The organism is Marinobacter manganoxydans MnI7-9, from assembly GCF_000235625.1.
Classification (GTDB): Bacteria; Pseudomonadota; Gammaproteobacteria; order Pseudomonadales; family Oleiphilaceae; genus Marinobacter; species Marinobacter manganoxydans.
Window position 1 is genome coordinate 57,533 of the sequence record NZ_AGTR01000014.1, and the last position, 57,671, is coordinate 115,203.

Annotated in this window: 39 protein-coding genes and 1 tRNA gene (2 of these 40 running past the window's edge); 13 read left to right on the forward strand and 27 right to left on the reverse strand. The window is 56.3% G+C overall.

Annotated elements, in window-relative coordinates; all coding sequences use genetic code 11:
• A protein-coding gene (locus tag KYE_RS03365) for a hypothetical protein (protein WP_008170402.1) crosses the window boundary here: on the reverse strand, positions 1-97 show its beginning. 1,328 nt of this gene lie to the left of the window's left edge; 97 of the gene's 1,425 nt are visible here — the first part of the coding sequence; the start codon lies at positions 95-97; its stop codon lies off the left edge, out of view.
• 102 nt (positions 98-199) lie between these two features.
• Entirely contained in the window at positions 200-640 is a 441-nt protein-coding gene (locus KYE_RS03370; protein ID WP_008170405.1) for a VOC family protein, read from the reverse strand.
• A 64-nt stretch (positions 641-704) separates the two neighbouring features.
• On the opposite strand from KYE_RS03370, the gene KYE_RS03375 reads away from it, so the two are divergent.
• Positions 705-1,601: a DUF1853 family protein gene (locus tag KYE_RS03375; protein ID WP_008170407.1), complete on the forward strand. Its 897-nt coding sequence runs from the start codon at positions 705-707 to the stop codon at positions 1,599-1,601.
• A gap of 7 nt (positions 1,602-1,608) precedes the next feature.
• Here KYE_RS03375 and KYE_RS03380 read toward each other — a convergent pair whose 3' ends face one another.
• The 7 genes from KYE_RS03380 to KYE_RS03410 all read right to left on the reverse strand — a co-directional run bounded on the left by KYE_RS03380 (position 1,609) and on the right by KYE_RS03410 (position 11,377).
• Entirely contained in the window at positions 1,609-2,187 is a 579-nt protein-coding gene (locus tag KYE_RS03380) for an AAA family ATPase (RefSeq protein ID WP_008170409.1), read from the reverse strand.
• The gene (locus KYE_RS03385) at positions 2,171-2,584 is read right to left on the reverse strand and encodes a TA system antitoxin ParD family protein (RefSeq protein WP_008170411.1); all 414 of its coding nucleotides are present in this window, start codon (positions 2,582-2,584) and stop codon (positions 2,171-2,173) included. The genes KYE_RS03380 and KYE_RS03385 overlap by 17 nt, the downstream gene beginning before the upstream one ends.
• A 92-nt stretch (positions 2,585-2,676) precedes the next feature.
• Positions 2,677-3,648 carry a hypothetical protein gene (locus KYE_RS20840; protein ID WP_139043657.1) on the reverse strand — a complete coding sequence of 324 codons (972 nt, stop codon included), beginning with the start codon at positions 3,646-3,648 and terminating at the stop codon, positions 2,677-2,679.
• A 306-nt stretch (positions 3,649-3,954) separates the two neighbouring features.
• On the reverse strand, positions 3,955-5,091 hold the full coding sequence (locus tag KYE_RS21820) for a hypothetical protein (protein WP_008170416.1): 1,137 nt from the start codon (positions 5,089-5,091) through the stop codon (positions 3,955-3,957).
• A complete protein-coding gene (locus tag KYE_RS03400; RefSeq protein WP_008170419.1) occupies positions 5,088-8,480 on the reverse strand; it encodes a toxin VasX in 3,393 nt (1,130 codons plus the stop codon). The genes KYE_RS21820 and KYE_RS03400 overlap by 4 nt, the downstream gene beginning before the upstream one ends.
• A gap of 3 nt (positions 8,481-8,483) precedes the next feature.
• On the reverse strand, positions 8,484-9,308 hold the full coding sequence (locus KYE_RS03405) for a DUF4123 domain-containing protein (protein WP_008170421.1): 825 nt from the start codon (positions 9,306-9,308) through the stop codon (positions 8,484-8,486).
• Positions 9,305-11,377: a type VI secretion system Vgr family protein gene (locus KYE_RS03410; protein ID WP_008170423.1), complete on the reverse strand. Its 2,073-nt coding sequence runs from the start codon at positions 11,375-11,377 to the stop codon at positions 9,305-9,307. The genes KYE_RS03405 and KYE_RS03410 overlap by 4 nt, the downstream gene beginning before the upstream one ends.
• Positions 11,378-11,557: 180 nt before the next feature.
• On the opposite strand from KYE_RS03410, the gene KYE_RS03415 reads away from it, so the two are divergent.
• Positions 11,558-12,583 (forward strand): NADP-dependent oxidoreductase, encoded by a 1,026-nt coding sequence (locus KYE_RS03415; RefSeq protein ID WP_008170424.1) that lies wholly within the window; start codon positions 11,558-11,560, stop codon positions 12,581-12,583.
• A 31-nt stretch (positions 12,584-12,614) separates the two neighbouring features.
• On the opposite strand, the gene KYE_RS03420 is transcribed toward KYE_RS03415, so the two are convergent.
• From KYE_RS03420 to KYE_RS03440, 5 genes are all read right to left on the reverse strand, one after another.
• Positions 12,615-13,580, reverse strand: coding sequence for an NAD(P)H-quinone oxidoreductase (locus tag KYE_RS03420; RefSeq protein WP_413540217.1), 966 nt, complete (start codon positions 13,578-13,580; stop codon positions 12,615-12,617).
• 84 nt (positions 13,581-13,664) lie between these two features.
• Entirely contained in the window at positions 13,665-15,404 is a 1,740-nt protein-coding gene (locus tag KYE_RS03425) for a sugar phosphorylase (RefSeq protein ID WP_008170427.1), read from the reverse strand.
• Positions 15,401-16,624 carry a hypothetical protein gene (locus tag KYE_RS03430; protein ID WP_008170429.1) on the reverse strand — a complete coding sequence of 408 codons (1,224 nt, stop codon included), beginning with the start codon at positions 16,622-16,624 and terminating at the stop codon, positions 15,401-15,403. The genes KYE_RS03425 and KYE_RS03430 overlap by 4 nt, the downstream gene beginning before the upstream one ends.
• 36 nt (positions 16,625-16,660) lie before the next feature.
• Positions 16,661-17,476 (reverse strand): HAD-IIB family hydrolase, encoded by an 816-nt coding sequence (locus tag KYE_RS03435; protein ID WP_008170433.1) that lies wholly within the window; start codon positions 17,474-17,476, stop codon positions 16,661-16,663.
• 12 nt (positions 17,477-17,488) lie between these two features.
• Complete coding sequence (locus KYE_RS03440) at positions 17,489-18,427, reverse strand: hypothetical protein (protein WP_008170434.1); 939 nt, start codon at positions 18,425-18,427, stop codon at positions 17,489-17,491.
• Positions 18,428-18,502: 75 nt separating this feature from the next.
• On the opposite strand from KYE_RS03440, the gene KYE_RS03445 reads away from it, so the two are divergent.
• Positions 18,503-19,957 (forward strand): protein adenylyltransferase SelO, encoded by a 1,455-nt coding sequence (locus KYE_RS03445; RefSeq protein WP_008170437.1) that lies wholly within the window; start codon positions 18,503-18,505, stop codon positions 19,955-19,957.
• A 79-nt stretch (positions 19,958-20,036) separates the two neighbouring features.
• On the opposite strand, the gene KYE_RS03450 is transcribed toward KYE_RS03445, so the two are convergent.
• The gene (locus KYE_RS03450) at positions 20,037-21,551 is read right to left on the reverse strand and encodes a fumarate hydratase (RefSeq protein ID WP_008170439.1); all 1,515 of its coding nucleotides are present in this window, start codon (positions 21,549-21,551) and stop codon (positions 20,037-20,039) included.
• Positions 21,552-21,734: 183 nt separating this feature from the next.
• Between KYE_RS03450 and KYE_RS03455 the strand changes: the two genes are divergently transcribed.
• Both KYE_RS03455 and KYE_RS03460 read left to right on the forward strand, forming a co-directional pair.
• Positions 21,735-22,508, forward strand: a complete 774-nt coding sequence (locus tag KYE_RS03455) for an enoyl-CoA hydratase (protein WP_008170440.1) — start codon at positions 21,735-21,737, stop codon at positions 22,506-22,508.
• Between the two features lie 306 nt (positions 22,509-22,814).
• The gene (locus tag KYE_RS03460; protein WP_008170442.1) at positions 22,815-25,691 is read left to right on the forward strand and encodes a lipoprotein; all 2,877 of its coding nucleotides are present in this window, start codon (positions 22,815-22,817) and stop codon (positions 25,689-25,691) included.
• Between the two features lie 414 nt (positions 25,692-26,105).
• Here the strand turns inward: KYE_RS03460 and KYE_RS03465 are convergent, their stop codons facing one another.
• Complete coding sequence (locus tag KYE_RS03465; RefSeq protein WP_008170444.1) at positions 26,106-28,778, reverse strand: penicillin acylase family protein; 2,673 nt, start codon at positions 28,776-28,778, stop codon at positions 26,106-26,108.
• A gap of 117 nt (positions 28,779-28,895) precedes the next feature.
• Positions 28,896-30,017 (reverse strand): CaiB/BaiF CoA transferase family protein, encoded by a 1,122-nt coding sequence (locus KYE_RS03470; RefSeq protein ID WP_039881828.1) that lies wholly within the window; start codon positions 30,015-30,017, stop codon positions 28,896-28,898.
• 195 nt (positions 30,018-30,212) lie between these two features.
• On the opposite strand from KYE_RS03470, the gene KYE_RS03475 reads away from it, so the two are divergent.
• Positions 30,213-31,232, forward strand: coding sequence for an AraC family transcriptional regulator (locus KYE_RS03475; RefSeq protein ID WP_008170448.1), 1,020 nt, complete (start codon positions 30,213-30,215; stop codon positions 31,230-31,232).
• Position 31,233: 1 nt separating this feature from the next.
• Here the strand turns inward: KYE_RS03475 and KYE_RS03480 are convergent, their stop codons facing one another.
• Together KYE_RS03480 and rmuC are read right to left on the reverse strand one after the other, a co-directional pair.
• Positions 31,234-32,088: a hypothetical protein gene (locus KYE_RS03480; protein ID WP_008170450.1), complete on the reverse strand. Its 855-nt coding sequence runs from the start codon at positions 32,086-32,088 to the stop codon at positions 31,234-31,236.
• A 5-nt stretch (positions 32,089-32,093) separates the two neighbouring features.
• Positions 32,094-33,569 carry a DNA recombination protein RmuC gene (rmuC, locus tag KYE_RS03485; RefSeq protein ID WP_008170452.1) on the reverse strand — a complete coding sequence of 492 codons (1,476 nt, stop codon included), beginning with the start codon at positions 33,567-33,569 and terminating at the stop codon, positions 32,094-32,096.
• Between the two features lie 287 nt (positions 33,570-33,856).
• Here rmuC and KYE_RS03490 point away from each other — a divergent pair, with 287 nt between their 5' ends.
• The 4 genes from KYE_RS03490 to KYE_RS03505 all read left to right on the forward strand — a co-directional run bounded on the left by KYE_RS03490 (position 33,857) and on the right by KYE_RS03505 (position 37,652).
• Complete coding sequence (locus KYE_RS03490) at positions 33,857-34,246, forward strand: hypothetical protein (RefSeq protein WP_008170455.1); 390 nt, start codon at positions 33,857-33,859, stop codon at positions 34,244-34,246.
• 145 nt (positions 34,247-34,391) lie between these two features.
• Positions 34,392-35,189 (forward strand): ATP-dependent zinc protease, encoded by a 798-nt coding sequence (locus KYE_RS03495; protein WP_008170456.1) that lies wholly within the window; start codon positions 34,392-34,394, stop codon positions 35,187-35,189.
• Positions 35,186-36,703: an inactive transglutaminase family protein gene (locus KYE_RS03500; RefSeq protein WP_008170458.1), complete on the forward strand. Its 1,518-nt coding sequence runs from the start codon at positions 35,186-35,188 to the stop codon at positions 36,701-36,703. Before KYE_RS03495 ends, KYE_RS03500 begins: the two co-directional genes overlap by 4 nt.
• A gap of 1 nt (position 36,704) precedes the next feature.
• On the forward strand, positions 36,705-37,652 hold the full coding sequence (locus KYE_RS03505) for an alpha-L-glutamate ligase-like protein (protein ID WP_039881821.1): 948 nt from the start codon (positions 36,705-36,707) through the stop codon (positions 37,650-37,652).
• Positions 37,653-37,713: 61 nt separating this feature from the next.
• Here the strand turns inward: KYE_RS03505 and KYE_RS03510 are convergent, their stop codons facing one another.
• Positions 37,714-39,306: a BCCT family transporter gene (locus KYE_RS03510; RefSeq protein WP_008170461.1), complete on the reverse strand. Its 1,593-nt coding sequence runs from the start codon at positions 39,304-39,306 to the stop codon at positions 37,714-37,716.
• A 260-nt stretch (positions 39,307-39,566) separates the two neighbouring features.
• Here KYE_RS03510 and KYE_RS03515 point away from each other — a divergent pair, with 260 nt between their 5' ends.
• Both KYE_RS03515 and KYE_RS03520 read left to right on the forward strand, forming a co-directional pair.
• Positions 39,567-41,210 (forward strand): FMN-binding glutamate synthase family protein, encoded by a 1,644-nt coding sequence (locus KYE_RS03515; protein WP_008170462.1) that lies wholly within the window; start codon positions 39,567-39,569, stop codon positions 41,208-41,210.
• A 117-nt stretch (positions 41,211-41,327) separates the two neighbouring features.
• Positions 41,328-41,404: transfer RNA gene (locus KYE_RS03520), tRNA-Pro, on the forward strand.
• Here the strand turns inward: KYE_RS03520 and rrtA are convergent.
• Genes rrtA through KYE_RS03540 form a run of 5 tightly spaced genes read right to left on the reverse strand, consistent with a single transcriptional unit; the run spans position 41,383 to position 54,753 of the window.
• A complete protein-coding gene (gene rrtA, locus KYE_RS20985; RefSeq protein ID WP_081467498.1) occupies positions 41,383-41,979 on the reverse strand; it encodes a rhombosortase in 597 nt (198 codons plus the stop codon). The genes KYE_RS03520 and rrtA overlap by 22 nt on opposite strands.
• Positions 41,980-42,025: 46 nt before the next feature.
• Positions 42,026-44,245, reverse strand: coding sequence for a choice-of-anchor U domain-containing protein (locus KYE_RS03525; RefSeq protein WP_139043658.1), 2,220 nt, complete (start codon positions 44,243-44,245; stop codon positions 42,026-42,028).
• Between the two features lie 10 nt (positions 44,246-44,255).
• Complete coding sequence (locus KYE_RS03530; RefSeq protein ID WP_008170465.1) at positions 44,256-51,950, reverse strand: hypothetical protein; 7,695 nt, start codon at positions 51,948-51,950, stop codon at positions 44,256-44,258.
• Between the two features lie 11 nt (positions 51,951-51,961).
• Complete coding sequence (locus KYE_RS03535) at positions 51,962-53,737, reverse strand: hypothetical protein (protein WP_139043659.1); 1,776 nt, start codon at positions 53,735-53,737, stop codon at positions 51,962-51,964.
• Positions 53,738-53,787: 50 nt separating this feature from the next.
• Positions 53,788-54,753 carry a peptidyl-prolyl cis-trans isomerase gene (locus KYE_RS03540; protein ID WP_008170467.1) on the reverse strand — a complete coding sequence of 322 codons (966 nt, stop codon included), beginning with the start codon at positions 54,751-54,753 and terminating at the stop codon, positions 53,788-53,790.
• Between the two features lie 134 nt (positions 54,754-54,887).
• On the opposite strand from KYE_RS03540, the gene KYE_RS03545 reads away from it, so the two are divergent.
• Positions 54,888-55,544, forward strand: coding sequence for a response regulator (locus KYE_RS03545; RefSeq protein WP_008170469.1), 657 nt, complete (start codon positions 54,888-54,890; stop codon positions 55,542-55,544).
• A gap of 15 nt (positions 55,545-55,559) precedes the next feature.
• Here the strand turns inward: KYE_RS03545 and KYE_RS03550 are convergent, their stop codons facing one another.
• Both KYE_RS03550 and KYE_RS03555 read right to left on the reverse strand, forming a co-directional pair.
• Positions 55,560-57,482, reverse strand: coding sequence for a TonB-dependent receptor plug domain-containing protein (locus KYE_RS03550; protein WP_158217740.1), 1,923 nt, complete (start codon positions 57,480-57,482; stop codon positions 55,560-55,562).
• Between the two features lie 136 nt (positions 57,483-57,618).
• Positions 57,619-57,671: the 3' portion of an ATP-binding protein gene (locus KYE_RS03555; protein ID WP_008170473.1), read on the reverse strand. It continues 2,722 nt past the right edge of the window; the window shows 53 of its 2,775 coding nt (coding positions 2,723-2,775); its start codon lies off the right edge, out of view; it ends in the stop codon at positions 57,619-57,621.

Consider the following 57,671-nt stretch of genomic DNA (forward strand, 5'->3'; position numbering starts at 1 on the left):
CGGTAATCACCGAGCCACCACGGCGTTCAACACTTTCCCGGGCTCGTAATAAAGCGGTCTGGCACTGGGGATCCAGGCATCCTTGCCAATCGTCCATCAAACTTCTCCATGTTCTGAATGCATCGTCCTGATGCGAAAGCTATGTTTCAGGTTGTTATTGTATCACGCTCAAGCCCCTTGCGGCGCCCCGCCTGCGGGCTTACCATGTGCCAGTGTTTTCCATGCTGGCCCAGGGTTCCTTCGGTGGCAGCGCCTCGCCTTTCTGCAGAAGCTCAATCGAGATGTTATCCGGCGTGCGGATAAAGGCCATATGGCCGTCACGGGGCGGACGGTTAATCGTTACCCCATTGGCTTTGAGGTGCTCACAAAGGGCATAAATGTCACCCACCCGGTAGGCCAGATGGCCAAAATTACGCCCGCCGGTATACTCTTCCGGATCCCAGTTGTAAGTGAGCTCGATCATCGGCGCCCGGTCTTCACGGGCACGGGCTTCGTCTTCCGGTGCAGCCAGAAACACCAGGGTGAATCGGCCTTTGTCGCTGCTCTTGCGATTGATCTCAACCATTCCCAGCAGATCGCAAAAGAAATGGAGTGTCTCGTCCAGGTTGCTCACCCGGATCATGGTGTGAAGATATTGCATGAAGCCTCCTTCAGAACTGTATTGATCATCGTGCCTTGCGGACAGTTTACGGTATTCTGGCCATATGGATGCAAAAACAACCCCCTACTCAACTCGACAACTGACCACGCCGGCGATCAGGCACCTTGCCTGGCTATGCCGGGCGCCCCAGCTGCTGCAGTCACCACTGACGTTTGAGCCGGCCAGTTATCTCCCTGACGGTATTACAGAACAACTTCAGGCCTGGGATGAAAAGCCGGAAATAGCGCCTGCGCTGCTCAGAGAGACACCCCAGAAGCGGCTCGGCTTCTATTTCGAGCAGCTTTACCGCGTATTACTGGAAGACCTTCTGGGCTGGGATGTTCTGCTTCAAAATCGACAAATCCAGTCCCACGGCCGAACCATGGGCGAGCTGGATTTCGTGGTGCATAATCGGTCAGAAGATCGAATCGAGCACCACGAAATTGCCATCAAATACTATCTGGGAGTTCCGGAGCAAAGCGGGAGAACTCTGTGGTATGGCCCGAATGCCAAAGACCGGCTCGATCTGAAAACAGACCGGATGCTGCGCATGCAAAGCCAGAGAACCGCGTTGCCCGAGGCCCGGGCGTTGCTGGCAGACGCTGGAATCGCAGAGCCTGTCATTCCCCGGATTTTCATGCCGGGGTACCTGTTTTACCCGGCAGGAACACAGGTGATCGCTCCTGAGTCCGTGCCAGCCAGTCACCTGCGCGGCCAGTGGCGCTATCTCTCACAGATTGAGACATCGGACCTCCCCGGCTGGGTGGTATTGAACAAACCCCACTGGATCGGCCCGTGGCGTCAAAGCGAGCCACCGGCCCCCAATGCAGTAACTGCTGCATTGAACACCATCGAGCGCTACAACATCCCGCTCCTGTTCGCGAAACTCGAGGAGGACTCCATCAGCGGCCTCTGGCAGGAAACCAACCGCTTTTTCGTGGTGCCGGACAGCTGGCCATAGCCGTCTTTCAGTTATCAATAAGGTCGGTTGCCCACTGAGGCAAGACCTCCTGACAGGTACGCCACTGCCCCGCCTCCCAGACCGCAATGCGCACGTAGGGTTGATCGAGACTGGAGTTATCAACGAGGTGCAGTTCGTCCGCCAGCCCGATACATTCGCGAAGATTGGCAAGGGTCCTTGGAATTCTGGACTCAACCTTGGCCTCGGGCACATGATGGCCGCCGGATCTTACCCGGGAAGCCACCCGAGCCTTGTTCAACGCAGCGAATTCGAGGTGGAAATAAAACAGCCGAATGCGAAATCCGGCAGCCTTGGCAGCCCCGACAAAATCCACCTTCGAGGAATGAGAAAAGACAGTTTCGAAACAGAAACTCTGGCGCTCCTTAAGCAGTCGGAACCGTTCCTGTTCAGCAATCAGCGCCGCCTCATAACTGTGTTTCTCGGGCGCGTCAGGCCACACACTGCGGGCGATGTTATCGGCATTCACCAGAGGAATCTTCCGGCGGGCCAGGAACCGCTCATAGAATGTGGTCTTGCCGGCACCGTTGCCGCCAACCAGCAGCCAGAGTTCAGGCTGCGTTGTCACGGTCACTCAGTGCTTCAAAACGCCCGTTGCGAAACTGACCGACTTCCCGAGTGCCATCCGGATAAATCGCCTCCAGATAGCCGGGCTTTTCTCCAGACGCCTGATACACCGTACGACCTCTGGCAATCGAGCGCCCCAGATTACCGCTTTCCCGGGCCTGATCTACTTCAGCCCAGAGGTCATCACTGGAAACAGACTCAGCCACCACCGGTTCAACCCGCACCTGGCGGATACCCTGCAGAATAGCAATCAGATCTTCCGCACTCACGTCCCCGGCAACGGCACGGCCTATCTCGGCCCAGTACTCAATCTGCTTGGGTGTCGAACGCCGATGAACCGCGCCCTCTGCGGCGGCGTGGCGGACCAGAGTGTCGTCGAGACGGACAGCGGTTGTCATGGTGGCCTCCTGAGGTATTGCTTAACGCTTGTAACAGGCTACCACATGCGTTGCATTATGCAACAATTGAGGTTTTGTTCATCAACCCGGCTTTAGATTGGCCACGCACCGGGCGGTCGCAGCTTCCGATACTCCTCCATCGAGATCTTGCCCAATTGCGGCGTAAGCTTGCAGGTTCGGCTTCCCCAAGGAAACCTGCTCTGGCGCTGGTGGACCTCTGTCCAGCCTTCCCCGTCCTTCCAGGATTCAAGATCCAGGTCCCGCCAATACCTCGGGTTCCGCCCGGTCTTTCTGTCATGCTCAGCTGTTACCGGGTCCAGATGACGGAAGGGCTCTAGTCGCGGTGTATCCGGCAGTGGCTGGGTCACATCCATGTAGCGTTGCAACATATCCCACAACGCCAACACTTCTGACTTTTCCGACTCAATGGTACTGAAGCCTGTTTTGTTAAAGGTTTTCTGAGTGTAACGGTGCACCAGCATCAACCGGTAAAAGATACCGCCGTGCTGGACAACACGTTCCACATAAGCATCAAACTCCGCGAAAGGCGCCTCGAAAAAACGCCCCCGACACAGGGCAATACGAACCTGACCATCAACGCGGTTGAATTCGCTACAGCCGTCTTCAAGGGTGGAATCCAGTCTTTTGTTAATGGTGTTTTCGAAGGGTTTGAGGAGGAAGCTTATTCCGGTGCTCATTATCCAGTTGGTTGAAGGGGGAATAATCCAGAATGAAAATAACAACCAAGCTGGTACCAACAAAAAAAGCAGCAACAAGTGAATGAATGAGGGAAGTCCATACTCAGTCGCGGCATCAAAATCCTTATTAGAGAGGCTGATCCGCATTTCCCGGGGAACGATGATCGGCTCTTTCTGCCCCTCCGGCACGAAACACACCTCGCGGCGTTGGCGGTTAAACGGGCGGGCGTTACGTTCTTTAATTTGGAATAAGCCTGCCAGCACGGAAGGGAGAGTGTGAACAAGCCCAAAGAGCCACCTAACGTCATTTGCCAACCGAACACCGATGTCGCCCCTGCCCAAAAAGTCCAGGTATCCGTCATTCACTTCCCCCACCGCATGGCCATGATCCACCGGCGGCAGGCCGGTTGGCAGGGGTTTGGGGGATAAAAGAGTCAGCCGGCCACTCGGGAAAGGCTCGGAACGCCCCGCGTGTAGAGGCTGTTCGAACTGAGTACTTTTTGAGTTCATGAGAGACCGTCCATCGTCTGGCATTGACTGCAGACTAGGGTTTCCGATCTTCCAAGCTGATCAAGCTCGGCTTGTGACAGCTGAATGACGCCATAAAGCCTGTGCGGTTTGCGTTTACAATGTTTGTCATCATTTCCTCCTTGAAATGGCTTTACTACTTCATCAATTGGTTGATGCCAGCGGCAGACGGTCCTCCTCGGCATACACTTCCGCAAAGACTTCATAGGGCAACCGCCCCGGACGGGCCTTTTGCTTCTCAAGAACCTTCTGGCTTAAGCGCTTGAAGGTCTCGCTGGGCTTGGCCCACTCGCTCTCAGATAACGGTTCAGACCACTCCGCCATGTCCCTGGGCAGCGTTTTTCGGGTCATGCGTTTGATCTTCCTGACTTCCCACTCCACCAGTCGGTTGGGCAGGGTCCAAAAGGTCATCAGGTGGTACAGGTACCAGCCGGTCAGGTAGTGCACTCCCCGTTTGCCTTCCCGGTATTCCTCATGAAGACGTTTGCGGGCATTGCGGAAAACATGGACGCCCTCCCAGGGCGGATCATCCGGGCCCTGAAGTTCCAATGGATCCTGGATCTCTTTCAGGGTGTGGACTTCGTACTCCATGTAGGCCCGGATGGCCTCCCAGTTGCTGATGGCCTGGGGCAAACCGTAAGTCTGGAATTCCAAGCTGTACTTCTCGCCGGTTTGTGGGTGGAGAAAGCCTACACCGAAGCCGTACTGGCGCTGTACACCGTACTCGGTCACCCCCTGGGCCTCGGTCACCCAGGCCACCAGTTCCTCCCAGGGTACGAAAATGGGCTCCCGGTGACCATTGGGCACGAAGCACACCTCGCGGCGCTGGCGGTTGAAGCGGGTGGGGATGACCTGGGATTTTTTCTTGAGTTCTATTACGGACGCAACTAGCCACCAAAGCATTAAACCTCCCCCTCCCCAAAAGCCAATCCAGAAGCTGATCTCTATCACTCCCCAAAAAGCATGAATGGCATCGGGCAGACCATTGCCGAGCCAGTAAAGCATTAAAAAGGCAATCGCCGGAAAAACCATGGCCACCATAACGAATAAGCCAAAAGGGCCGCCAAGAGTCACCTGCCAGCCAAACACCGAAGGCAACCCCACCCCGAAGTCCAGATAGCGTTCGTTCACCTCACCCACTGCGTGCCCGTGGTCCGTGGGCGGCAAACCAGTGGGCAGGGGCAACGGTGACAGGTACGTCACCGTTCCGCTGGGGAACTTGTCACTTCGCCCGGCCCTGGGGGCGTTCGCTATATCCGCCTTGGGCGTTTCCTGTGTCATTCGAAGATATCCAGTTCCATAAAGGGATTGCGTACCTGGTACCAGAAGGTCCTGCCTTCGTTATCCTGGGGAGGTTCCTGGACAGGCGTCACCGGCCAGTCACTGTCAGGCGTTACCTTGAGCATGTACACCTCCTGGGTGTAGCGGTCCTCCGAATGGTGGGTGTCCAGCCGGACCATCAGCGCCAGGTCACGGGTTTCGGGATACGGATCGCTCTTGCTGTGGTCCGGGGGCGAGAACGCCAGTTGCAGATGCCCGCCCCCTTCCCGGATGGCCAGGCTCGTCAGGATATCATGGGAACAGCGCACCCAGGTTTCCGGGGTGTCACGGAACCAGCCCGAGCGTTCTGGCCGGATGCGCCAGGCACTGAGCCACACTCGCCGGGGCGCCGGCTGGTCCAGGGGCTCTATCAACCCCGCCGCCGTCAGAGCATGGCAGTTCAGCACCAGTTGGTCCTTACCGTCTTGCTCTTCCGCCGGGACCTTCTCCAGGGACAGGCTGTTGCCGAGCTGGGCGAAGGCCTGCTCGTACTCCTCCAGCGATCCGTTGTGGATCTGGCCGGGTTCCCGCGACCAGGGGGTGGTCTGCAGCCACTGATCCCGCTCGCTCAAATTGTAGCGGTTGTACAGCCAGGTGCCCCCCAGCTCGAGCATGGTAAACGCCAGCCCGGCAATGTTCAGGCGGACGAACAGGCTGGACAGACGGGTGCCTGCGGTGGCCCAGGCACCTGCCTTGTCGGCGGCTCGCCATACCTCCATCGCAGCTATTCGTGTCTGGTTTAGGCCATATAGATTTGTCGCCGTCAGCCCGCCGCTGCCCACCATGCCAAGGGTCGCCCCCAATTGCGCCTGCGCATTACCGGTCCGTACGGCTTCCAGCCAGTTGCTGGCATGCTTGTAGGTGCCGATGGCGGCGCTGATAGCACCCGCGCCGTATGCAAATATTCCCAACCCAACATGCAAGCGGCCCATCTGGATATGGACCGACTGCACGGCGCTGCGCTGCCAAGAGTTTGCCAGGGTCTGGGCCCTGGAGGACAGAGCGGTGTCCGCCAGGCTTTGGGCGGCCAGGAAACCGGCGCCGGATGTAGCAGACAGACTTTCGATAAGTTTGCCATAGCTCCTGGCGTCTGGTGACTGAGCTTTAACTTCGGAAACAGCGTGAAAAAAGTTCACCAACTGCGCCGCAAACACCATCACACCCAGCCCATCCCCCAGCAGGTTCACCCGTGGCGCAGAGGTCAGGCCCTGGCGGAGGTGCCCCATCAGTGTGCCCATCTGCTGCTGGCCCGCGGCAGGCAGCAGCAGGGAGATACCCGCCCTGCCCGTGGTTGCGGGCTCGAGCCGCAGGCCGGTATTGGTTTCCTCCACCGGGCTGAGGGCGCCGGCCAGACGCCGGCCCAGGGCCCGCTGTTCCTCCCGGGTGGCCTTGAACTCGTTGACGATGCTTTGCGCCCGCTCGGATTTGTGGCCGTGGGTGGCCTTGGCCACGTCGTGGTCGTGGGCCAGGGATTCCAGCCGCTCGTTCAGCGACAGCAGTTGTTCCAGGTTCTGGCGGAAGGTGGCCAGCTCCGGTTCCGAGGCAACGCGGAACTCTACCTCACCGGCTTGGATGACCTTGAGCATCTTGCCCTTGAAAAAATACGGCAGGTCCCGGAACAGGTCGTCCAGGGGCGGTATCCGGTTTGCCTCAATGCCTTGGTAAAGCTGTTCCATAGCCCGGGCGATACCTTTTGACACCGCCGGTGCCAGGGTGTCGCCAATGGCGGCTGCCTTTGCCTGGATTTCATGGGAGCGTAACTCAAGGTCCGGCAGGTGTCCGGCCTCCGCCTCGGCCAGGCGCCGCGCCCACTCGGCGGCCCTGGTCACCAGGCTGTAGCCGGCCCCTGCGATACCAAAGTAGGTGGTCGATGGCTCTGCATCCGGCGCCTGGGCGGCCTTGGGCAAGGTGTGGAACAAGGGGTGACTGTACTGGGGATTCTCCTCCAGCCAGGCCAGTACCTTTTCCGCCGCCTCGTCGGTGCGGCAAAGATCCTTCACGCAGGCATAGTTCAGGTCCAGGGCCGCCTCCAGTTGCTTCTCATCCGCCACGTCGAAATACCAGGCGGCCTGGTGGAAGCGGGAATCACACAACAGGGTGGCCCGGTCATCGGTGATGTCCGCCAGCAACCCTTGCCACCGTGCCAGCTTGGCCCGCTGCGCCGCCATGAAGGCATCCATACGGGGGCGGTCGATCAGTTCATTGATGCCGCGCTGGCCCAGTTTGGCCCCGTTAAGCTGGTAATAGTTCTGCAGGTTGAGCTGATTGATGGTGTCCCGGTGCTGATCGTAGTTCGCCTGCCCCAGGGCATCAATCATGGCCAATTGTGCCCGGACCAGGGGATTATCCCCGTGGTGCTCGCGCAGGTAGGTTTCGGGGCCCATCGGTTGCGGGCCACGGTAATCCCTTCGCACCTCCAGGTAGTCGTAGATGGACTGGCGTTGTGCATCGTCGGTACTCTCGTACAGCGACTGGAAAGGTTCGCCTCCCGGTCTTTCGCCAGCCGTCTCCAGAGCGTGATCGTTGATCAGTGTCATGGACTCTATCCAAGCACCCAGCATATAGTCCCGCTCGGTGTGCCCCGGCTCGTCACCACCTTCCGCCCAGTCGCCGATCCAGCCCACCACATCATCCTGCTGCTGAGCCAGGTCCAGCATCACGCCCACGTCGTCCCTCAGCACCAGGCACAGGCAATTGTCCGGGTCTTCCACGGCCTGCTGCTTGATCAACTTGCCAAATCGGCTCTTGTGGTAATAGGGCTGATTCTCCCAGTGATAGGGCTCGCTTTCCTGGGCGTGGCCGTTTTCGGGGGCATCCGGCGTATAGTCTTCGCCAAATTCAGCCACCCATTGTTTGGCCTGTTCAGGCGTCAGCAGGTGCTCACCGCCGCTGACCGGCGAGGCACTGGCCAGGTCGATTTCCTGCATGAAGTGCGCACGCTCCTCCTGGCTGTCAAGTATCTGAGCTTTCTTGCGTTCGGTGAGGGGCACATCGGCGAAGCAAACGTAGAGGGTGTGCTGCTTCGGGTATTCCAGCTTGCCACCGTTGTGGCCCGTCAGTTCACCATTTTCATGCAGGTACTCGTGGAGCTCCCCGGTATCTGCGTCCAATACATAAAGATAGCCATACCTAAGAAGGCGGTAGCCAAGCGGGCGGGAGGTCAGTGAGTAGGGGTACCCCGGGTCTGTATCGGCGGGCGCAACTTCTACCCTGCCGTACCGAATAGGCAGCAGGTTCACGGTTCTCAGCAGCGGGCATGAAGCGGGTTCATCAATGGGGGTGCCTGGTTGTTCCCAGCACAAAAGATCGTTGCTTGCCCGGTCGTCAGTGGGGCGTTGTATCCGTGTCATTGTTCATCCTTGATTCAATGGAGGCGCCGTTTCCGTCACGGCATTGCTATCGGCTTGTGGTGGCAAGGTTACGAACAGGAATTGCATAACCTCCCGCAAGTTGTTGCATCCGTTGCCAAGGGCCTCTTCCAGTATTCTGCCGAGTGCCGGGTAGGCATCCCTCAAATCAGGACCACCCAACTGGTTGCGCACCGACTCATGCAGGTTGTTCCATATGTGCAGTGCGCCTTTGCGCCGATTGAAGGCATCGAAAGCGCCCTTCAAGTCCCGCGAGGCCATCATTTTTTCGGGTTGGTCACCTATGTCGCCAGACTGAACAGCCGGGGGCTCGACAAGGTGCCACTGCTCGCTGATACAATCCGGAACAATCAACCGGTCCACGGCCCTGGTGGGGAAACGCGGCAAATTGCCCCCGATCACCGTGGCGGCCAGTGCCGGATGGGCAATCCGCACCAGTTCTTCACAGCCCGGCGCCACTTCTACCTGCAGGTGGGAGCGCATCCAACAGGCACAGCTAGCATGGTCTGTGGCCGAAATCAGCAGGTAACCCTGCTCTTGCCTGGGCCCCTGCTCCAGGAACCCTTCCAGCACCGGGTCTTCTGGCCCACTGAGCCATACAAGCCAGGGGGACAAGTCCGAAACCGCCTCCCAGCGGGTTGCAACGTACAGGCACTCTGCATTAATGGTTTGTCCGCCGGCCCACTGGTAGATTTGCTCACCGAGTTCGGGGATAGCAACACCATCCAGGACAAGCCCAACAGGTTGATGGCCAGGCCAGGGAACATGGGTAAAGGGCGACTCCCGCAACGACCAGGAATCCTGATTCATGAGTTTTGCTCCTCACAAACCGGGCAGGTTGCATTCCCCTTCCTGAGTGCCGCAACTTGGGATTCTACATTGATGGCCGGAGCGTTCTTCCGTTGTTCAACTTCCGCCAGTGCCTCCTGCTCGGGCTCGTGGGGCTGATCACCCTCAATAACCCTTGGCATTTGCGCCATCACCACGCTCTGTCCAGAACCGCTGCCTGGCGAACCACCAGAATTGATCTTGATGCCAGGCCCGGATAGCGTCACGCCGCTTGGGTCCAGTTTCAAAAAACTGCCACCCGCCGAAATGGTGATTTCAGCGCCGGCATCCAGCACCACTTTGGTTCCCGCCTTGTGGTGTACTTCAGTGCCCGCTTCGCTAAATGTTCCCTGGGAGGATTTCTGGTGGAATGTGCCGCCTATGTTCTGGCTGCAATCGCCTCCGATGGATTCCCGCTGTTCGCCATCGACTGTGCGATGCTCGTTGCCTTTCACATGACTGAAATCGTGGTTTTCCACAGTGCGATGACTGTAGTTCCGAATCACCTCCGTGCGGTTGTTCTCGGTAAGCAGGTCCAGATCTTTCTGGGCGTGTACGTAGATCTGTTCCTGATCGGCCTCGTCCTCAAACCGCAGTTCGTTACTGCCCTCGCCCTTGTGGGTTTTCGTTTTCAGGGTGGTGCGGGTTTTGTGCTCGGGCAGCCCATAGGGTGGCGTGTTGGTCACGTGATGGGTTCGGCCGGTGATGATCGGCTGGTCCGGGTCACCGTCCAGGAAGGAGACAATCACTTCGTGGCCGATCCTCGGTAGCGCCATAAAACCATACTGGCCGCCGGCCCAACCCTGGCTGACTCTCAGCCAGGCGCTGCTGTGTTCGTTATTTTTCGAGTAGCGATCCCACGGGAACCGGACTTTTACCCGCCCATGTTCATCGCAGTGAATCTCCTCGCCTTCCTGGCCGGTGACAATCGCGATTTGTGGGCCGTCCATCAGGGGGCGGTGTGGCGTCTGCGGGCACCAGGTCAGATCTGCAGGTATGGCCTTGAACTGGTTGTGGTACGTGGTGGGTTCGCTGCCGCCTTCCTCTTCCAGAGCCTGGGGCTGCGTTCCGGTGTGGATGATAGACGTTAGCAGCCACTCCCGATTGAGATTGTCACTATCGTGCTCGGTCAGTTCCACTTTCGCGCCGGGGCTGAAATCCGGGCGGTTGCTCTCGCCGGAGGCGGTGCTGGCGTCATTGCGAAGGGATTGCAGTCTGGCTTCGGTAAAAGGCTGGCCACTGGCGTCGGCCTTGAAGCGGCCGGGGTAGTCGTAGTGCTGGTAGTCTTCCCGGTGCTTCAGATCGCCAGAAGCATGCTCATGCATCAGGGCATAGGCGGGATTTCTGAAGGTGTAATCCTTCATTGCCACAGAGGCCACCCGCACCCGTTCTTCATACCGGAACCGATACACCGCCGGGCGCTGGGTGCTGCCGCCTGCTTTGGCGTTGTATGCTGCCGGCTCCAGTTTCGGAGCATCGCCATGATGGTCGGCGATTATAAGCGCCGACTGGGTGTCCCCGTCCACGCTCCCCTGTTCATAGCGGTAATGCCAACCCTCTTCAGCCGCGAGGCGTTCGAGAAAGGCCAGGTCGCTTTCCCGGTGCTGAACACAGTATTCCCGTTGCTCCGGCGTGCGCTTCAGATCGAAGATCGAATCGATAATGCCGCGCTCTTCCAGGAGAGTGCGCACAATGGTGTCGGTGCCCTGGGTTTGGAAAATCCGGCTGTTGTGCATCAGTCCAAGACGCCAGAGCGGCGGCTGGATAATCAGTTCATAGCGGGTACGCCGGTGGCCGGCATCGCCTCGGACGAATTCGTTGACCACCCCGGTAAACCGCCGAAGAGGCATGCTGTCCTGCCAGATAACGAGATCTACTGGTTGCTCCAGAATCTCTGCAGCCTGAATGGAGGGGTCGGTGCTGGCCAGCTCAAGGTGACCCTGAAACACCTCGGACAGGCGCTCGGTCAGTTTAAAGCCAACCACTGAAAATAAATCTGAGGGGAGTCCGCCAACACGGGCGGTAAACTGCAATCCACTTGCCTGGGGCATATCTTCATTCCTTGAAGAGCAATCGGTTTTTAAGCTCGTCCTGAGCAGGCCTCCGATTATAGCCATCAAGCCGTAGAATGAAACCCCGGGGCCAGTCTTGTGTTGGCATGATGAGAGGTTGACCGGAAATCCATTCTGCTGCACCCTAATCTGGTTTCATTATGCAACCGGAGAGAACAAGTGAGCGAATACAGGAACCGAGCCGTTGTACTCAAACAGCGCCCCCAGGGTGAAATTCAACAAGGCGATCTGGTGTTGGAAGAGCGCCCCGTTCGCTCCCCCAATGAGGGTGAGGTGGTCGCACAGGTGCTCTGGCTGTCGCTGGATCCTTACATGCGCCCTCGTATGAACGATGCCAAAGGTTACATGGACCCTATCGGCATCGACGAGCCAATTGTCGGCGAGAGCGTTGCCCGGGTGGTGGAATCCCGCTCGGACGCCCTGAAGGTCGGTGATCTGGTCACTTGTTATTCCGGTTGGCAGGAATACGTTACCTTCCCGGGCGATGCGCCGATGGTGTACAAGATTCAGCAGCGAGACAACGTACCCCTGCAAGCCTATCTCGGCGTTGCCGGTATGCCTGGGCGCACGGGGTACTGCGGCCTGATGTACGTGGGTAAGCCGAAAGCCGGCGAAACCGTGGTTGTCTCTGCCGCTTCCGGGCCTGTAGGAACCGTCGTTGGCCAGACTGCCAAATCAGAGGGCTGCCGGGTTGTTGGCGTTGCCGGCGGCCCCGAAAAGTGCAATTACGTGGTCAATGAGCTGGGTTTCGACGCCTGTGTGGATTACAAGGCCGGCAATCTGGAAGCAGACCTGAAAGCGGCCTGCCCTGACGGCATCGATATCTACTTTGAAAACGTGGGTGGTGCCGTGACGCGCGCCGTGGCACCGCTGTTGAACACGGGCGCCCGGGTGCCCATCTGCGGTTTCGTATCCGCCTACAATGCGACGGATATGGCCAGCGTGGAAACCCCGTTTCACGTCCTCAAGGCACTGGACCCAGTACCCGAACACCGGTTTTTCCTGGTGACCGAATGGCAGGACCAGCACCAGGAGATCACCGACATTCTGGCCTCACGGGTCGCTTCCGGTGAACTGAAATACCGGGAAACTGTTGCCGAAGGCCTGGAAAATGCCGTTGACGCCTTCAAGGGCATGCTCAAGGGCCAGAACTTCGGCAAGCAGCTGGTTCATATCGCAAACTAACGAATCCAGGAAGGCGCGACAGGCTGCCTGCTCAGTCGGCAATCTTCAGGAGCACCTTGCCGGTATTCCTATTCTCGGCCACATAGGCCATCGCGTCTTCCAACTGTTCGATCGGCCAGGTGCTATCGATCAATGGCTCAATCTGGCTGGCGGCCAGCAGCGGCCAGACATGCCGGTAGAGCGCCTGCATGACCTCACCCTTATCCTCGACCGTTCGGGAGCGGAGTGTGGAACCGATAATACGCTGGCGTTTGACCAGCATGATGCCCAGATCCACCTCGGCCATCCGGCCGCCCATCAGCCCGATCAGTACAATCCGGCCATCGACATTCAGAACCCGCTGGTCTTCGGCAATGTAGCTGCCACCAACCGGGTCCAGAACCATATCGACTCCGCCCCAGGCTGTAACGGCCTCCACAAAGGAACCGTCATTCCGGTTCCAGACACCGCTGGCCCCCAGCTTCCGACAAACCTCCAGCTTGACTTTGTCACCGGCAGTGGCGAAGACCGGGTTACCGAAGGCCGTTGCCAACTGAATGACAGCGGTGCCGAGACCGCTTCCGCCTGCGTGCAGAAGCACCCGTTCGCCCGGTTTCAGTGCCGCTTCGTGGTAAAGGTTCAGCCAGGCCGTGGCGAGCACCTCGGGAATGGCCGCTGCTTTCTCGAGTGACAAACCCTTGGGGATAGGCAAAACCTGAACTTCGGGCACGACAACATGGGTCGCGTAACCGCCGCCCGTGAGCAAGGCGCAGACTTCGTCACCAGGCTTGAAACGGGTTACCCCTGATCCCACCGAGGCAATGCGCCCGCTGACTTCCAGCCCCAGAATGTCGGACGCGCCCGGCGGCGGTGGGTAGACACCCGCCCGCTGCATCAGGTCGGCACGGTTGATGGCTGTCCAGACAACCTCAATTTCAACGTGGTCCTCCGGCGGCTCTCCCGGCCCTTCCCAGGATTCCCAGTTGAGGTTGCCCCCGGTTACCTTGATCGCTTTGATCATGTATCACGTCTCGGCCTTGCTCATATGGGCACAGGATACCCTATGTTTTTCGAGCATTGCACAAATGACGTTGTCAGATGATCAGACGGTAACTTCCAGGTTGGACAACCACACGCTCTGGTATGGCTTCAGGGTGATAGAGCCGGAAAGATCATCGATGGTCATCCCGGAAATCAGGTCCTGCCAATGATCGGTACCAATCAGATTGATGTCGCTCAGGGCCACCTGCTGCACCTCGTTGCTGATATTGTGAATGCAGAAGATGGACTGATCCCGGCGCATACTTTGACGCCAGAAACCGAACAGCTGAAGCCCGAGATGCAGGGTGAACTGGGTAGCATTCGGATGAAACGCCGGCTGTTTGCGCCGAATGGCGATCAAACGCTTCAGCTCCTGGAACGCTTTGCTGTGATGGCTCAGGGGGTCCGCGAGCTTCTGCTCCAGGTCGTCCAGTTGCCACTGACTGCGGTTGATGGACCGCAGCCGACCGGTATGCTCTACTCGCTCCAGATCGTTTTCCGTCGCCAGCAGACTGTGGATGTAGAACGCCGGAATGCCCTCCAGGGCCAGCATCACGGTGTGCGCGCAGATAAAACGCTGCAGTTGCCAGTGATCCCGCCCCGACTCCGCCGTGCCCTGGAGTGCGTCGTAAAGGGCAATATTAATCTCGTAAGGTTGGTCGCGGCCATCCGGCGTGCGCCGGAACGAGACCTTGCCGCCAAACGAGTCCATGGTGTTGATCAGCCGCTGCTTCTCTTCCTCAGTCAAGAGACCATCCGTCGGCCGCATGCCGACGCCATCGTGGGACGCGATAAAGTTAAGATAGGTGGTGCCCATCTGCGCCGGCGGCATGCTCATCAGCCAGGTTTTAAGGTGTTTGCAGTCACCAGTTACCAGGGTATTGATCAGCAGGGGCGGCAACGAGAAGTTGTAGATGACATGGGCTTCGTTGGCGTTGCCGAAGTAGGTCAGGTTTTCCCGGTTGGGTACGTTGGTCTCGGTAATCACCACGGCATCCGGGCTGTGATGCTCGATCAGCAGCCGTAGGATCTTGATCAGCTCATGGGTTTGCTGCAGATGAATGCAGGGCGTACCCGGTTCCTTCCAGAGAAAGGCGACGGCATCGAGCCGGAAAATGATAATACCTCGTTCCAGATAGCGCCGGATGATTGCGGCGAACTCGATCAGCACCTTCGGATTGGCAAAATTCAGATCGACCTGATCCTCGCTGAAGGTACACCAGACATAACGCTCGCCATCGTCGGTCTGGACCGGGTTCAGGAGCGGTGAGGTACGGGGACGCACCACGGCACTCAGGTCGTCTCTCGGGTTACCCTCGAAGAAATAATCCTTGCCCGGATCCACCCGTTTGCGGAAGTTTTCAAACCAGCGGCTGCGCGCGGACATATGGTTGATGACCAGATCCGCCATCAGCTTATAGTCCCTGGCGATGCTCTCGATATCCTCCCAATTCCCATGGGACTCGTTCACCGCCAGATAGTCCATGACCGAGAAGCCATCATCGGAGCTATAAGGGAAGAACGGCAGTATGTGCACCGACGAAATGGAATCCGACAGACAATCGCCGAGAAACCGGTGCAGAGTCTGCAGAGGCTTTTCGTCCGCCCGCTGCACCGTGTCGGCGTAGGTGATCAACACCACATCCGATTCGTCCCAGTTATTCTGATGCGCAGGCGGCGGTTCCTGGTTGGGCGCCAGCCCCATGGTGGTCAATAACTGCTCGGCCAGAAAGTCACAGTCCAGCTCCGGGTAAACCACCTCCAGCATGGACACCAGCTTCGCTTTCAGAGGCTGGGTCATGGCTTGAATTCCTCGTTATCCAGTTCGACCGCCTCCAGCAACTGCTCCTTGATGTCGGGAATGGCGCTTGTGACCCGGTTCCAGCTGGGAATAAAGGGTGTATCCATCGGATTATCGAGGAAATAGGCGCCGGCCCGCATCACGTTCTGGGCAAACAGCTCCACGGCTTTCTCCTCCTTGTGCCGATCAAACGTCAAACCGTTAATAATGGCGTCATTCTGGTAGGTCTCCACGAAATCCAGGGCAATACGGAAATACGTGGCCTTGATGGTCCGGAATTTTTCATTGGAGAAAATCTCGCCGTTGGTCGCCAGTTTCCGGAACAGAGCCTTGGCAATATCCATGCTCATTTTGGACAGCCCCTTACTGGCATCCTCCGGCGAAAGCTCCTGATGCTTGTGGTCATAGACATCGGCAATATCCACCTGGCAAAGGCGGTTGGTGGCGTAGTTGCGCTTCATCTCCGAAAGCACACCAATCTCCAGCCCCCAGTCACTGGGAATGCGCAGATCATTGATCACGTCGGTGCGGAATGAGAACTCCCCGGCCAGGGGGTAGCGGTAACTGTCGAGGTAGTCGAGGAAATCGTTGGGACCACAGACTTTCTTCAGTGCGCGGATCAGGGGCGTCACCAGTAGCCGGCTCACCCGTCCGTTCATTTTCCCGTCGGCGACACGGGCATAATAGCCTTTGCAGAACATGTAGTTGAAGCCGGGATTGGCCACAGGGTAGATCAGGCGGGCCACTAGATCCCGGGAATAGGTAAGGATGTCGCAGTCGTGCAAGGCAACAGATTTGCTGACACCGGAGGCCAGGACATAGCCAAAGCAGTACCAGACGTTTCGGCCCTTGCCCATCTCCGTCGGCGCCAGGTTCTGCTCCCTGAGCTTCAGGTCAATACTCCTGAGGCGGGGTCCATCGTTCCAGAGCACCTTGAAGTTCTGAGGCAGCTCCGAGAAATATTCCAGAGCGTGGCGGTATTGCTCCTCGTTGGCACGGTCGAGGCCAATGACCACCTGATCCAGATAAGGCACCTTGCCCAGCTCGTGCACAATATTTTTCAGGGCCGGCCCCTCCAGCTCCGAATACAGCGACGGCAACACCAGTGACATTGGCCGGGCCTTGCGAAAGCTCATCAGCTCCGCTTCCAGGTCCTCCACGGGACGCCGAACAAGGTTATGAAGGGTTGTGATAATGCCATTCTGGTAAAAGTCGCCCATGGCGGCTCTCCTTGTTTATACCCGCATTCAAACGGGTCAGTACCCGTACTCAAACAGGAGATTGAGTACGCACTCATTCCAGCCTTCAGGGCCGGGCTTGAGGGAGCGCATGGCGTGCTTTGCCGAAGGCAGCCGCACTTCATCGCTTTTGACACCCCGGATTACCACCGGTATATCGGCCGATTCCAGCATCTGCTGATCGTTGGGACTGTCGCCCAGGGCAATGGCCAACACGGGCGCATCGCCATACTGCTCCCGGTATTGCTCTCTGTATTTGTTTAGCAAGAACCGGGCCCCATCGGCTTTATCGAATATCCCCATGGCATGAAGAAAACGTCCTCCGGCCACCAGTCGAAGGCCCTCCGAGCCCAGAGCCGCCTCAAATTCCGCCAGCGCCTCTTCCGATCCCTGCCAGAGCAATGGTTCGGTCCCAAGCCGTTCTTTGGCCCTCCCGGCTGCCGCCGGATCCAGGCCCGTCTCTGCCGCCAGCTCGTTTGCGGACATGTCGGCAAAGCTCGTGAATCGAGCCCCCCTCTTACGTTGAGCGCCAAGCACCTCAAGAACCCGATCCCGGGTTGCACCAAAATTCACCACTTCTTCTTCGGCATTACCCAGTGCATGGGGCGGAATAACCACGGCTGCACCGTTTTCGACTATGAACGGATCGTTATTTCCAAGCTCTTCCCTCAACGCCCGGATCTCCGGCATGGTTTTGCTGGAGTTAAGCACCAGGGGTATCTGGGCTGCCTTCAGCCTGTCGAGGGCTGGACCGGCGGCCTGCCAACGGTAATCATCGTGATCAAGCAGGGTGCCATCGAGGTCGGAAAAGATAATCAAATGAGGTCGGGCCATGGCCGTTCTCCGTCAAGACTCACGGAACTGCGGAAGACCGAGGGAGTGGTCCTCGGCCACGTTGATAAGAACATCAGCCCTGCCCGGCATTTCAGCGAGACAGGATCGGGTAACGCGTTCATAGTGCATGACGAAGCGACCGATTTCTTCGTCGTTCATGATGCGCAGATCCTGTGCACCACCATGGAGCTCGCCCTTTTCTGGTGCATTACGGATTTTCGTCGCCAGCTTTTGCTCCTGGAGTCGACGCCACTCAAGCACACACTCCATGGAGGGAGCCTTCAACATAACCAGACAATCGATTTGACCAAAAAACGCCTGGTATTCCCCTTTCAACTGCTCATTAACATACCTGCGCCAGACGCAGTCAGGATCCTCGTTCGCCTCCAGAGGATTTATCGGCTCACTCAGCGCACTGTCTATCTCCGGTCGCGCGCCCAGGCACCAGCCTTCCAGAAGAATGATCTCTGCCCTTCCTCCGAAAACAGGCCAATGCTCACGTGGAACCCTGTCGTCCCTTGATTTGTCGAAGGCTGGAATGGGCGTGGCATCTCCGGGCCCCGCACTGCGCAGACGGTGCAAAATCTGTTGGCCCAACTCTACGTCGTGGGTTCCTGGCACACCCCGGGTCTTAAATAACGGATGTACCCGCCGGGCAAGGGCCTCACGCTCGGCTCTGGTAAGGTAAATATCATCGAGGGAGAAATTGGCAGTGGGGCGATTGCGGTGCCGGAGCAGAATTTCCCGTAAAAAAAGGGTCAACGTGGACTTGCCTGTGCCCTGGGCTCCGTGAATACCAACCACAATGGGCCGCTTTTCCGTATCATGGAGCGCACAGATTCGGTCTGCCAGCGGCAGAATGGTTTTTTCCACCGTTTCGGCGTAGGCGTCGGGCAGGCCCTCCTGTTGAATCAGGGCACTGACGGTTTGTTTTAGTGAGCGATCAGACACGTTGGGTTTCCAGTTTAATGGGTGACTTAAGCGAGACGGCAGCAGAATTCATACCAATGGGAGTATAGGCGTTTTATGAGTGGCAACGATTTTCGAATAGAGCATCGCTACCTGGAGCTCCCGGACAGTTTTTACACCCGGGTTCAGCCCTCGCCTCTGAAAGACCCAAAAATGGTGTGCTTCAACCACAAGCTCGCAGAACAAATGGGCTTTCGCGCCGATGCCGAATCCGACTGGACCGGAGTGGGCGCAGGATCGGAATTACTCGAGGGCATGGACCCGGTGGCCATGAAATACACCGGCCACCAGTTCGGCGTCTACAACCCGGAACTCGGCGACGGCCGTGGCCTGCTCCTCTGGGAAACCATTGGTCCTGATGGACGACGCTGGGACTGGCACCTCAAAGGCGCCGGTATGACCCCTTACTCCCGCTTTGGCGATGGCCGCGCCGTGCTTCGCTCCACCATTCGCGAGTATCTATGCAGCGAGGCCATGTATGGCCTTGGCATCCCGACCACCCGGGCCCTTTTCATGGTGAGCGCCAGAGACCCGGTGCGCCGGGAGTCCATCGAAACAGCAGCGGCACTTGTGCGAGTAGCCGAAACGCACATTCGCTTCGGGCACTTCGAGTTCGCCGCCCACCACGAGGGGCCTGAAACCGTCAAGACGCTACTCGAACACGTGATCTCGTTGCACTTCCCCCACTTGATCAATCTGCCCGATGACGAACGGTACAGCCGGTGGTTCGAGGAAGTGGTCGAGCGGACGGCACGAACGATTGCGGACTGGCAGGCGGTGGGCTTCTGCCACGGCGTGATGAACAGTGACAACATGTCGATCATCGGCGACACCTTTGACTACGGCCCCTACGCATTTCTCGATGATTTCGATGCCGGCTATATAAGCAACCATACCGACCAGGGCGGGCGCTACGCCTACAATCGTCAGCCGCAAGTCGGGTTTGAGAATTGCCGTTATCTGGCCACAGCCCTGCTGCCCGTGATGGAGGAAGACGATGTGCGCCGGGGGCTTCGCCGCTATGAAGTGGCCTACAACGAGCGCTTCCTCCAGAACATGCAGGACAAGCTGGGCCTTGCCATTGAGGATGAAGCAGACCTGAGCCTGATCATGGATACCTTCAGCATGATGCACGAGCATCATGTCGACTACACCGCCTTCTTCCGGGCGCTTTCCAATCTGCATAGCCATGGCCATGGGCCGGTGCGTGATCTGTTTGTCGATCGGAGCGTGGCGGACCAGTGGCTGGAGCGCTATGAGGAACGACTACTGTACGAAACCCGCGCTCACGATGAGCGGGAATTCGCCATGCGCAGCGTGAACCCGAAGTATGTGCTGAGGAATTACCTGGCCCAGCAGGTCATTCAGGAAGCCCAGAACGGGGATTACGAACCCATGAAAGCACTACTGAAGGTGCTTGAGCGGCCCTATGACGAACAACCGGAGAACGACGCTTATGCGGCATTGCCGCCGGATTGGGGCAAACACCTGAATATCAGCTGTTCAAGCTGATAAATCTGGACCAAAAGAACGAAAAAGGGCCGGACGATCATTCGTCCGGCCCTTTTCTTTTTTCAGCGACTTCCGGAGATCAGACCGCCTTGGCAGCAATGATCTTCTCGTGCCATTCCGCAGGCCCTGTCTGGTGCACAGACGAGCCTCGGGAATCGACGGCGACAGTGACCGGCATGTCCTCCACCTCGAACTCGTAGATGGCTTCCATACCCAGCTCCGGGAAGGCGACCACTTCGGCGTTCTTGATGGCCTTGGAGACCAGGTAGGCGGAACCGCCCACGGCCATCAGGTAAACCGCGCCGAATTCCTTGATGGCATCGATGGCCACCTGACCGCGCTCGGCTTTACCAATCATGCCGGTGAGGCCAGTCTTCTCGAGCATAGTGTGGGTAAACTTGTCCATACGTGTGGCAGTGGTCGGGCCTGCGGGGCCAACCACCTCTTCACGCACCGGATCAACCGGGCCCACGTAGTAAATGAAGCGCCCCTTCAGATCGACCGGCAGCTCTTCGCCTTTCTCGATCATGTCTACCATCTTCTTGTGGGCAGCATCGCGGCCAGTCAGCATTTTGCCGGAAAGCAGAACGGTTTCTCCCGGCTGCCAGTCCTTCACGTCTTCTGGAGTGACGGTATCCAGATTCACACGACGGACGTTCTCACCCACTTCCCAGGTGATCTCTGGCCAATCGTCCAGGCTCGGCGGTGTTTGCAGGGAAGGCCCGGTTCCATCGAGGGTAAAGTGGGCGTGACGGGTTGCCGCACAGTTCGGGATAATGGCCACTGGCTTGTTGGCCGCGTGGGTTGGATAGTCTTTCACCTTCACATCCAGAACGGTGGTGAGACCGCCCAGGCCCTGGGCGCCGATGCCCAGCTCGTTGACCTTGTCGAACAGTTCCAGACGGAGCTCTTCGGCACGATTGGAGGCGCCGCGGGCTTTCAGGTCGTGAATATCGATCGGGTCCAGCAGGGATTCCTTGGCCAGCTCCATCGCCTTTTCAGCAGTACCGCCGATACCAATACCCAGCATGCCCGGCGGACACCAGCCAGCACCCATCTGCGGAACCATCTTCAGCACCCAGTCCACGACTGAGTCAGAGGGGTTCAGCATCGCGAACTTGGACTTGGCTTCAGAACCGCCACCCTTGGCAGCCACGTGCACTTCTACGGTATCACCCGGAACAATCTTGTAATGGATGATGGCCGGGGTGTTGTCCTTGGTGTTCTGGCGCTTGCCGTCCGGATCGGCCAGCACCGAGGCGCGCAGCACGTTGTCCGGGTGGGTGTAAGCGCGACGGACGCCTTCATTGATTACGTCGTCCAGCGGCATATCGCAGTCCCACTGGACGTTCATGCCGACATTCACGAATACCGTCACAATGCCTGTATCCTGACAGATCGGGCGGTGCCCCTGGGCACACATGCGCGAGTTAATCAGGATCTGGGCCATGGCATCTTTGGCCGCCTGGGATTCTTCCTTCTGGTAGGCCTCATAGACGCCCTGGATGAAATCCTTCGGGTGGTAGTAGGAAATGAACTGCAGCGCGTCCGCTACGCTTTCAATCAGGTCGTCCTGGCGGATTACGGTGGTCATAGGCGCCTCATCAGCTTGATATCGTTATGTCGTGTCATCAGAAATCGGGAGGCGAGAGTTTACCAGAAAATCGGTTTGGCGAGTGATTCGACGGATGGCGAAACAAGGATTAAAACCCGTGAAAAACGCCAACAGAAAAAGGTATCATCCTAACCAAACGATAATAACACCCCAGGAGACGCCGTGACTGACCTCGTCCTCACCGAAATCAAAGACCGGACCCTCATCGTCCGACTGAACCGGCCAGAACGCAAGAACGCCCTCACCCACACCATGTATACCGCCATGGGCGACGCGCTGGAACGGGCCCGGGATGACACCAACATCCGGTGCGTGCTGTTCACCGGCACCAGCGAGTGCTTCACCGCAGGCAACGACCTGGGCGAATTTGCCGCAGGTCTGCCAGGTGATTTCGAGCAGACGCCCGTTGGCCGTTTTCTTTTACTACTGGCCAGCGCCACTAAACCGGTGGTGGCATCGGTCAATGGCGCGGCCGTCGGCATCGGCACAACCATGTTGCTGCACTGTGATCTGGTGTTCGCCGGCGACAACACGGCATTCCAGATGCCCTTTGCCAGCCTCGGCCTGTGCCCCGAAGGTGGCTCAAGCCTGTTGCTACCTTCCTGGATCGGCCGGGTACGCACCGCCGAACTTCTGATGCTTGGTGGTGCCTTCTCCGCGGAAGAAGCTCTTCGGCTTGGCCTGATCAACCGGGTTTGTGGGCCTGGGCAAACGGAAGCCAATGCCTTCGAAGCCTGCCAGAGGCTCACTGAAAAAGCCCCGGCAGCGATTCGGGCCACCAAGGCGCTCCTCAACAAGCCAACCATGGAAGCACTCCGGGAAGCCATGCTGGAGGAGGGTCAGCTGTTTGCAGAACGGCTGAAATCCCCCGAAGCCGCCGAAGCTTTCCGGGCCTTCATGGAAAAACGCCAACCAGATTTCTCGCGCTTCAAATAAACGTCGACCAGGCCCCAATTTCCCTGTTGCCGGACCTCGACAAACCGTTATCCGGCAACTATTTTTCTCAAAGGCCGAACTCCAATCGTGCGGGGAGGACTCCAACCACCAGAATCACACTTTTGGCTGATCAACACTTGCCATACTGTCGCTATAGTCAGAGATACAGAAATTGGCTTACAGCGCTGGCTACAATTTCAGACAACAGTTTAAGCAGAACAGGCCACTGACAACGGGCTTACCGGATCAGACCGGCCCCGTCAGCTGCCGAACATAACGACACAACAACAGGAAAAGGTTCCACCCATGTTCAAGAAAACTCTAATAAGTCTTGCCGTGGCGTCTTCCGTTGGACTTACAGGCTGCTTTGATAGCGGCGAGACGGGGGCGAATGCCAATCCGGACTACCAGATTGAAGATACGACGATTGACAGGTCGATTGTTCGTCCGATCTACAACCCTAACCCGATTGCGGAAGAGCCTGCGTTCCCGATCAATGCCGACCTGATCCTGCTGTTGGGCGCAACCCAGAGCGCCAACTATGACTTTACAGGGCTTTCGACTGGCAACACTCCGGCAGATGACGCTGTTAACGATCTCTCGGGTTTTTCCACTTCAGGCGCCTTCACCCTGAAGTTTGACGGTGAGCTGAATCCAGCGACCGTGATGGCAAATGCTACAGTATTTTTGCTTCCGCTTAACGTTGGTCCCGCGCTTGCATCTGCGCCAGAAGCGCTTCCAAACACTAACCCCTCCAGCATAGTTGCGAGTGATCCTTTTGGGGCTGACCTTGAGGGAGAGGAAGTCCTTACGCAACCAAACTTCCGCGCTGACGTTGTTAGCGTAGATGGCGGAGTGAACAACGCTGTACGTGTTGTCCCCCTTGAGCCACTCACGGACGGTCAGAAATATCTGGTTGTTGTCACTGACGATGTCCAAGGTGCAAACGGTAAGCCAATTGAGCGGTCCGTTCAGGATGTAGCATTGGCAGATGGTGTTCTTGGTAACCCGGCTCTGGGCAACGTAAAAACCATTCTGCAGACTGCAGATCAGTTGGCCAACGGATTCCTTGCTCAGATGCAGACAGGCTCTGAATCTGCACTGGCTTACACGTTCACAACCAACTCTGATACCGACGTGCTTCGGGCAATGATGGCGCCGGCGGCTTTTGGCCCTGCTCTTGGTCAGAAGGTTGGCTTTACAGCTGCTTTGAAGGCAGTCCGTGACAACTACCCAACACAAAACTTTTCTCAGTTGACTACAACACTGGGTGAGCTCCAGGTCCTGGCAGCGGGCCTTCAAGGCGGATCGGTTGACCCCAGCACTTTGACTGCTCAGCAGCTGGATGCAATTGCCGCTCTTGGCGCGTCGCAACAGATTGCAAACCCAACTGCTATAGGCAACGCTATTGGACAGGAAGTCGGAGATACGCTCCATTTGCCGGTCCCGCGTCCGTCCTTCTTCTTTCCCAAGACGGAAGCAGCCGACCTGACTACAATTCAGGGACTTGATGCTTCCAACAGCATTGCCCAGGCGGCGGCTCAGGTGCAGGTACATCAAGGTGCCATCACCTTGCCTTACTTCCAGAGTCTGCCTGGTGAAACTGGCGCCGGCATCGTAAATGGCAGCTGGAGCGGCAGCACCAGCTTGGAAGAAGACCTCAACGAAAGCCTGAGCCCGGGTGACCCCGTATTCAGCTTCCTTCGGGATATCGACGGCACTCTGAACGTGAATGGCTACTTCCCGTTCCCGCAGAAAAACGCCGATACGACTGTTCCGGTTGTCATATTTAATCCGTCAACTGATTCCCGGCCCGCAACCTGTGTCGATGCCACCAAGCCCAACGGCGTGACCATCTTCCAGCACGGCATTACGGTAGATCGTAGTGTAGCGATGCTCCCTGCAATACTTCTTGCTCAAAGTTCGTGTCAAGCGGTGGTCGCAATTGATCAACCCCTGCACGGCCTTGCCGGCGCAGACGCCGGTGCAGTTCCTGGACCGGGAACAGTGCCTGGACTATCAGCTTTGGACGAGACCACTCTTACAGCGGCAGTTAACCAGTTGCTGCAGGCGCCGGGAGTTGCTGGCAGCCCGTTGGAGGCCCAGCTCAATGCGCTCATCAACGCCGACTACATTGGCGAACGCCACTTCGGTTATACCGCCAACGAGTCACTGCAGCCGGTGGCTGCTGACCTAGCCAACATCTCCTCCGGCAGCCTGTTCATTAACCCGCTGAATATGATGAACAGCCGAGACAACCTCCGCCAGGGCGTTGTTGATCTGCTGAACGTCGCAGCGTCAATCCAGACCATGGACATCGACGGAAATCCCGGCACGCAGGGAGACTTGGCTGGAGTCCCAGTTAACTTCATTGGGCACTCCCTCGGTGGCATTTCCGGTACCGTGTTCGCATCGCTCGCAAATGACACAGCGCTGAACACTGCGCTGAACCAAACCTACGACGCTGCCCCCGCTCTGGCTCCGTTCGACTTCCCAACTCTCAACTCTGTTGTATTGCACAACACGGGTGGCCAGGTTACACGTCTCATAGAGAACTCTCCGAGCATTTCCGGTCGGGTTCTTGGTGGACTTGCTAGTGCGGGTGTAACCCAGGGAACCTCTGACTTCGAAAGCTTCTTCTACGTCTTCCAGTCCATCTCTGATGCTGGTGATCCGGTGAACTTTGCGAAAGGCCTTGGTAATTCCACCAGCAATCTCCTGGTGACAGAAGTTGTTGGAGACACCACTGTCCCCAACGAAGCCAACGTCAATCCGCTAAGCCCGGCGTTCTCGGCGCCGCTGGCTGGCACCGAGCCTCTGATGGCACTGCTTGATCTGGGTGCCAGTGGCACTCTGTTGTCTGATGGTTCAGAAGGGTTGGGCATCATTGACACAGACACGCCCACAGGTGGTGCAATGCCAGTTGCCAGCTTCTTCGCGGGCACCAACCCGTGCTCAGATGCCAACCATGGCACCTTCGTGGCGCCGATTGCGCCAGAAGAAGCGTGCCCAGGTGGTGCAGCGGATACCAGTGTCGCTTTCAGCGCGATGGTTACACAAACGGCCCAGGCGCTGAGTGCGCAGCCGATCCCCGGCTCCTCTGTTCCAGCTGTCGGCGCATCTCTTGGCAGCAGTGCCACCTTGGAAAATGCGCTTGATCAGGACGAGCAGCAGGCTCCGTAAACTCTGATTAATAAACGTTGAAACCAAGCCCCGGCAATGCCGGGGCTTTTTTTGGTTTCAACGCTGCTTACCGTCAACGTACGCTAAGGCGGTTGATTCGATGAGTCGCTACAAGAATTGGCAAATCAAGCAACTCGGGCATTGCTGACGGAACAATCGGGAGCTCGCTTCAGAACTCCACAGGCACCCAAAAGCGATGCCAAAAGGATTGTCTTCAATGCCGTTGAAAAGATTGGGAGGAAATTGCTTCTGAGAATATTTGGAAGACAAAGGTCGTCAAACGAATGGACTATGCCCCCGGAGAAAGACCACTCCTTGCTAAAGATGAAAACAGCGTTTCCAGGTCGGGCTAAATAAGCATAAAAAAAGCGCCGCACTCGGCGAGTTACGGCGCTTGGTTCTATGCAGCGGATATCAATCGGATGAAATAACAGTCTCACCTTGCGGCAACAGATTCGCCTGGATATCTTCCTCAGTGAAGAACAACTGCCGGTAATCCTTTTCGGAATACTGCTCGCTCTGATCGCTGAAGAATGGCGACATGGAGTCCGTGGACTGCGAATAGCTCACCAGACCATAAGCCTCGGGACCATTGTCCGTGAATTCCAGCCCAAAGTGCCAACTGGTACCTCTGGCCATCAACCAGCCATCAATGCCACCTGTTCCGTCAGACAATCCGGCGGTATTGTCGATCGTTGATGGTGCAATCCGCGGGAAACGCGTGTCTTCCAGGAACGGATCCGTCACCACACCGATCGCGTTGAACGCTCCATCTATGTTGCCGTCACCACCGTGCCAGGGAATTGGCTGAGTCTGGAACACTGGTGTCCCGCCGGAGCCTGGGGCCACACCACCGGAAGCGCGGTAATACTGAAGGTCTCCAAGGGCATCAGTCGGCAAAATTCCCTGAGATTGCAGAGCAGCCACACCATCGGCAAGCGCCAAGAGCATGGTGTCGCTTGCGGTCCCGGCATTCTCTTCAGATGGATCAGCCGGTGTCCCCACGGGATCAGCCGGGCTGAAAGGCGTCGTCAGATCTGAGTCCAGATCGTTGCGATAATTAGCCATGAAAACACGGAAGATATGAGCACCGACGCTATCCCGGTTGTATAGCCCATCCCAGTTGCTCAGAGACTGACACCAGGACGACAAATCGACACCGTTCACCGCGGTGGTGCCGATGACATCACAGCGCTGTAGAAGCTCCGGGAGGAACTGTTCCGCATACCATGCACGGTTGCTCCAGATCACACCAATAAGTTCTTCCGCGCTGAACTTGCCATCCTGCCCTGCTGCCAGCGGCGCATCGGGGAAGCCGGGATCCATCAGATTCTGCAGCATCTTGATGCCCAGGCGGGTACGGGGATTGATCGGCGCCTTTTCATCACCAAACAGAGGTGAGAAGCCTGTCAGGAACTCGTCCGGATTGGTTGACCAATAGCTGCTATTCGAGTTCTGCACCCAATCCGATCTCACCAGCTTCGGCTTCTGCTCATAGGGCACCAGTGGACCACACGCGGTCTCAACCCAGTCTTCCTGGGAAAGCCTGCCATCGAGCAAGGTAACGCCCTGATCAAAGAGGCCAGCGTATGCTGCACTGCCAGCCCTTCTGAAGTTCACAAGCGCGATGGCTTTCTCAGAGAGGTTCGGCACCGAGCTGCTGTCGATGTAAAACGCATTACCCTGGTCATCGGCGTAGGTAGTATTGGTCCAGAGGGTCGAGCCACAGTTCTGGAAGACACTCTGGAACTCTTCAAGGTTGCTGGCTCGGCTCATGCCCAACCAGGTGTCCAGAAGACCGCCCGTGTTGGCATTGGCATCACGATAGGTGTGAGCAACCATTGAAGACGCGTTCAGGGCACCGTTGTCGCCCCAGGCTGGCAGCTGACTGCTGACGGCATTGGCTGCGATCATCGGGCCATACTCGGAAAAATAGAAAGTCCTTTCCAACACGACAGGTTGAGCCATCCCCATATCGACCTCAATCTGATAGGTCTCGGTGGTGATCGGCTTTTCAACACCGTCCTTCACGTATGTCAGGAATTCTCCATCATCCTTCAGCACCAGCTCATACCAGGTAAAGCGGCGACTGGTCGTAACCGTGTGAGACCAGGCAAGATTCTCGTTGAAATTGATCAGCGGAATTGCCGTACCAAGTAGCCCCGCACCGTGGACGTTCAGGTATCCCGGAACCGTCATCTGGACTTCATAAAGCCTGCGATGGCCTGTGTACGGGAAGTGCGGGTTCGCCAACAGTGCGCCCCGTCCCTGCTCGGTCAACTCGCTACCAATACCCCACGCGTTGCTGGCAAGGCCCATATCCGCGAAATTGGTCTGTGATCTCGCGCCAGCTTCTGCGGTAGCCACAACGCTTTTGAGCAGGTTGTTTACTTCCTCAGCATTGGTCACCGAACTTACCGGTGTCGGTGCCGGACTCTCTCCTGGAGGGACTGCCAGGAAAACCGCGCCCGTGGCGAACAACGCACCACTGGCGTACTGGCCAACAATGCGATAATGAGCCAGCAGATCCACTGGAGTTATCGGCTTGACCCAGTCCTGATCCGCACATTCTGCCGGGAACTGGGAGGCATCGGTTTCGTTAACGTAGCGGTTATACCCCTCCGTAAAGCCCTCAATAAGCGCACGGCTCTCCGGGCTTAACGTGGGGAACTCGGCCTCAGCGCCCGCGTATATCTGTTGGGCCTTGAAGCTGAAGTCATTGACGACATTGATACCGACGCCAAATCCTGCATCCGGCCCCGGCCCAAAATACTTCGCCCTTTCGCTTCGGGCCTTGACGACGGCCTCCGCCAGCATACAGACGTTGTCTTGAGCCTGAGCATATCCGTGCCCGAACGCGGCAGATTTCAGGTCATCAGCAACAATGTGAGGAACGCCACCCGTTGTTCGACGAATGGTTGCCTCAAGCTGACCATCCGAAGGAAAGAGATTGGGATCCACCTCAGCCTGTGAGGGTCCAGAAGAGTCATTGTCGCTGTCAAAACAACCCGCCAGCAAGGTACTGCCAAGCAGGGCGACAGTGAGACTGAGGGCATGTTTGCCACTCGGTGTTTTCCTGAGCTTCATAGTGTTTTCCTTGTATTTGTTCACTACGTTTTCACCAAGTCCGGTGACATCTATAAAATTAGCAGAGCCCTCCTTTTCAGCCAGACAAAACTGAACACTTATTCACGTTATTTTCTTCTAAAGAAACTGATCATTATCAGCCCCAAGCATTTTCCCGATCCGGGACGTTTGCGATGGCGTTTTTTCAAACTTTATCGGGAATCCGATCTGCGGCTGCTGAGTGCCGTCTCCCCGGTCAACTCCAATCACCATATCCCGCGCTTTAAGTTGTGGATGCTTGGCGGCCTCCGAGATCGTCAAAACCGGCTCCACGCAGGCGTCCTGGTTGGCAAAGATCTCCTGCCACTCGGCCAGGGGGTTCGCAGCAATTTTTGCCTTGATGGCGGCTTTAAGTTGCTGCTGATGCTCGGGCTTCTGGCTCATGGCCAGGCTTTTCATATCGGAAATACCGAGGGTGTCGCACAGGCGGGCGGAGAATTGGGGTTCGAGGCTGCCTACCGAGAGCCAGCGACCGTCGCTGGTCTGGTAGTAGTCGTAGAATGAGCCGCCGTTGAGCAATGCGCTCTCCGGCTTCTGCTCCTGGCCACCAGCCAGGCAGGCGGCCCCGGCCATGGCGTTCAGCGCAAAGGCCGCGTCGGTCATGCTGATATCAACAAACTGCCCTTCTCCGGTCTGCTGTCGATGGATAACAGCAGCCAGAATGCCCATGACGGCGTGGTGTGAACCGCCGGCCACATCCGCAATCTGGATACCCATCGGCGGCGGCCCGCTGTCAGCCCGGCCGCAGTGACTGCTTACTCCAGCCAGGGAGAGATAGTTGATGTCGTGGCCCGCTCGATCCCTGTAGGGGCCGGTCTGGCCATAGCCGGTGATGGAGCAATAGATCAGGCGAGGGTTTACCGACTTGAGGGTTTCATAGCCGATACCAAGCCGATCCATCACTCCCGGCCGGAATTGCTCAACGACAACGTCATAGTCCTTGACTAATTCCAGAACCTTCTCCCGGCTGCCCTCCTCTTTAAGGTTAAGCCCGAGCGACTTCTTGCCGCGGTTCAGAAACCCGTGGGCCGTGCTCACGCCGGCATCGTGGGGTGGCATTACCCGGGTCAGATCCACTCGGTCCGGTGCCTCCACACGCAATACATCTGCCCCCATGTCCGCCAACAGCATGGTGGCGTAGGGGCCGGGCAACAAGGTGCTGAAATCCAGAACTTTCAGCGAAGTCAGAGGACCCGCCATGATAATCTCCTTTTTACTCTCAGGTTTCTGCAAATAGCATTCGTTTCCTTCATGCTGCCCGGTTTTGCCAAGCGGGCCAACTGCCGGTTCCTTCATTCCGATTGGCCGTTTCTACCAGCGTGGCCAAACGGCTTCGGTTGCATTGTTCTGCCGGGGTTTTATGATGGGTTTCGTTTTCATGGAATGGCGAGCGTAATGTCCGATCTGACGGTTTCGAAGCACTTTGTACAGGCGGCCCTTGTGGGCGCCGAGCGACTTGGTTTTGATACCCGTGAAATGCTCCGGGAAGCCGGAATCTCTCCCGATCTGCTGCGCATCGAGATGGCGAGGGTCAGCAGTGATCAGTTCAGCCATTTGATGCAGGTGCTCTGGAACCGCATGGGAGATGAGTTCATGGGGCTGGGGCCCAGACGGGCCCGAACAGGAACCTTTGCCACCATGTGCGCGTTGGTGATTGACTGCCCCAATCTGGAATCTGTGTACCGGCAGGCCTTCCAGTTTTCTCGTCTGTTTGAACCCATGGTGTCCATGGAACTGGAGGTTGGCAGGGACAAGGCTCAGCTCGTAACCCGGATAGAGGGCGAGATCAACGATCCGAGCTTTTTCCTGCGGGAGAGTATTCTGGTGATCTGGCACCGACTGGGCAGTTGGCTCATCGGCCAACCCATCGAGCTGGAGAAGGCCGAGTTCGATTACCCACGGCCGGCCCATGGCGACGAATACCGGCACATTTTCCACTGCCCCCTGGCATTCGAGTCTGACAGAATCGCCCTCACCTTCGACAAGCGCTTCCTGTCTGCGCCCGTCATCCGCGACAAGCCGGAGATGCGGCAGTTCCTGAAGACCTCGCCGGCAGACCTGCTATCCCGTCCGGACGAGAGTAACACCTTTACGGGACGCATTCGGGCGCTGATCGGCAGGGATCTTTCGAAGCCGCTGCCGGATTTTGAATGGATTGCAGCAGGCCTGCATACCAGCCCGCAGACACTGCGACGCAGACTGAAGCAGGAGAATACCTCGTTCCAGGAGATCAAGGATCTGTTACGCCGGGATATGGCTATTTACTATCTGAGCCGGCAGGAACTTCCGATTAACGACATCGCCGCCAAAGTCGGTTTCACCGAACCCTCAACCTTCCATCGGGCCTTCAAGAAGTGGACCGGGGTGACGCCAGGCGCCTATCGGGAAGGCGAACGTGGTGATCTCTCCGATTGACTCAGGACCCCGAGGGCGCCTGAAGCGAACGGATCAGCTGCCCGAGCGTTTCGGCGATTTCCTGGGCCCTTTCCCGGTTTTCGGCCAGTTGAAGCAGTCGGGAACCATCCCTCGGGTCATAGACCCAGCAAGTTGAGACCGTCGCCTCGCAACGCCATTCCACCCTGGGGTTGATGCCAAACACCGACATCGTCTCTGTGCTTCGCAGTATCCGGGCATCCTCGGCGCGCTTCAGTTCCTGAATCTGGATTTCCTCTCCCTGGGTGACAAGACGGTATTCAACATCGGCTGGCCGATCGAGCCGCACGACCGCCTGATCACGGCGCCAGCCAGCCAATTCGAGCAGGCTGTTGATATGAAGCGTCAGCGCCTCGCGGTCTGAACCTGCCAGATACAGCTTGCGCAAAGACTCGATACGGCCCTCACCCGCCGGCTCAATGACCGCAACCTGTTCACTCTCACCGGTTGCCTGTGGGGCCAGGGCATTCTGCTTTCGGGTCTTTTCAATGGAAGTGATCAACTGCAGGGATTCCTGGTAGTGGGCACCCTCAGCGCCGGCGCGGCTCACATAGGTCTCAAGAGCAGACTGGGCTTCGTTCAGGTGGGAAGACTGCAGCATCACCCGCCCCCGATAAAAAAAGTAATCAGCGGGCTTTTCACCTTCCAGTTGCTGCAAGCGGTTCAGATACTCAGCGGCCTCGCCCCAGTTTTCCGCAACCACTGCCCCTTCGGTAGCGAGCATCAATCTGCGAGTCTCGTGCTCGGGCGCCAGCGCCAGCGCGGGCCCGGACAGGAGCGCGGAAGCCAATACAGCCCCCAGGGCAAAACAGCGACCTGTTCCAAGTAATACTGCCATGGCATCTACTCCTGCTCGTTATCTGCACCAATCGCCTGCTTCTCTGAATCAGGCAGGTCGTTGTCCCCTGAATGACGGAATTCTTCACCCTCGTCCACTTCGGCCTGGTCCATTATCCCCTTCGGCAATTCCTTTTTCACCCGAACACCCAGCTCTACAAATCGATTCGCCTGGGAGATCAGGTTGCCGCGCCCACGGGTCAGGGTGTTCATGGCCGAATCATAGGTTCCCTGGGCAGTATGCAACTGTGTGCCCAGGCGCTCCATCGCCTCAACAAACACCCTGAGTTTGTCATAAACAGCGCCAGCCCGCTCAGCGATTTGCCGGGCATTCTGGCTCTGGCGTTCGTACCGCCAGATGTTCTCAATGGTTCGCAGTGTTGCCAGCAGCGTGGTTGGCGTTACCACAATAATCTTTCGCTCAAAGGCTTCTGCGAAAAGGTTCTCGTCCTGCTGAAATGCTGCCACAAAAGCGGGCTCTATCGGCATGAACAGCAACACAAAGTCCGGGGAATGGAGGCCGTGGAGCTGGCTGTAGTCTTTTTCGCTAAGGGTACGAATGTGATTCCTCACGGCCTCGACGTGTTGCTTGAGCGCCTCCTCCTTGACCCCGGAATCCTCGTCTTCCGTCACCCACTGCTGGTAGGCCACCAGTGAGACCTTCGAATCGATAATCAGGTTGCGGCTATCCGGCAGATGGACAATGACGTCCGGCCGGTAGAGCTGATTGTCTCCGTCGCGATAGCTTCCCTGGGTTTCATATTCCACGCCCTTGCGCAGGCCGGATTTCTCCAGTACCCGTTCAAGGATCAGCTCACCCCAGTTACCCTGAATTTTCTTGTCGCCTTTGAGGGCGCGGGTCAGATTGGATGCTTCCTCTGTTATCTGGCGGTTCAGTTCCTGCAGTGACTTGATCTCACTACGGAGGGCCTGACGATCACGGGTTTCGGTGGTGTACACGTCTTCAACCCGCTTGCGGAAGTCCTGCAACTGGTCCCTGAAGGGGTTCAGCAGAGTATCAAGGCTGGTGCGGGTCTGCTGGCTGAAACGCTCGCTCTTATGCTCAAAAATCTTGTTGGCCAGATTCTCGAACTCCGTCTTCAAGGCATCACGGTTCCGCTCAAGCAACTCCAGTTTTTCATGGGCGGATCGGCGCTCCTTCTCAATGGTCACTTCCTTCTCGCGGAGCGCGACGCGGGCCTCGCCCAGCTCGCGGGAAAGCTCGTCCGACTTCGCCTGCAGGCTCTGACGCTCGCTCTCCAGCTGCGCCACGCGCTGCTTGCCATTTTCCAGATCCGACTCCAGACCGGCCACCCGATTTTCGAGGGCGGTTGCATGCTGTCGCCACTGTTCAACGTCCTGCCCAAGTCGACCATTCCTGCCCCAGAGCCCTTTCAGAACGATCAAAAGGATTAACACAACCATCAATCCCGCCATCAGATCGGGCCGGGACAAGATCAGTTCCGTGAGCGCTTCAGACACCTGGTACTACTCCTGTTACGGTTCTGTGTTTGATTGAGGAACCGGTGTTTCCCGGCCCCACAACAGTCTACCCCACGAAGGGAACCTTTTGCCCGGCACGCCGTCAATCAGAATGGCGAGGCACTAAGGACCACGACTGTTTGGCATTATTTTAAAGCTCGGGCATCTGCCTCTGGACGGCCAACGTAATATCGTCTAAAAGGGTAAAATGTTCACTCGCCAAGTGGTTATTACCCTTTTTTAACCGCACGGCGGGCCCGAACCAGATCAGAAACGGATAACAGATCATGCTGAAAGAACTGTGGCGAAAACTGGAGGCGGAGTTTCTGCACAATGACTGCTCCGGCCAGGACAGCCAGGCAAGCTTATTCGGCACCCGTCCGAACGGCAACAAGGACGGCTTCAGAATCCTTCCGCACATTACCCACACGGGCGAGTTTCATCTCGAGCGTCTTACCAACCTGCTGAAGGCACGGTATGGCAAGAGTTTCGGCATGCCCTCCAGCAAGTCTGAGAGTGACCAAGAAATCCGGGAGCTGATCAGCTTCGCAGCCAGAATCCAGGATCAGGATGTGCAGCGCGAACTATTGCTTTTCTACCTTAACTGCTCCCCGGTAATCCAGGAATACCTGCGCGCTGAGACTGTTCTCGGAGAGGGGAATTTCCTGTCACGGTAAACACTACTGCCCCTTAACCATCTGTAAATCAACCACACAGATTGGATGTTGTATACTTCCCTTCCTATTTATCCGGTTTCACACGCATAGACCGTCACAATAGCTCGGTATCGAGCGTGACAGACTGCCAGCTCAGGGGTTCTTAATGGGTTTCAAATGGTATCGGGCTGGACTGCCTAAGCTTTCCGTCACCACACTTGCAGGCATTCTTCTGCTGACGGGATGCTCGGCAGACCGCTATTTCATGGTTCCCAAAACGGATATGAATGAACTCCAGGGATCCATCAAGAGTCAGCGGGCAACTCTCGTTACCATGGAAGAAAACTCAGCGGTCAGGCACGAGCAAGCCATTGCCCAAACCCGCTCTTCGACTCAGACCATACTCGACGCAATTGCCAGCCAGGTGGAAAAACCTGAATGTCCGCCAGTGCGGGCCCAGACACAATGCCCCGCAACAGATAATTCGAAAGGGCGTGCAGACCGCCTGAAGGGCAAGGTGATTGTCGGCGAGGTTGAAAACTTCTACCTTGCGGGCCCCGGCCTGATCTACAAGGCTCGCATTGACAGCGGTGCCGAAACTTCCTCGATAGACGCACGCAACATCACCCGGTTCGAGCGGGACGGCAACAATTGGGTGCGCTTTGATGTGCCTGTTCCCGGTGCAGACAAGTTTGTAACCCTGGAAAAAGAGATCTCTCGCCGGGTTCGCGTAATCCAGGCCAGCGCCGATGAAGCGGAGCGTCGGGTCGTCGTCGAGCTTCAGTTTTTTATTGGCGATCACCAACAGGTTGCGGAGTTTACACTTGCCGACAGAACCAACCTCACCTACGAGGTTCTGATCGGCCGCAATATTCTGCGTGACGTCATGCTGATCGATGTCGGCAAGGAATATGCAACCGAGCTGCCTGAATCCATCCGCAATAGCAAAGGGAACGAATCGTGACCACCCGCTCGCGCCTGCCTTTTTATATCGCCGTTTTCCTGCTCATCTCTGCGGGCATTTCGCTTGCTGTCTGGAGGCACGTTGAGCTTGGCATACCCTGGCTCACAGGCGAACAACGACCAGTTTGGATGGTCGAGGCCCGCATTGATTTTGACGCAGTGGACGGCTCGGTTCTTGCCAGTCTCAATATCCCCGAGCAGCCACCGGGCTTTCGCATCCTGACCGAACAGGCGGCTTCGCCCGGCTATGGCTTTTCCATCATCGATACCTCGGGCAGCCGCCGGGCGGAATGGAGCAAGCGGGAAGTGTCCGGGCCGCAGACTTTATATTTCAAAGCCCAGTTCATTCCGGACCCAGACGCCGGACCGGAAATCCCGGCGCGCGAACCGAAAACACCGAGGACCTTCTGGGAAGAGCCCGAGGCAACCGCGGTACAGGAAATTCTTAGTCAGGCAGAAGCCCGCTCGAGCACACCGGAAAGCATGACCCGCGAGCTGATCCGGCTGATGCAGCCGGATAGCCGGACACAGAACACAACCCTGCTGGTTTCAGAAGAGAATTACCTGGATCTTCTAGTCGACATGCTCAACCACAGTGGTATTGCCGCCAGAACAGCGGACGGACTGAGACTCGAAGATGCCCGGCGGCGGCAACAGCTGATGCCCTACCTGCAAATCTACAACGGCAAGCGTTGGCTCACCTTCAACCCCAAGACTGCCGAACAGGGCGTGCCTGAAGACCTCCTGCTTTGGCGCCAGGGGGCAGCCTCATTGCTGGATGTGGTAGGTGGCGAGAACTCGGAAGTAAGCTTCTCGATGCTCAGGCAAACGGTTCCTGCCCTTCAACTGGCAACCATGGAATCCGCAGCCAATGGTCTCGGCTTCCTGAGCTTTTACGAGCTGCCCATTGAAGAGCAAAGCATGTTCCGAATGCTGCTGTTGCTGCCACTGGGGGCACTGATGGTCGCTTTCATGCGGATTGTTATCGGCATTCGCACCTCTGGCACCTTCATGCCCGTGTTGATCGCAGTGGCCTTCGTGCAGACAACTCTGGTGCCGGGCTTGATCGCGTTCCTGTCGGTGGTATCTATTGGCTTGCTGATGCGCGGCTACCTGTCCAGCCTTAACCTGCTGCTGGTATCCCGCATATCCGCCCTGATCATCCTGGTTATCTTTATAACCGCGGGCCTGAGCATCATCGGCTATCAGATGGGATTCAATACCGGCATGACGGTCACCTTCTTCCCGATGGTGATCATCGCCTGGACCATCGAGCGGATGTCCATTCTCTGGGAAGAAGAAGGGGCGCATGAGGTCATGGTTCAGGGCGCAGGCAGTCTGTTTGTGGCCATCTGCGCCTATTTGCTGATGAGCGCACCCTTGGCCGGCCACCTCACCTTCAACTTCCCGGAGCTGCACCTTGTTATTCTCGGTCTGATCCTGTTGATGGGTCAGTACACCGGCTACAAGCTCAGCGAGCTGAGGCGCTTTACGCCAATGAAGGCGTACGACTGACATGGACTGGATATCGCCGAGATCGCTCAAGAGGCTGGGGATGCTGAACATGAACCGGCGCAATGTGGATTACATTGCCCGGTACAATGAGCGGTCATCCTATCCGTTGGTAGACAACAAACTGAAAACAAAACTGGTGGTTGCCGAATACGGCGTAAAAACCCCGAAACTGCTTCAGGTTGTCCGCCAACAGCATGAGATATCACACTTCCGGGAAATGGCGGAGGATCTGGCCGGATTTGCCATCAAACCGGCGAAAGGGTCTGGCGGCAAGGGAATTACCGTCATAACCGGTCGGGATGGCGACGAGTACATCAAGGCATCCGGCTCGCGGGTAGATTCTCCGTTCCTGGAGCGTCATTTGACCAACATTCTGGCCGGGCTCTACTCGCTCGCGGGTACTCCGGACGTGGCTATCGTCGAAAACCTGGTGGAGTCCGCCCCGTCATTGGCGAAGTATTCTCATCAGGGTGTGCCCGATATCCGGATTATCGTTTTCCAGGGTTACCCGGTAATGGCGATGCTGAGACTGGCCACAACCGCGTCTGACGGTAAGGCAAACCTGCATCAGGGCGCCGTTGGGGTTGGCCTGGATATCGGCTCTGGCCAGGGACTGAATGCGGTTCAGTTCAACCGCCCCATAACCCTCCATCCGGACACCGGTCTGGCACTGGAGAATATCCAGATAGAAGCCTGGGATGAGATGCTGGAAATGGCCTCCCGCTGCTACGAAGCAACCGGGCTGGGCTACATGGGGGTTGATCTGGTGGTAGATGCGAACGAGGGGCCACTGCTACTGGAATTGAACGCCCGGCCCGGACTGGCAATCCAGATGGCAAATGGCCGCGGACTGCTTCCCCGACTCCGCGCGATTGAAGCGCTCAAACGTCCACACTTCACGCCTCTGGAGCGTTCACGTTTCGCCATGGAAACGTTTGCCAGTAACTGAGTTAATAGCAAACATAAAAAAACCGGGGCCAAAGCCCCGGTTTTTTTATTTCCACGACCCCTCAGGACAGTTCGCCCCGGGCGATCAACAGTTGCCGCTCATGACTGAGGCCCTTCAGAAGCCCCCAGGTCATGATCAGGAGAACCACCGTAAATGGCAGCCCCGCACTGATAGCGGTTGCCTGGATCGCGCCCAGTGCATCTTCACCGCCGCCAAAGATCAGAGCTGCAGCAATCGCACCCTCGGCAACTACCCAGAACACACGCTGGGCGGTCGGTGCATCAGTCTTGCCACCAGCCGTAATACTGTCGATGACCAGCGAACCAGAGTCGGAAGATGTTACGAAGAACACCAGAACCAGAACGATACCGACAAATGACAGGATTCCAGTCAGCGGGAGGTTCGCGAACATCTGGAACGTAGCCAACGAAACCTCGGTCAGGCCGTTCTCAGCCAGTTCACCAATGCCCTGCTGAATCTGTTCAATGGCGGCACCACCGAAGGCGCTCATCCATACAACAGTGATAACAGTCGGGACGATCAACACGGCAGTGACAAATTCACGAACGGTACGGCCCTTGGACACGCGCGCGATAAACATACCTACGAACGGTGACCAGGAAATCCACCAGGCCCAGTAGAATACAGTCCAGCCCTGGAACCAGGCTTCGTCCTCGCGGCCAAACGGATTACTCAGTTGCAATGCGTTGCCCACGTAATTGGAGGAAGTCACCCAGAGAGTTTCCAGAACTGTCATCGTCGGACCGGCAAATATAACGAACAACAGCAGAATGCCCGCAACGGCCATGTTGATATTACTCAAAATCTTTACGCCACCGTCGAGCCCCCTGAGCACCGAGATCAATGCGAGGGCTGTGACGCCGACAATGATCGCCATCTGGATATTCGTATCTGCACCTGTACCAAACAGGTAGTTCAGACCAGAAGCCGCCTGCTGGGCACCGAAACCAAGTGACGTTGCCAGACCAAAGATCGTCGCGACAACAGCCAGCACATCGATAATGTGTCCAGGCCAGCCCCACACCTTGTCTTTCAGCAGCGGGAAAAAGGCCGAGCGAATGGTCAAAGGCATGTTTTTGTTAAAGGCGAAAAACGCCAGGGAAAGAGCAACGACTGCATAGATGCCCCAGGGATGCAGACCCCAATGGTACATGGTCGCGGCCATCGCGAGATTACGGGCGTCATCTGTGTTTGCCTCTACATTGAACGGCGTCTCGTACCATCCCGTGTAGTAAGCCACCGGCTCGGCCACGGCCCAGAACATAAGACCAATGCCCATACCGGCGGCGAAAAGCATGCAGAACCAGGAAAGCGTTGAGAATTCAGGTTTGCAGTCCTGCCCCCCGATGCGGATTTTACCCATCGGCAGGAAGATCAGAGCCAGGCACACCACCACGAAGATGTTGGCACTGATCAGGAAAAACCAGTCAAACGTCGCGATAATGTCCCATTTTGCCCCGTCGAGCAGCTCTTTCGCTGGCCCGGGGAACATCAGGGTGCCTATCACAAACGCAACAACCAGTATCGCCGTAATCGGAAATACCGGTGCATGGAGATCCAGCCCGAACGGAGTGATATTGTCCTGGCCAGCCACGTAATCCGTGGAATATTCGTCTTTAACTACCTCGCCCACGTTATGGAGCCTCCTGAGTTGGTAAATCGTTTATTCAGAATCGGTATTCAGACATTACAAGCGCGTTATCATAATATTTTGAGTTCAAAACATCAAAACCACGATTATTTTGCCGCCTTGATATTAATCATAGACCATGATCGAAAACGGACCAGCCAGATTCGGGACCAATCGCGACAGGATCCCGCATCGTACGACTAAACTCTTCATCAGCTGCCGCTCTGTTCGAGTCGGCTTTTCCGAGCCAATCAGAGGATCCCATGGAAAAAACAAAGACCTTTCCGCTTCGCTATACCGCCTATGCACTCAGCATTGCCGGATTTTTTGTCTCGCTCGGGCTTGCCCTGGTCTTGGAGGAAGGTTATGTATTTCCGGTAATATTTGGCGCGTTCGCGGCCCTGGGTACCTACGACCTGATGCAACGAAAACACACGGTCAGCCGGAACTATCCGATCATGGCCAACTTTCGTTATTTGCTTGAATCCGTGGGCCCTGAAATCCGGCAGTATTTCATCCAGTCAGACACGGAAGAGCGTCCCTTTTCACGGGAACAGCGCACCATCGTCTATCAGCGCGCGAAGAATGTTCTGGACAAGCGCCCTTTCGGCTCACAACTCGGGATGTACGATGAGGGTTTCGAGTGGATGAATCATTCCCTTGCACCCACCCGCCTCAGTAGTAGCGATTTCCGTATCCTGATCGGAAAAAACTGCGACAAGCCCTACAACGCAAGCGTGTTCAACATCTCTGCCATGAGCTTTGGCTCGCTGTCAGCCAACGCCATCCTCAGTCTAAATGCCGGCGCCAGGATGGGAGGCTTCTATCACGATACCGGAGAGGGCTCCATTTCCCGCTACCACAAACAGCCCGGCGGTGACCTGGTCTGGGAGATCGGTTCGGGATACTTCGGCTGCCGTCACAAAGATGGTTCGTTCAACGAAGACATGTTTCGCGAGAATGCCTCATTTGATCAGGTCAAAATGATAGAGCTCAAACTATCTCAGGGCGCAAAGCCCGGTCATGGCGGAATTTTGCCCGGCGCCAAGGTAACGCCGGAGATCGCCGAAGCACGAGGCGTTTCTGTTGGCGAGGACTGCGTCTCCCCTGCCAGCCATTCGGCGTTCTCAACACCAATAGAAATGCTGGAATTCATTGACCGGCTGCGGGAGCTGTCCGGAGGCAAGCCCATTGGCTTCAAGCTCGCTATCGGCCACCCATGGGAATGGTTTGCCATCGTTAAAGCCATGCTGGAGACCGGGCGAAAACCGGATTTTATCGTGGTCGACGGCGGAGAAGGCGGCACCGGTGCGGCTCCCCTCGAGTTTATTAATCGGTTGGGAATGCCAATGACCGAAGCGCTCCTGCTGGTTCACAACACTCTGGTGGGTACCAATCTTCGGGAGGACATTGCCATTGGCGCCGCCGGCAAGATCACCTCTGCCTTCAACATTGCGCGAACCCTGGCGCTGGGGGCTGACTGGTGCAACGCGGCCAGGGGCTATATGTTTGCGCTGGGCTGCATACAGGCGATCAATTGCCACACCGGGCGCTGCCCGAGCGGCGTAGCCACCCAGGACCCCCGACGCGGTAACAAGCTCGACGTAGAGCACAAGAGCCAAAGGGTATACAACTACCACAAGAATACGCTCGACGCGCTGCAGAACCTGCTGGAAGCCTCGGGGCTCAGGCACCCTTCCGAACTCGGCCCGGAGCACATCGTTCGGCGGGTATCCAAAACAGAGGTGCACTCTTACATGGATCTGTTTCCATTCCTCGAACCCGGGGCCCTGCTGGAGGGAAAAACCGGGCTGACGGTGTTCGACAAATACTGGGAATTTGCCCGGCCAGACACCTTTGAACCACCCGAATTTATCCTGAAACTCCGGGAAACCAAGCTGCGCTAAAAAACGGGCATCAAAATCGCCATCGGATGTTTATTTTTTCCATGGGCTCGTGTAGACTTCGCTCCCGCTAAGCCACTGAGAATACTCTCAAGTTTTTCCAGTTGGCAAAGAGCGAATCGGGGCGTAGCGCAGCTTGGTAGCGCACTTGCATGGGGTGCAAGGGGTCGTAGGTTCAAATCCTACCGTCCCGACCAGATTCCGATAAAAAGCCCGGGCCGAAAGGTCCGGGCTTTTTGTTTTTGCGGACTATGCAAAATCGACACAGCAAACCGAAGCAGCAGCCGGCAAGCACTCCGAAGGTGTGGGCGTCTGCAACAACCCTTTGATCTGTCATGGCCATCAAGGTCAATGGTCCGTAGAGACTGTCCTGTGCAGCCTTGAGCAAAACCAGGGCAAGCACAAGGGTCAGTGGTGATTTAAACTCACTGATCTTGACTACTAACCCGAGAGACAGCATTCCATAGAGCAAACCAGATAGTCCGACGTACCAATCAACCTCTTTCGCAACTACCTTCAAACCCACCGTGATTGAAACGGACAATAGAACGATCAATAGTAACCACTGGTCCGTGTTGAGTGCCCTCCCAACAAGCGACCACAGTAACCAGAGTCCGGAGAGATTCAACAAGAGGTGCGACCAGTCAAGGTGGACGAAATGGGCCGATACCAATCGCCAGACCTCGCCACTCTGATGGAAATCATTCCGGTATTGTAAAAAAGAAGAGGCTTCAGGCTGAAATACGGCAACAATGAGCGCAATTACGCTCATTGTTGCCGGGATCCCGTAGTTGTGTCGGTTCTCGCCGAAAACCCTGTTACCGGCCACTATTCCCTCGGCGAAGACGACTGCGATAGATCAAGCCCGCCGACAAGGCTACCAATAACAACAAGAAGGGATCGAAACGGCCTCCACCGCCACCACCACTGGCCGTACTGCTCTCAGTCTCGCCCTGGATGCCACCGGGGTCCTTTATGCGTTGATTGGCAAGGCCGTCTGCATCGTTCGGACCACCATCTTCAATTAATAACATTGCGCACCAGTCACCCTGGTTCAGGCCAGGCCTGTAATCGCCGGATTTAGGTGGAGGACAGAAGCCCTCTTCACCGGGAGCCGAATAAACCGCATTCCTGTCATTTTCGATAAACGCATTCCAGGCCATCGTCTCTGCCGAATATTTTCTGTAGACAGCACGTTTTGGAATGACTGCAAGCTGCGGTAAGACGACATAAGCCGAGTCGGATGGTTGCGCCAGACCACTCACCGTAAAATCGAAAATGCCGCCCGGGAACTGCTCCGAACGTTGGCCCTCCTCCAGTGGGGGCAATGAGAACGCCAGAGCAACGTCATCTACATCCACGATGGCGCTGTTCTTTTTCGACGATAGCGCGGTATAGCCGAGCGAAAGTTTCAGGCCCGGCTCTGTTTCGATCAGGTATTCATCGCTCGCAGAAGCCATGGCGCGGATCAGGTTTTCCGGTTCCAGGTCATCAAGATAATTGGGGATGCCATCGCCGTCAGTGTCAACGAAGCCTTCAATATCGTCAGTGATGCCATCACCATCCGAATCCAGCGACGTGAGCAAAGGGGCTTCGCTCAGCACCGCTATCACTACATCATTACGGCTCTCTGCAAGCGAGCTGTCTCTGACGCTTACGGCAGCGGTGTAGAACCCGGGCGACAGGTTACCCGGATCAAATACGAACTGGCCGTCAGAACTGTCGCCGTCCGTCTCTAGCAACTGACTGTCACTGAAGGACCAGTCATAGCTATGGCTATCACCGGGATCCGGATCGCTGACCAGGGCATTCACGGTGACGGGGCCTTCATCTGTAACCACCAGCCGAGTCTGGCCCTGCCCCTGATCGGCAACCATCTCTACGGTAGGAGCGATGTTCTGGTCACTTATTTGTGCCGTGTAGACGGTTTTCTCGCCAAGCACTACGTTAACCGAGGCACCCATGGTCACTACGATGGTTTCCTGGGTCTCACCGCCATCAGCGTCATCGATCACCTGAAAGTTAACACTGCCCCGAAGCCCGCTCTGTATCAGAATCTCTCCATTGGCAAGGGTATGGTCCACTCCGCCGCCGACTGCCGTGCCAGCGACCGTGTAGGGAATCGAAACGGGATAGATCGCGGCCGGTCCGTTCAGCTCGGCAACCAATTCCACACTGCTGCCCTCAGCCACCACCGCATCGGTATGGAAGTTGACGATAGGTTTGACAATCACGAGCTGGGTCTCTGTCGCCACATTCCCGGATTTGTCACTGGCTTTCCATTCCACAAAATGGGCACCAGGAGGCATTTGTGGTCTGGCATCGTTAGTCGCTGTGATGGCGCCATCCAGAGCATCGAAGGCGGTCGCTTCACCAAGATCGACCCGGGTGAATAGACCGGTAGCTGGAACCTCGATATCGCTGGGCGGAATCAGCAGAGGTGGTTCATCATCTGCGTTGAGATCCCGACCCGCCAGGTACTCGTCCAGGTTGTTAACACCGTCGCCGTCTGCATCAAGAAATGCGTCGGATGGATCAAAAGGGTTCAGTCCGGCGGCGACTTCCGCTACGTCTGAAATACCATCCCCATCACTGTCCTGACTGTTGGGATCGGGGCCATCAATAATATCGACGCCTCTCAGAGCGAGGTTCAACTCCACCGACGTGCCCCGGTCATCTACCACAACCTCTGTAGCGGCAGACCGTGAAGTACCCATCTGATAACGAACCGTAAGCACATCGCCCTTGCGCAGAAAGCCGTCGCGCCGTTCATCAATTACGTCCAGTGGCACCGAAAGCACATAGCGATCCTGTGCCGCAGGATCCTCGCCCATGACGTAGCGATCAATGATCTGCCCCTGGTACTCAAGAAGCAGGGACACATTCGTGTCAGCCGCCGTCACTAGAGTGCCATCGACGGTCACGGTTCCGTAGAGAAGATTGTCAGGCTCGGGGATCGCTGCCATCGCAGAGTGGGCAACCAACATCATTGGCACAAGACCTGACGATACAGCCCTGAAAACACTTGTATTTTTCATGCTGATCACCTTAGTTCCCTGAGTAGCCGTAAGTCTGGAAGTGCAACTTGATGTCTGAAATACCGTTGCCATCACGCGTGCCTTCCGGTGTGAGCTGTCCATGAATCAGACGATCCAGGCCTTCATCAGGCAGGTAATTGAGGGTGCCTCCCGGAATCACCAGCATCCAGTCCGTATTCCAGACCGACCGTCCCACCAGGCGAGTATCACTGGCAGTCTGGGCGGGATCGTATTCGCCACTGTCGTGGTAGGCCCGGTAGCTTGAGGACCGGCGGATATCCGCATAAGTGCCACTGAGGGAGTCATTGATCGGAATCCACTCGGGATTGGTCAGATCCGATGCGCCGATCGGGAAGGGTTCAGGCAACCGTTGGTCTACAACCCGCCATTCCCGGGTCGCAAGCGTGTCGCCAGTGGGCGAGCGCATAATATCCATACCCACGGGAAGCAGGTAGACACGAGGCGTATTGGACAAGCCGGTTTCGTTGTAGCCTTCGAACCAGGTGCCTACGGCCCGCACTTTGGTCGCGAAATTCGTTGGATCATAGGCGCTGTCGCCTGCCCCCAGTTCCCGACCGAAGAAGTTGAGCCCGAAATTCACGGTTGTCGGGAAGCGAATCACCAGGCCTGGCTGGGGCCCCGCACTCTCCGGGGCAAAGGGCCTGGCATAGCGACGGAACTCGGGAATATCCCAAAGGTTATCAACCCGGCTCTCTTCGAGCTTTTGACGCCATTCCTGATTGGTCTCCAACCTGACCAGCTCACTGTTCGGATCGTCGGGGTCAAGACGCTTGCGGAATAACTCATAGCGCAGCGAGAACCGGTTGGTTTCCACCTGAGGGTTGTTGAATCCCAATTGGCCACGGTAGACATCGAAGTTCTGGGTCAGTCGTGCCAGAACATCTGCAAGGCCGGGCGTGCCGGCAATAGGCACACCATCAATAACCTGCCCTAGTCCGCGCTGCCGTACGATATCCGCCAGGAACTTGCGGCCTGAACCAGCATCATCACCGAGCAGATTGGTTTCGTAATCATAGGCGGTTGCTGCCAGGTAGACATAGCGAGCCGCCAGATCAAACTGGGCACGGTATTTCTGCAGGGCATCGTTGCGGAAGATCCGGAACGTGAGGTCGCTGTAACGGTTGGCCTGAACATCACCAGCGGTAAATACCCTGAACGAGCGGCGCTCTTCCAGCAGGCGCTGACCCTCAGCGAGGACTTCGTAATAGCTGCCCAAGCTCTGGTTTACCACCTCGGCCTGGGTAAACAACTCAAGCCTTAATAACGCTTCTTCCCGCCAGAGTTGTTCCAGCTCTTTGATCCGTTCCTGAACAGCAACGTTTAGGGTATCTCTGGATAACTTAATGTCCGTCTGTAATTCCACAGCCTCCTTGGCCACATCAATACTTGCCTCTGCAATCTCAGCGGCGCCGGCTGCGGCGTAAAAAGGGGTCGTGGATACCAAAGCCATTGCGCCTATAGCACCTCTGACGCCACTCAGAGCATCGTTGGAAAAACCGATTACTTGAGGCAAAGCATTTTCTACGGAATCCGCCGCATCTTTCAGAGCTTCAGCACTTTGAGTGGCGACAATGTTGGCCGATTTTGCGGCGATAAGACCCGCATTCAAATCGTAGGTATTATTTGCCCTTTCATTTAGAATGCGTATTTCGTCCATATTTAGCTGATATTCTGCTTTTATCAGGTCTGCCGCGTCAGTAACTTCAAGCAACAGATTTTCATGCTCTTTTGCCGCCCTTTGGAGCTGGGCCTGAGCTTGAATGAAATCAGAAACGGCATGCTGAAGACGGCCGGGTGCCCTGCGCTTACCCCAGCTCTGCGGGGCAACGAATTTCCAGTCAGCACCTCTGGCCACGGGATAATCAACTTCAAGAGTGTCGCTCACCCAATCATAAGCAGCGCCCAGGTCGCTGGGGAATGCAAAACCCTCTGTCCCGCCTAGGGAGATTGCTGAGTAAAACCCTGTAAATGAGCCGTCAGGAGGAGGCAAGTCTCCAGTTAATTCAGAACTAACATACATGTAGTGATAGATATCCGGCCCGTTATAACCGGACGGATAGGTTTTACCTCCACCAACATCACCGGCGTACGGGTACCCAAATATTTCAATCAGGCGATTCCGGTAATCTCTCTCTTGCTGAATCACTGAATTATTCAGCTCGTCCGCGTCGTCTTGCACCGAGCGAACAGACTGCGTTTGCTGGTTAGCAAAGTTGAAGACCTCTACGGCGTTATCCAGAGCAATCTGTGCCCGTTGCGCTATCTGGTCAAAATGGCTTTCTCCCTGAATACCCGAGCCGACCTCAAGAAAGTTCGGATCAATATCGAAAGGCACAACGCCCTTGGCCAAACCCAAAGGATTCAACCCGGCGTCGGCCTGGTCGAGCTGTGCCTGGACTGCCCCATATTGATCTACAATCTGAGAGAGCTCCACGACGGTTGTGCGGTCAACCTTTTCGATCCCCTGGTTGAGCTCGTCCACCGCCGGGAGAATGGCGTTGGCGGTCAGCCAGTCAAAATACGCACCCTGCCCGGCACGACGACCCCAACCATCCAGCCCCCAGGCCCGATCACTCTTATCTGCAGTGTCCTTGTAGCCCTGCCATTGTCCGGACGGTGCCTCCACATATTTCTCGCGGTATGTGAGATTAATAATCTCCGAGCCAGCTTTTGCTTTGGCGGCGGCGGCTTGAGCAAACTTTCGCTCGTCCAGGTAGTCCACCTCGATTGGCACGCCCGCCACCAGGACAGACTCGGCTCTGGGTTTCCAGGTGAAGTTTGGTTCCTGCAACAGGACGTACCGACTCTTAACGGAGCTTAGGTAATGCCCCCATGCATCCCCATGTCCTTGCGGGTAGAGAGCCCGGGCATCAGTCTCCGTAATAAATCCGTCCTTGTTCTGATCGGTTATCCGGTAATTCTGCACGTAAGCGACTTCGCCGTTGCCCTGGGTAAAATTCCAGAACAAACGGTTATTTACGGGATACCCGGAAACACCGGCACGGCTATCATCCCGCCCGCGCAATAACACAAGCTCTTCCTCCAAAGGCGATTGGAGTTGATTCTTGAATGCAAACAGCGAGGAAGCGACGCTGCCCAGTTCACTATCAGCTTCAAGCCCAATGGTCGGATCCTGGGCGTCGGCATAGGCTTCATTACCGAGGAGCATGTACAGGTCTGCGATTCGAGTCGCCACATTGAGCAACTGGGTATTCGCAGCGATATCATCGAATCCCGCGTTGATACTGAGGTCTTTGCCCCGTTCTAGCACGGTCTGATAGGCCTCAATGATTCCTACCCCATTCACCACATCCGGGTCAGGGTTGAACGGAATAGGACCGGCATAGGGTTCGCCGGCCTGTGCGATCATGCTTGTCAGCGTATTCACTTCTGCTTCCCGGAAGTCGCTGACCCGCTGATCAAATGGATTCAGGCCCGCAATGACCCGCTTTATCCATCCTGTGGCAAGCATGCCTTTGGCCAGAACAGCCGGGTCGGAGGATGGAGCGGCAGGGTCATAACTGGGATCTCCGGCCCATGCACTCGGGGTCACATCGTTGCCGTACTCTGCACCACCCAGGTTGGTATAACGGGTAATGAACCAGTTATCACTCAGGGTAAGAAGGCCTGGGCCCTCAATGGTAATGTCGAGTGCACCGGGGCCGGAATCCGGGTGAATAATCCAGGGAGAGAGAGGATCGCCAGGTACCGGCGGTGAATCCGGTTGTCCGTTGGTATCAGGCTGGTAGTACCATTCGAAATCAACCAGATCCGGATCCCCGGCAAAATCGCCGCTGTGCCGCAGCGTAAGTGCCTCCTCAAAGATGTTATCGGAAGGCACAACCCAGATATTGCCCTGGTAGACGCCATTGCTATTATCCATCCGCAAAACCTGCAGACTGACGGGCAATGAGCCAAGGCTGGGATCATTATTGAACGCGACTGTAACGTAGCCTTCGCCAGTCGGGCGCCCTGCTGTCAATGCCATGGGCGTGCCCAGTAAGGCCTGGGATTCGGCCACTGTGTTGTCTTCCACCTTTACGACGAACTGGGTTGGCGGCAGAACAAAGGCAGGATCATCGAGGCGATCATCCCGATTGTTGTTATCGGCATCAGCGAAATTGTCTGCGATTCCGTCTCCGTCCTCGTCAATGCCTTGCCCCAGGTATTGCGGCTGGACGCCGACCAGATATGCCTCATCTGGAGCATCCTGCGGATCACCGTCCAGATTGAGCCCGTTCGGATTTCGAGAGAGGTGATAAAGCTGGTTAACAGCATCAGAAAACGCCTGATCTGCTCCCGACAGGGACAGAATTCGATCACGCTCCCGAGTCGTCATTATATTGGGGAGCAACTGAGGATCACCGATCTGGCTGTCATCGAACCAACCCCTGAAGCTAAGGGCTCTGTTGATCGGGTCGTAGCGGAGACGGGTTCGAATTACGAAGGGAAGATCACTGAAATAGGTGATTCCACCTTGCGAAAGGGTCGCAAGTTGACCACTTAACGCCTCCAGCGGAACCGAACGATCGCTAATCGGATCCATCAGCTTCACGAGCGAATCCGAAGGCCCCGCACTCACGGTTTCCAGCGTTTCATCATAGATGATCTGCGCAGCGGCCTGACCGTTGATCTGGGGAAGGAAGCATTTTTCTGTGGACGGGGACGAGCACGAAGCTTCTTTCGAAGAGAACAGAGTTTCGCCAGGCGCCATGACAGGGACCGCGTCCGGCCATTTAAACTCGTACCGAACGTTCACCGGCGTTCCTTCTACGGTACTTTCCGGAGCACCAACCAGTCGATCCAGCCAGGGCACGCAGCTTGCCGGCTCCTGGTCGGATTCCCCGTCGTTGTCCAGGTCGTAGTAGAAACCATTCTGCAGCCTGTAGTAATACTGGGCCGTTACTTCTCCCTCTGCCCGCGCCCAGAAACTACCTTTATGGTCCTCCCAGCCGGCCTGATTTACATCCGTAATCAAAGACTGATCACAAACGCCGAACGCAAGAAAAGGCCGAGGTAATTGGAGAAGATTCCCGGCAGTGAGCGTGTAAAGTCCCTTGTCTACATATACAGGATTGTTTGCTGTCGGGCTGAAAGGGGCGTTCGGATTTCGCGCCTCGATACGATAAACCTGAAATGCCCAGCTCTGAGAGTTGGAATCCAGATATTTCAGAATCGTGTATGGCTCGGAGGCATATAGAGGGTTGTTGTCTGCCACAACAGCGTTCAGGTCATTACGTAATGCAAAAACAGTGTTATCGAGCAAAAGCGCATGTTCCTCATTGGCATTAAAGCCAGGAAGCTCGGGAACAGGCTGGTTATAGATTGAAGCATTGGTATAGTTTGCAGGCAATTCTCCTGAGCCTTGCTGATCCGCGATCACGATACTTTTGGCGTCACCCTGACTTGGACCAACCTGTGGCCATTCACAGGCATACCGAACCGGGGCATCACCCCAACTTTGACCCAAACCGTTCTGGCGATACCAGACTACCGCCATTGCATTGTCGATATTACTGCTCCTGTTCACCGGGAAGATCGGCCCGATGCCCGTTGTTCGGCTATGAAGGCTCGCATCATACCGGGCAGTTTCAAAAACAACGTGGCCGTTTCGCGCAGGGTCTTCATGCAGATTACTGGTCAGTGGCGAGCCAATGCGGCAGTTGTTACTGTTCTGCAAAGAACCCGAATCATCCCAGGGCTTCGTATACACCACCTGAAATACCGGTGATTGGGTCTGGATGTCTACCTCTTCCTCAGGCGTATTGGTAGCCACGTAATGCAAGACGACATAATCAGACTGACTGCCAACTGGCTCTGACCGGATAAAATTACCGTCCGATACCAGGTCAAGGCTGCTCGGTGGATAGGCAACGCGAGCGAATCGCATGGGTAAATTCGGATTGTTTGGTTGATGCACAGGCTCCAAAACGGCCTTTGTATCGGCGATATGGGTCTGGATAAGATCAACGGGCGGCAAAACAGGCTCGACGATAATCCTGGTGGTGTTTTTATCAGGGTTATCGGGGTCCAATTCGGTTGAAGTCCGCCATTGCAGCGTTAGCAAACCCGGAGGTTCGCCGATGATATACAGCGTGGAATCGGCTGCACTCCAAAAGGTGTAATCTCCGGCGTCGGTGGCAACTTCACCATTGATGAGAACTGTTGGCGCTTCAACCAGTGCGTTGTCTGGAGGGGCAATTCCTTGGCCAATGATTTGATCAACAGGTATTAACCAGTTACCGCCTGCTGCATCCAACAGACCGAGAAAAACATCTTCTGGACCCGAGACGGGACTAGTCGGTGCTTCAGTAGGAAAACCCGAAGATACCAGTTCCTCTGATGCGAAAACCGCAGAACCTGTCAGCGCGGAAGCAACTGACAGGGTAACGCCATTATCACTCAGAGCTACCCTGGAATTGAGGCTATCGGTTGTAACATCATAATGACCGATCGGTCGTGATATCGAGTTGACCCACTGCCAGGTTTCATCCGGCCCCAGTTTAGCCACGAATATTGAAGGTTGTATCGCTTCAGCCAACGGGCCGTATCCGATAAGACTGGGGGTTCCAGTATAAATTCCCGAGTAATAGACATTACCCGAGTCGTCAGACTCAATCGAAACACCCTGATCTCCGTATGAGCCATAATAAATGTCCGCGAAGCTTCCGGTTTCAAATCCCTGCTCTGATACCGTCACTCCTGTAGCTGCACTGATCCGACGGACACGTTTGGACGCATGATAGACGTCCGTATCAGTAACAGTGATGTCCGTTTGTGTTTGCAGTGAGCCCGGTCCATCCCAAACCCATCGGCAGTCCAGCGAATAGGTAGTGGTGCTCTGAGGGTCGTTGGGATCGGCGTTTTGTATAACCTCCTGAACTCGGGCAACTAGATTGCTTGCCGAGGTCGCGTTCCCGCACACAGAGGTAATACCGAATATACTGAAGTCAATGTATAGATCACTGGATCCATCACCACGGGGTTCTGCTATGATCTTGTTGGCCGAGATGAATTGAATGGCACCGGCGGTGCTTGTCACGCTGTCGACTGAGAGGCTCCATACCTCATCACCGCTGCTCCTCGATAAACGCGATAGCTTGAGAATGTCCTGGCTCTGGCGTTCTTGAGACGCCACGTAGATTCCGTTGCCACCTTTGGGAACGGTCAACTTTACGCCAACCTGATCGTAGCTTCTTGCCCAGTTCCAGCCGCCCGATGAATTGAGTTTTGCTATGAATGACTTGTTCGCGGCAATATCCACTCCGGCGATCGTTGCCGAACCAGCGGAATTAAGCCCTCCTGAGATGTAAACACTATCAGAGGCATCGATTTCCAGGCTTTCCGGGGAAATGATCGCAGCACTGTTAACAACTTTGGCCCAAACCAAATCGCCTTGGCTGGAATACTTTGCGACATACAGATTTTCCGCTGAATCACCAATAAATGTTTCGAGATTTCCCTCTGAATTAACAAACTCGATCGTGCCATTGAAAGAACCTAGCGTGACGCTGTTTCCTCTGGAATCAACTGCAATGTCATACAGGCGTTGCTGCCCACTTCCCCCGAACTGTGCCGGCCAATTGGCAAATACCGGACTCGCGAAAAGACATCCCAGCATTACAGCAATCAGGGAAAGCATCAAAGAACGTCGGAGCACGTAGTAATGGTGTTTGTTTTCCATGACCGAAGTCCTCACTGATTCAACGTATCAATTTGCGCAGCGTGGCGAAGCGTGAAGCTTCCGGCCGCGACAATCTGCTCTTTATGAAGCCCGGAGATCACTTCCCGGTATGTGCCCTGCTTCACGTCGTAGTTTGCGCCCAGACCTTCACCAACAGAGCCAAAGGTAAATTCCATACGGCGGGTCACCTCGTAACCATCGCCACCGTGGTCGGCGTGGTAGTAATGTCGGAACGGGTTGGTCGGCGCGTCGGCTGCCAGCACGATGTCTGCAGTCAGCACGCTATCGAGGCCGCCAGCCATGGCGAAGGTATCGCCGGCAAAATCATAGGCCATGGTGCTCATTCTCCTGCCCACAAGTTCGCCATCCCTCAACACCGCTCCCCGAAAGTTGGGAACCAGGCTGTCGTCCGTCAGAAGCACGTAGCGACCATCATCCGCACGCATCTGGATGACGTCCTTGAGCAAGCGCACCTGGCCGCTTTCACGGTGCATAATGACCCGGAAAGAGAAGTTGGCGGCGACGGCACCCAGCTCACTGGACTGGGATACAGGGAAGCCCTCGGCATCTGTGCACAAATCACTGCCCGATCCCGGATTGCTGCCAATGATGACGGCCTCCGCTTCAACATCGACAGTTCCGTCACCGTCCGCATCGATTGGTTCGAGTGTTGTTGGTTCTGTTGTGCAGGTGCGCAGATAGTTGTGAACCTGGGATACCTGATCGATCGTTACGGTTCCCACCCACAGGGAGTTAAGCTGCGGCGCTGAGGCTGTCACCGGGATTAGCCAGCGAGCACCAGAGGTGCTTTTAACCTCAAGCGTTTGTCCAAAATCATCAGGCTCGAAGTCTGCCCGTCGAACACCGAGCGGCACCCGGCTCTCTCCCTCAGCGCCGACCGGAATTGCCAGGCCGTTACCGAGCGGTAGCCAGGACTGCTCCGACACCGGATCCGGGTTGGCGTAGAATATCCCCGGGGCTCCACCCAGAAGTTGTAATGTCGCGGTATGCGCAACGTCCAGACTGTTTTCGAGCTTTAGGGTTAACTGCTCTAGAACCGTGCCGAACTCCATTCGATCAACCTGTGGCAGATCGATGTCCATTGGCCCGACAAAATTGCTGCCTCTGTCGCTGAAAACCCAGTAGGCGGTATCCGAATCAATCACGGTGTTGGAAGGATTTACCTGTTGCCATTGATCACCCACCAGACGGTAGATCGATTGCCCGGCATGAGCAGGCGATCCGGCTAGGAAATCGGAAAAAACCGGGGGATTTGCCGGATCCACGTGGAAACCGGTGAGGCTGAACTCTCCCGGCTGCCAGTTAATCCTGGGTACTGCCGGGCGCCCTGTTATGGAAAGCGTGGCCTCAGAGCTACTCTCCAGCTTTACCAGATACGCCCGATTGGCCTGCACCGCAAACAGATTGCTCAGGAATGCCTGCGGCGCTGCGGGTGGAAAATAACGCAGCCAACCCGGTGCACTCAGCATGCTTTCGGCATCAGGGTCCTGAATGAAATCGACCTTTGCACGCTGTGCAAGCCAGGTCCAGACGCTGCTTATCTGAGCCCCGCTGCCATCCACAAAATCGGCAAACACCTGCCCGGTCGCATCATTGACGGGAGCGACTTTCACATGGATTGCATTCCAGCCGGGCGTCAGACGGATCGTCTGAGTGCAGTTAAGCCCTCCGCTGCAGACAACCTCGGCCAGGGCAAAGCCCGGCAATGAAGAGCAGGCGATGATCAGGGATAAAGCCAACGGATGAAAAAGTTTCTTGATGGTCATTTGGATGCCCCCGGGACCGGGATTTGTGTTGGTTGCAGGCTCAGGATTGTTCATTGCGGAAGCTCCGGTGGCCTGACTGCGGCCACTTCTTCGTCACGTACTACCACCATCTGTGATAACAGGGATTCGTTGACAACGGCGGGCTTCACACTTGCGACTGTAGCCTTGAGCCAGTCGGCCTCCTGCTCCATTCGCATCCGCTGCAACAACTGGATCCGAATGTTGGTCGCCACCGATTCCAAAGGCGTTATCCGTTCGTCCCGGATGTCGATCAGCTTGAGGAGGTAAAGCCCGTCCCTGCCTTTGATCGGCGCGGAGATCTCTCCCGGTTTTGTGATACCGGACAGCGCAGTGGCGAGAGCCGGATCAAGGCTCTGGCTTTGCTCGGCGTGCCACCCGATATCGCCCCCCACATATCGAGACCCCTGGTCGCCGGAATATTGTGCCGCGAGGGAACCAAAGCCCCGGATAGCCTCCGGTTGACTCAACGCCAGCGTCTGAACTCGGTGGGCCAGTTCTACCACCCGCTTCGACTCAGCCGCAGGGGCGTTGTCGGCAAGCTCAAACTTGATGATGGCAGCCCGCTTCTGGGCGGGCGTGGTGTAGCGGGCAATGTTGTCCTGGTAATAACGACTGACCTGATCCTCGCTAACCCCGATCCTTTCAATGGCCGGTTTCAGTTGCCGCTCACGAAGCCGTGCAATAAGCGCATTTTCCAGCGCCCGCACAACCGCCGGATCCTGTTCGTAACCCTCGTCAATAGCCGTTGCGATCAATGCTTCCCTCTCAATCAGTTCCTGGAGCAACCGATTTTTGATTTCGAGAGCGTTCGAGGCCGAGCTGCGTTGTCCCATGTAGGCCTTCAACTGGTCAGCAGTAATGACGGAGTTTCCGATACGGGCGACTTCGTCCATTGAAAGACGGGGATCGGAGGCCTGCTTGAAGGCGTAAAACCCTGCTCCAGCAAGGGCAATGGTGAGTAGTGAGGAATAGATAAGAATGCGTTCTTTTGGCATAGCTCGCCTTCCATGGGATGCCGGGCCCATCACAGCCCGGTCCACCCGTTTTCTGATCTACTGACCTTAGTAAAAGGATTACAGGGCGGTAATAGTCCGTTTGGGTAGTTTTTGCATCTATCCGGTTGGCTATAATGAAAGAGCGTCCGGGATGGACAGAAACGAAAGGGCGGGCATCAAAAGTGCGGATTTTGGTTTCAGATGATCATGAGCTGATACGGGACGGAATCTCCATTCTGTTGAAGAAATTGCTCGATAACCCGACGGTTCTGGAAGCTGAAACCGGCGACGAGGCGATCAGTATTGCCGAAGCCCACCGCGATCTTGATCTCGCGGTTATCGATCTCTCGTTACCGGGCGTAAACGGTCTGCCAATGGTTTCAAAACTGTGCCACCTCCTGCCCGAAACGCCGATTCTTATCCTCTCCGCCTCGGCCGACCGAAACCTTGTTCTTAAAACCATCGAATCTGGTGCGTCGGGCTTTGTATACAAGTCGCTGGGAACAACGGTGCTGGAGGAAGCCCTGCAAATGGTATTGGCTGGAGGAGTCTTTATTCCACCTCTCGTGGAAGGTGAAGACACTGAACTGGCCGGCATCACACCCCGCCAGCGACAGATTCTGGAGCTGCTGGCCCAGGGGAAATCAAACAAGGAAATGGCGAATACGCTTCACATCTCGGCAAACACCATTAAAAATCACCTCGCGAAGCTTTACGACCAGTTCAGTGTATCTAACCGAACCCAGGCAGTCATGAAGGCGCAGGAGTTGACGTCCGGAACGTCGATGTGACCGTAGCGATCAATCTCAGAACTGCGCTGAAACCCTGAACAGAAACCGGGGATCCTGAGCGCTTTCGCCTCGAACATCTCGCTCATAGCGATTTGTCAGATTCTGAACGACACCCTCGAGCAGCCAGTCCTGCGCCACTCTCTTGGCAAGCCGAACGTCCAGACGATGTGTTTTGGCAATGACAGGTGAAACCCCCAGGTCTGCATCTCCATTCCAGGACATGTCATCCAGGAAGTAATACCCCAGGCTGGCCTCGATCCCATGGTTCAGCTTCTGTGCAAAAAGCAGACTCAGTGTTGCATCCGGGACGTGATTCTCCCGGCTGATCAGACCGGTATCAATCACATCGTAACGGTCTTCACTTCGAAGGAACGCAAACTGGAGACTCAATTGACCGCCGCGCCATGGCTCAGTCTTCAGCTGCCCCTCAAGCCCCCATGTATCCACTCCGACCCGCCCGTCATACCAGATTTCAACACCATCATTCAGGTAACCAGGATAGGAAGAGGTCAGATCCGTTTCAGTTCGATACTGGTTGTCCAGGCGCTCATAGAAAATACGTGCATCGACGAACAGGCCATTGTTGAAAAGCTGCCCTATGTAGCCCAGATCAATAACGTCCAGCTCCTCTGGCTCCAGCCCACCTCTGGAAAAAGTTATTTGTCTCAACACAGTGCCGTCGTCAAAGTACAAGGCGCTTCGGTAGTATTCCTCAAAAAGCGTCGGTTTGCGCTCTGAGTGGCTGAAGCCAAGCCTGAGGGTGTGGTTCCAGAACGGCATATAGTTCAAGGCTAGTCGATAGGACGCTCCCGTTTCATAGAGATCGCCTCGTTCCAACACACCGCCGGCATTGACGATCCATTGCTCTGCCAGTGGAATGCTTGCCTGGGCAAATGCCCGATAACTGTTATCTGTTCGCCATGCGTCATCCCCAAACGTGTCGAAGCTACGCATACTTTCCTGTCGCCCACCGGCGCCGAGAACCCATTTGACAGCTCCCGGGTGGTAATCGCGATACTGCACCTCAATGTCGTGACGTTTTTCCTGAAATGTATAGACGCCTGTCTCAACTTCCTGATCCTGGCGCCCATCGAACAACAAGGGAATATCTGCGGGCGTGACTCCCAGCAAATCGGAGAGCAGGCCAAGACTTGTTCGATCATCTTGCTCGGAATAGCGCCGGTAAACCTGCACATAGAAATCGCGATCCCTGCCAAGCGTACGAGTCCAACGCAACCGTTGCCTGTCGGCCCTCATATCGCGAGATGTATTCGGTAGCAGCACCGGAACATCCGCGTTGTTATCAAGGTCGCCATCGCTCGCCGAGAGGGCAACATCCAGCTCGTCGCTATCGCCCAAAGCGATCTGGCTCCGAAGGTTAAGGAAACCCAGGGCCTTGCCATCTGACCTGCCACGATTGCCCTCCGTCTCTTCATATTTGCCGGTAAGCCGGTAATGTAACGGTCCATCGCCCGCCCCATATCGCATCATTGCTCCGCGACTGTCACGGGACCCAACGTATCCACTGACAAAAACACCCGGAGTGCCTATGGGCTTGCGCGTGATGATGTTAATCGTTGAGGTGAACGCGTTGTAGCCATAGGTTGGCGCGCCACCACCCCTGATGACCTCGATTCGTTCGATGTCCTCAAGGGCAACACCGAGGGTCTGCCAGTCCACGGTCAGATAGGAACTGTAAACCGAGGCACCGTCGATCATCACCTCAAGTCCACGTTGAAGAATATCGGACTGGCCATGGTAAGCCACAAGATAGGGAGAACTGATAGTAGCGCCCGATACCTGAAATCCGGGAACCAACCGCAGCAAATCGGCGATTTCCGTCGCACCGGATGCACGGATCATATCCTGATCTATAACGGTCATTGATGCACCCGACTGGCTGGCCGGCTGCATCATTCTGGATACAGTTACACCCACTGGAATATCCGTGAAAAAGTGCGTTTCGTCACCGGGTTCTGCCTTTGGAGATCCGCTCGCTGTCAGGCCAACGATCAGAATCAAAGCAGCCGGAACCCGATTTCGAGTTGAGGGGCCACCACAGGGATACACGCGTTTATTCATCCAATTCCTCGCGTGTCTGCGCGTACGGATCAGCAAGCAGAGCCA

What these genes read in the sequence shown, in the direction of transcription:
- KYE_RS03370 (WP_008170405.1), bottom strand. Translation starts at nt 640, where the DNA reads ATGCAATATCTTCACACCATGATCCGGGTGAGCAACCTGGACGAGACA.
- KYE_RS03375 (WP_008170407.1), top strand. Translation starts at nt 705, where the DNA reads ATGGATGCAAAAACAACCCCCTACTCAACTCGACAACTGACCACGCCG.
- KYE_RS03385 (WP_008170411.1), bottom strand. Translation starts at nt 2,584, where the DNA reads ATGACAACCGCTGTCCGTCTCGACGACACTCTGGTCCGCCACGCCGCC.
- KYE_RS21820 (WP_008170416.1), bottom strand. Translation starts at nt 5,091, where the DNA reads ATGACACAGGAAACGCCCAAGGCGGATATAGCGAACGCCCCCAGGGCC.
- KYE_RS03400 (WP_008170419.1), bottom strand. Translation starts at nt 8,480, where the DNA reads ATGACACGGATACAACGCCCCACTGACGACCGGGCAAGCAACGATCTT.
- KYE_RS03405 (WP_008170421.1), bottom strand. Translation starts at nt 9,308, where the DNA reads ATGAATCAGGATTCCTGGTCGTTGCGGGAGTCGCCCTTTACCCATGTT.
- KYE_RS03410 (WP_008170423.1), bottom strand. Translation starts at nt 11,377, where the DNA reads ATGCCCCAGGCAAGTGGATTGCAGTTTACCGCCCGTGTTGGCGGACTC.
- KYE_RS03425 (WP_008170427.1), bottom strand. Translation starts at nt 15,404, where the DNA reads ATGACCCAGCCTCTGAAAGCGAAGCTGGTGTCCATGCTGGAGGTGGTT.
- KYE_RS03430 (WP_008170429.1), bottom strand. Translation starts at nt 16,624, where the DNA reads ATGGGCGACTTTTACCAGAATGGCATTATCACAACCCTTCATAACCTT.
- KYE_RS03435 (WP_008170433.1), bottom strand. Translation starts at nt 17,476, where the DNA reads ATGGCCCGACCTCATTTGATTATCTTTTCCGACCTCGATGGCACCCTG.
- KYE_RS03445 (WP_008170437.1), top strand. Translation starts at nt 18,503, where the DNA reads ATGAGTGGCAACGATTTTCGAATAGAGCATCGCTACCTGGAGCTCCCG.
- KYE_RS03450 (WP_008170439.1), bottom strand. Translation starts at nt 21,551, where the DNA reads ATGACCACCGTAATCCGCCAGGACGACCTGATTGAAAGCGTAGCGGAC.
- KYE_RS03460 (WP_008170442.1), top strand. Translation starts at nt 22,815, where the DNA reads ATGTTCAAGAAAACTCTAATAAGTCTTGCCGTGGCGTCTTCCGTTGGA.
- KYE_RS03465 (WP_008170444.1), bottom strand. Translation starts at nt 28,778, where the DNA reads ATGAAGCTCAGGAAAACACCGAGTGGCAAACATGCCCTCAGTCTCACT.
- KYE_RS03470 (WP_039881828.1), bottom strand. Translation starts at nt 30,017, where the DNA reads ATGGCGGGTCCTCTGACTTCGCTGAAAGTTCTGGATTTCAGCACCTTG.
- KYE_RS03475 (WP_008170448.1), top strand. Translation starts at nt 30,213, where the DNA reads ATGTCCGATCTGACGGTTTCGAAGCACTTTGTACAGGCGGCCCTTGTG.
- KYE_RS03480 (WP_008170450.1), bottom strand. Translation starts at nt 32,088, where the DNA reads ATGGCAGTATTACTTGGAACAGGTCGCTGTTTTGCCCTGGGGGCTGTA.
- KYE_RS03490 (WP_008170455.1), top strand. Translation starts at nt 33,857, where the DNA reads ATGCTGAAAGAACTGTGGCGAAAACTGGAGGCGGAGTTTCTGCACAAT.
- KYE_RS03495 (WP_008170456.1), top strand. Translation starts at nt 34,392, where the DNA reads ATGGGTTTCAAATGGTATCGGGCTGGACTGCCTAAGCTTTCCGTCACC.
- KYE_RS03505 (WP_039881821.1), top strand. Translation starts at nt 36,705, where the DNA reads ATGGACTGGATATCGCCGAGATCGCTCAAGAGGCTGGGGATGCTGAAC.
- KYE_RS03515 (WP_008170462.1), top strand. Translation starts at nt 39,567, where the DNA reads ATGGAAAAAACAAAGACCTTTCCGCTTCGCTATACCGCCTATGCACTC.
- rrtA (WP_081467498.1), bottom strand. Translation starts at nt 41,979, where the DNA reads ATGAGCGTAATTGCGCTCATTGTTGCCGTATTTCAGCCTGAAGCCTCT.
- KYE_RS03525 (WP_139043658.1), bottom strand. Translation starts at nt 44,245, where the DNA reads ATGAAAAATACAAGTGTTTTCAGGGCTGTATCGTCAGGTCTTGTGCCA.
- KYE_RS03530 (WP_008170465.1), bottom strand. Translation starts at nt 51,950, where the DNA reads ATGGAAAACAAACACCATTACTACGTGCTCCGACGTTCTTTGATGCTT.
- KYE_RS03535 (WP_139043659.1), bottom strand. Translation starts at nt 53,737, where the DNA reads ATGACCATCAAGAAACTTTTTCATCCGTTGGCTTTATCCCTGATCATC.
- KYE_RS03540 (WP_008170467.1), bottom strand. Translation starts at nt 54,753, where the DNA reads ATGCCAAAAGAACGCATTCTTATCTATTCCTCACTACTCACCATTGCC.
- KYE_RS03545 (WP_008170469.1), top strand. Translation starts at nt 54,888, where the DNA reads ATGAAAGAGCGTCCGGGATGGACAGAAACGAAAGGGCGGGCATCAAAA.